General features: G+C 63.1%; 50 protein-coding genes, 1 tRNA gene, 2 rRNA genes and 3 pseudogenes (2 of these 56 running past the window's edge). 33 read left to right on the top strand and 23 right to left on the bottom strand.

The window, feature by feature from the left end:
• The 4 genes from SCLO_RS12740 to SCLO_RS12755 all read left to right on the top strand — a co-directional run.
• A 23S ribosomal RNA gene (locus SCLO_RS12740) occupies positions 1 to 2551 on the top strand; it begins 245 nt to the left of the window's first position.
• A 111-nt stretch (positions 2552 to 2662) separates the two neighbouring features.
• Positions 2663 to 2777: ribosomal RNA gene (gene rrf, locus SCLO_RS12745) — 5S ribosomal RNA — on the top strand.
• 166 nt (positions 2778 to 2943) lie between these two features.
• A tRNA-Met gene (locus tag SCLO_RS12750) sits at positions 2944 to 3020 on the top strand.
• A 188-nt stretch (positions 3021 to 3208) separates the two neighbouring features.
• Entirely contained in the window at positions 3209 to 3700 is a 492-nt protein-coding gene (locus SCLO_RS12755) for a helix-turn-helix domain-containing protein (RefSeq protein ID WP_169925558.1), read from the top strand.
• Here the strand turns inward: SCLO_RS12755 and SCLO_RS12760 are convergent.
• A pseudogene (locus SCLO_RS12760) lies at positions 3654 to 4079 on the bottom strand (IS481 family transposase); the annotation flags it as partial. The gene SCLO_RS12755 and the pseudogene SCLO_RS12760 overlap by 47 nt on opposite strands.
• Before the next feature lie 471 nt (positions 4080 to 4550).
• Between SCLO_RS12760 and SCLO_RS12765 the strand changes: the two are divergent.
• Entirely contained in the window at positions 4551 to 5378 is an 828-nt protein-coding gene (locus tag SCLO_RS12765; RefSeq protein ID WP_157080338.1) for a hypothetical protein, read from the top strand.
• Between the two features lie 4 nt (positions 5379 to 5382).
• Here SCLO_RS12765 and SCLO_RS12770 read toward each other — a convergent pair whose 3' ends face one another.
• Positions 5383 to 6873, bottom strand: a complete 1491-nt coding sequence (locus SCLO_RS12770; RefSeq protein WP_066521531.1) for a lipopolysaccharide biosynthesis protein — start codon at positions 6871 to 6873, stop codon at positions 5383 to 5385.
• Positions 6874 to 7142: 269 nt separating this feature from the next.
• On the opposite strand from SCLO_RS12770, the gene SCLO_RS12775 reads away from it, so the two are divergent.
• A complete protein-coding gene (locus tag SCLO_RS12775) occupies positions 7143 to 8654 on the top strand; it encodes a hypothetical protein (RefSeq protein ID WP_066521529.1) in 1512 nt (503 codons plus the stop codon).
• 22 nt (positions 8655 to 8676) lie between these two features.
• On the opposite strand, the gene SCLO_RS12780 is transcribed toward SCLO_RS12775, so the two are convergent.
• The 3 genes from SCLO_RS12780 to SCLO_RS12790 form a co-directional block, all read right to left on the bottom strand.
• Entirely contained in the window at positions 8677 to 10125 is a 1449-nt protein-coding gene (locus SCLO_RS12780) for a UbiA family prenyltransferase (RefSeq protein WP_066521526.1), read from the bottom strand.
• Positions 10126 to 10208: 83 nt separating this feature from the next.
• Positions 10209 to 10577, bottom strand: a complete 369-nt coding sequence (locus tag SCLO_RS12785) for a DMT family transporter (RefSeq protein WP_066521525.1) — start codon at positions 10575 to 10577, stop codon at positions 10209 to 10211.
• Positions 10578 to 10674: 97 nt separating this feature from the next.
• The gene (locus SCLO_RS12790) at positions 10675 to 12951 is read right to left on the bottom strand and encodes a putative bifunctional diguanylate cyclase/phosphodiesterase (RefSeq protein WP_231923228.1); all 2277 of its coding nucleotides are present in this window, start codon (positions 12949 to 12951) and stop codon (positions 10675 to 10677) included.
• Between the two features lie 273 nt (positions 12952 to 13224).
• Between SCLO_RS12790 and SCLO_RS12795 the strand changes: the two genes are divergently transcribed.
• Together SCLO_RS12795 and SCLO_RS12800 are read left to right on the top strand one after the other, a co-directional pair.
• Positions 13225 to 14622, top strand: a complete 1398-nt coding sequence (locus SCLO_RS12795) for an RNB domain-containing ribonuclease (protein WP_066521523.1) — start codon at positions 13225 to 13227, stop codon at positions 14620 to 14622.
• 199 nt (positions 14623 to 14821) lie between these two features.
• On the top strand, positions 14822 to 15034 hold the full coding sequence (locus tag SCLO_RS12800; RefSeq protein WP_066521520.1) for a hypothetical protein: 213 nt from the start codon (positions 14822 to 14824) through the stop codon (positions 15032 to 15034).
• Here the strand turns inward: SCLO_RS12800 and egtB are convergent.
• The 3 genes from egtB to SCLO_RS12815 are packed head-to-tail and all read right to left on the bottom strand — an operon-like array spanning position 15024 to position 17843.
• Positions 15024 to 16232, bottom strand: coding sequence for an ergothioneine biosynthesis protein EgtB (gene egtB, locus SCLO_RS12805; protein WP_066521518.1), 1209 nt, complete (start codon positions 16230 to 16232; stop codon positions 15024 to 15026). The two genes, SCLO_RS12800 and egtB, sit on opposite strands and share 11 nt — an antisense overlap.
• Positions 16229 to 17182, bottom strand: a complete 954-nt coding sequence (egtD, locus tag SCLO_RS12810) for an L-histidine N(alpha)-methyltransferase (RefSeq protein ID WP_066521516.1) — start codon at positions 17180 to 17182, stop codon at positions 16229 to 16231. The genes egtB and egtD overlap by 4 nt, the downstream gene beginning before the upstream one ends.
• 43 nt (positions 17183 to 17225) lie before the next feature.
• Complete coding sequence (locus SCLO_RS12815; RefSeq protein ID WP_066521514.1) at positions 17226 to 17843, bottom strand: flavodoxin family protein; 618 nt, start codon at positions 17841 to 17843, stop codon at positions 17226 to 17228.
• On the opposite strand from SCLO_RS12815, the gene SCLO_RS12820 reads away from it, so the two are divergent.
• On the top strand, positions 17842 to 19209 hold the full coding sequence (locus SCLO_RS12820) for an MFS transporter (RefSeq protein ID WP_083949211.1): 1368 nt from the start codon (positions 17842 to 17844) through the stop codon (positions 19207 to 19209). The genes SCLO_RS12815 and SCLO_RS12820 overlap by 2 nt on opposite strands.
• A gap of 190 nt (positions 19210 to 19399) precedes the next feature.
• On the opposite strand, the pseudogene SCLO_RS12825 reads toward SCLO_RS12820, so the two are convergent.
• The 5 genes and pseudogenes from SCLO_RS12825 to SCLO_RS24300 form a co-directional block, all read right to left on the bottom strand.
• Positions 19400 to 19660 (bottom strand): annotated as a pseudogene (locus tag SCLO_RS12825) (transposase); the annotation flags it as partial.
• Positions 19638 to 20351 (bottom strand): site-specific integrase, encoded by a 714-nt coding sequence (locus SCLO_RS12830; protein ID WP_179948860.1) that lies wholly within the window; start codon positions 20349 to 20351, stop codon positions 19638 to 19640. The gene SCLO_RS12830 and the pseudogene SCLO_RS12825, both read right to left, overlap by 23 nt.
• Positions 20324 to 21022: a hypothetical protein gene (locus tag SCLO_RS12835; protein WP_123905498.1), complete on the bottom strand. Its 699-nt coding sequence runs from the start codon at positions 21020 to 21022 to the stop codon at positions 20324 to 20326. Before SCLO_RS12835 ends, SCLO_RS12830 begins: the two co-directional genes overlap by 28 nt.
• Before the next feature lie 36 nt (positions 21023 to 21058).
• Positions 21059 to 21580, bottom strand: a complete 522-nt coding sequence (locus SCLO_RS24295) for a tyrosine-type recombinase/integrase (protein ID WP_066521503.1) — start codon at positions 21578 to 21580, stop codon at positions 21059 to 21061.
• A complete protein-coding gene (locus tag SCLO_RS24300; protein WP_066521501.1) occupies positions 21581 to 21922 on the bottom strand; it encodes a tyrosine-type recombinase/integrase in 342 nt (113 codons plus the stop codon).
• A 117-nt stretch (positions 21923 to 22039) separates the two neighbouring features.
• Here SCLO_RS24300 and istA (SCLO_RS12845) point away from each other — a divergent pair, with 117 nt between their 5' ends.
• Together istA (SCLO_RS12845) and istB (SCLO_RS12850) are read left to right on the top strand one after the other, a co-directional pair.
• The gene (gene istA / locus SCLO_RS12845) at positions 22040 to 23554 is read left to right on the top strand and encodes an IS21 family transposase (protein ID WP_096362065.1); all 1515 of its coding nucleotides are present in this window, start codon (positions 22040 to 22042) and stop codon (positions 23552 to 23554) included.
• Positions 23541 to 24269: an IS21-like element helper ATPase IstB gene (gene istB / locus SCLO_RS12850; RefSeq protein WP_096362194.1), complete on the top strand. Its 729-nt coding sequence runs from the start codon at positions 23541 to 23543 to the stop codon at positions 24267 to 24269. The genes istA (SCLO_RS12845) and istB (SCLO_RS12850) overlap by 14 nt, the downstream gene beginning before the upstream one ends.
• Here the strand turns inward: istB (SCLO_RS12850) and SCLO_RS12855 are convergent.
• Positions 24253 to 24963: an Arm DNA-binding domain-containing protein gene (locus SCLO_RS12855; protein WP_096362132.1), complete on the bottom strand. Its 711-nt coding sequence runs from the start codon at positions 24961 to 24963 to the stop codon at positions 24253 to 24255. The genes istB (SCLO_RS12850) and SCLO_RS12855 overlap by 17 nt on opposite strands.
• A gap of 429 nt (positions 24964 to 25392) precedes the next feature.
• On the opposite strand from SCLO_RS12855, the gene SCLO_RS12860 reads away from it, so the two are divergent.
• The 3 genes from SCLO_RS12860 to SCLO_RS12870 all read left to right on the top strand — a co-directional run bounded on the left by SCLO_RS12860 (position 25393) and on the right by SCLO_RS12870 (position 27345).
• Entirely contained in the window at positions 25393 to 25710 is a 318-nt protein-coding gene (locus tag SCLO_RS12860) for a helix-turn-helix domain-containing protein (protein ID WP_083949268.1), read from the top strand.
• Positions 25710 to 26918 (top strand): type II toxin-antitoxin system HipA family toxin, encoded by a 1209-nt coding sequence (locus tag SCLO_RS12865; RefSeq protein WP_231923415.1) that lies wholly within the window; start codon positions 25710 to 25712, stop codon positions 26916 to 26918. The genes SCLO_RS12860 and SCLO_RS12865 overlap by 1 nt, the downstream gene beginning before the upstream one ends.
• Positions 26919 to 27159: 241 nt before the next feature.
• Positions 27160 to 27345, top strand: coding sequence for an Arm DNA-binding domain-containing protein (locus SCLO_RS12870; RefSeq protein ID WP_096362133.1), 186 nt, complete (start codon positions 27160 to 27162; stop codon positions 27343 to 27345).
• 211 nt (positions 27346 to 27556) lie between these two features.
• Here SCLO_RS12870 and SCLO_RS12875 read toward each other — a convergent pair whose 3' ends face one another.
• The 7 genes and pseudogenes from SCLO_RS12875 to SCLO_RS12905 all read right to left on the bottom strand — a co-directional run bounded on the left by SCLO_RS12875 (position 27557) and on the right by SCLO_RS12905 (position 34762).
• Positions 27557 to 28990, bottom strand: a complete 1434-nt coding sequence (locus SCLO_RS12875) for an efflux transporter outer membrane subunit (RefSeq protein WP_066522281.1) — start codon at positions 28988 to 28990, stop codon at positions 27557 to 27559.
• Positions 28987 to 29889: an efflux RND transporter periplasmic adaptor subunit gene (locus tag SCLO_RS12880; RefSeq protein WP_066522293.1), complete on the bottom strand. Its 903-nt coding sequence runs from the start codon at positions 29887 to 29889 to the stop codon at positions 28987 to 28989. Before SCLO_RS12880 ends, SCLO_RS12875 begins: the two co-directional genes overlap by 4 nt.
• 12 nt (positions 29890 to 29901) lie before the next feature.
• Positions 29902 to 30111, bottom strand: a complete 210-nt coding sequence (locus tag SCLO_RS12885; protein ID WP_066522279.1) for a DUF1656 domain-containing protein — start codon at positions 30109 to 30111, stop codon at positions 29902 to 29904.
• Positions 30108 to 32084, bottom strand: a complete 1977-nt coding sequence (locus SCLO_RS12890) for an FUSC family protein (RefSeq protein WP_197705095.1) — start codon at positions 32082 to 32084, stop codon at positions 30108 to 30110. Before SCLO_RS12890 ends, SCLO_RS12885 begins: the two co-directional genes overlap by 4 nt.
• The gene (locus SCLO_RS12895) at positions 32081 to 32536 is read right to left on the bottom strand and encodes a MarR family winged helix-turn-helix transcriptional regulator (protein WP_197705096.1); all 456 of its coding nucleotides are present in this window, start codon (positions 32534 to 32536) and stop codon (positions 32081 to 32083) included. Before SCLO_RS12895 ends, SCLO_RS12890 begins: the two co-directional genes overlap by 4 nt.
• A 619-nt stretch (positions 32537 to 33155) precedes the next feature.
• Positions 33156 to 33915 (bottom strand): annotated as a pseudogene (locus SCLO_RS12900) (IS5 family transposase).
• Between the two features lie 86 nt (positions 33916 to 34001).
• Positions 34002 to 34762, bottom strand: a protein-coding gene (locus SCLO_RS12905) for an IS5 family transposase (protein WP_096362115.1) whose coding sequence is annotated in 2 segments (ribosomal slippage) — positions 34002 to 34429 and positions 34429 to 34762 — 762 coding nt in all. Because the reading frame shifts where the segments join, the coding sequence is not laid out codon by codon here.
• Positions 34763 to 35449: 687 nt separating this feature from the next.
• Between SCLO_RS12905 and SCLO_RS22960 the strand changes: the two genes are divergently transcribed.
• From SCLO_RS22960 to SCLO_RS12950, 9 genes are all read left to right on the top strand, one after another.
• Positions 35450 to 35731 (top strand): hypothetical protein, encoded by a 282-nt coding sequence (locus SCLO_RS22960; protein ID WP_123905500.1) that lies wholly within the window; start codon positions 35450 to 35452, stop codon positions 35729 to 35731.
• A gap of 160 nt (positions 35732 to 35891) precedes the next feature.
• Positions 35892 to 38609 (top strand): magnesium-translocating P-type ATPase, encoded by a 2718-nt coding sequence (mgtA, locus tag SCLO_RS12910; protein ID WP_066522234.1) that lies wholly within the window; start codon positions 35892 to 35894, stop codon positions 38607 to 38609.
• Positions 38610 to 38802: 193 nt separating this feature from the next.
• Positions 38803 to 39576 carry a hypothetical protein gene (locus tag SCLO_RS12915; protein ID WP_197705097.1) on the top strand — a complete coding sequence of 258 codons (774 nt, stop codon included), beginning with the start codon at positions 38803 to 38805 and terminating at the stop codon, positions 39574 to 39576.
• Positions 39577 to 39765: 189 nt separating this feature from the next.
• Positions 39766 to 40461 (top strand): MgtC/SapB family protein, encoded by a 696-nt coding sequence (locus SCLO_RS12925; RefSeq protein ID WP_066522226.1) that lies wholly within the window; start codon positions 39766 to 39768, stop codon positions 40459 to 40461.
• Positions 40462 to 40620: 159 nt separating this feature from the next.
• Entirely contained in the window at positions 40621 to 41031 is a 411-nt protein-coding gene (locus tag SCLO_RS12930; RefSeq protein ID WP_096362134.1) for a hypothetical protein, read from the top strand.
• Between the two features lie 99 nt (positions 41032 to 41130).
• A complete protein-coding gene (gene istA, locus SCLO_RS12935; protein ID WP_096362064.1) occupies positions 41131 to 42393 on the top strand; it encodes an IS21 family transposase in 1263 nt (420 codons plus the stop codon).
• Complete coding sequence (gene istB, locus SCLO_RS12940) at positions 42390 to 43250, top strand: IS21-like element helper ATPase IstB (protein ID WP_066522470.1); 861 nt, start codon at positions 42390 to 42392, stop codon at positions 43248 to 43250. Before istA (SCLO_RS12935) ends, istB (SCLO_RS12940) begins: the two co-directional genes overlap by 4 nt.
• A 40-nt stretch (positions 43251 to 43290) precedes the next feature.
• A complete protein-coding gene (locus tag SCLO_RS12945) occupies positions 43291 to 44064 on the top strand; it encodes a sensor histidine kinase (protein ID WP_096362135.1) in 774 nt (257 codons plus the stop codon).
• The gene (locus SCLO_RS12950; RefSeq protein ID WP_066520902.1) at positions 44061 to 44717 is read left to right on the top strand and encodes a response regulator transcription factor; all 657 of its coding nucleotides are present in this window, start codon (positions 44061 to 44063) and stop codon (positions 44715 to 44717) included. Before SCLO_RS12945 ends, SCLO_RS12950 begins: the two co-directional genes overlap by 4 nt.
• Before the next feature lie 403 nt (positions 44718 to 45120).
• Here the strand turns inward: SCLO_RS12950 and SCLO_RS24210 are convergent, their stop codons facing one another.
• Both SCLO_RS24210 and SCLO_RS23645 read right to left on the bottom strand, forming a co-directional pair.
• Complete coding sequence (locus tag SCLO_RS24210) at positions 45121 to 45252, bottom strand: hypothetical protein (RefSeq protein WP_255210269.1); 132 nt, start codon at positions 45250 to 45252, stop codon at positions 45121 to 45123.
• A gap of 16 nt (positions 45253 to 45268) precedes the next feature.
• Entirely contained in the window at positions 45269 to 45472 is a 204-nt protein-coding gene (locus tag SCLO_RS23645; protein ID WP_197705098.1) for a hypothetical protein, read from the bottom strand.
• A gap of 33 nt (positions 45473 to 45505) precedes the next feature.
• Between SCLO_RS23645 and SCLO_RS12955 the strand changes: the two genes are divergently transcribed.
• From SCLO_RS12955 to SCLO_RS13000, 10 genes are all read left to right on the top strand, one after another.
• Positions 45506 to 46492, top strand: a complete 987-nt coding sequence (locus SCLO_RS12955) for an AAA family ATPase (RefSeq protein WP_197705099.1) — start codon at positions 45506 to 45508, stop codon at positions 46490 to 46492.
• Positions 46485 to 49016 (top strand): S8 family peptidase, encoded by a 2532-nt coding sequence (locus SCLO_RS12960; RefSeq protein WP_066520897.1) that lies wholly within the window; start codon positions 46485 to 46487, stop codon positions 49014 to 49016. Before SCLO_RS12955 ends, SCLO_RS12960 begins: the two co-directional genes overlap by 8 nt.
• Positions 49017 to 49156: 140 nt before the next feature.
• On the top strand, positions 49157 to 49792 hold the full coding sequence (locus SCLO_RS12965) for a hypothetical protein (protein WP_123905501.1): 636 nt from the start codon (positions 49157 to 49159) through the stop codon (positions 49790 to 49792).
• Positions 49789 to 50499, top strand: a complete 711-nt coding sequence (locus tag SCLO_RS12970; RefSeq protein WP_066520890.1) for a PIN domain-containing protein — start codon at positions 49789 to 49791, stop codon at positions 50497 to 50499. The genes SCLO_RS12965 and SCLO_RS12970 overlap by 4 nt, the downstream gene beginning before the upstream one ends.
• Positions 50500 to 50544: 45 nt before the next feature.
• Positions 50545 to 52587 (top strand): SIR2 family protein, encoded by a 2043-nt coding sequence (locus tag SCLO_RS12975; protein WP_066520887.1) that lies wholly within the window; start codon positions 50545 to 50547, stop codon positions 52585 to 52587.
• Positions 52580 to 54367 (top strand): hypothetical protein, encoded by a 1788-nt coding sequence (locus SCLO_RS12980; protein WP_123905502.1) that lies wholly within the window; start codon positions 52580 to 52582, stop codon positions 54365 to 54367. The genes SCLO_RS12975 and SCLO_RS12980 overlap by 8 nt, the downstream gene beginning before the upstream one ends.
• Complete coding sequence (locus SCLO_RS12985; protein WP_066520881.1) at positions 54364 to 55194, top strand: hypothetical protein; 831 nt, start codon at positions 54364 to 54366, stop codon at positions 55192 to 55194. Before SCLO_RS12980 ends, SCLO_RS12985 begins: the two co-directional genes overlap by 4 nt.
• A gap of 572 nt (positions 55195 to 55766) precedes the next feature.
• Entirely contained in the window at positions 55767 to 56138 is a 372-nt protein-coding gene (locus SCLO_RS12990) for a helix-turn-helix domain-containing protein (protein WP_066520876.1), read from the top strand.
• 30 nt (positions 56139 to 56168) lie between these two features.
• On the top strand, positions 56169 to 57587 hold the full coding sequence (locus SCLO_RS12995; RefSeq protein ID WP_066520873.1) for a VIT domain-containing protein: 1419 nt from the start codon (positions 56169 to 56171) through the stop codon (positions 57585 to 57587).
• Positions 57584 to 57671, top strand: partial view of a hypothetical protein gene (locus SCLO_RS13000; RefSeq protein WP_123905503.1) — the 5' end (the start) only. It continues 434 nt past the right edge of the window; only the first 88 of its 522 coding nucleotides appear in the window; the start codon lies at positions 57584 to 57586; the stop codon falls past the right edge of the window. The genes SCLO_RS12995 and SCLO_RS13000 overlap by 4 nt, the downstream gene beginning before the upstream one ends.

The following is a 57671-nucleotide window of genomic DNA, read 5'->3' on the forward strand; positions in this document are numbered from 1 at the left end:
CTCAGTACCCGGAGGAAAAGACATCAACCGAGATTCCGTTAGTAGTGGCGAGCGAACGCGGACCAGGCCAGTGCCGACTTCTTAATTAGCAGAACCTTCTGGAAAGTTGGGCCATAGCGGGTGACAGCCCCGTATGCGAAAATGAAGATGTCGGACTTGAGTAGGGCGGAGCACGTGAAACTCTGTCTGAACATGGGGGGACCACCCTCCAAGCCTAAATACTCGTACATGACCGATAGCGAACCAGTACCGTGAGGGAAAGGTGAAAAGCACCCCGATGAGGGGAGTGAAACAGTACCTGAAACCGGATGCCTACAAGCAGTGGGAGGGTCCTTGAGACCTGACCGCGTACCTCTTGCATAATGGGTCTGTGACTTAGTGTATCGAGCAAGCTTAAGCCGTTAGGTGTAGGCGCAGCGAAAGCGAGTCTGAACAGGGCGACAGAGTTCGATGCATTAGACCCGAAACCCGGCGATCTATGCATGACCAGGTTGAAGGTGCGGTAACACGCACTGGAGGACCGAACCGTTTAATGTTGAAAAATTATCGGATGAGTTGTGCTTAGGGGTGAAAGGCCAATCAAGCCGGGAAATAGCTGGTTCTCCGCGAAATCTATTGAGGTAGAGCGTCGGATGATTGCCGTTGGGGGTAGAGCACTGGATGGATGCGGGGGTCGCGAGATCTACCAATTCTAACCAAACTCCGAATACCAACGAGTCTAGTCCGGCAGACAGACGGCGGGTGCTAAGGTCCGTCGTCAAAAGGGAAACAGCCCTAACCTACAGCTAAGGTCCCCAAGTCACGTCTAAGTGGGAAAGCATGTGGGATTTCCAAAACAACCAGGAGGTTGGCTTAGAAGCAGCCATCCTTTAAAGAAAGCGTAACAGCTCACTGGTCTAAATAAGAGATCCTGCGGCGAAGATGTAACGGGGCTCAAGACGTGCACCGAAGCTTAGGGTTCAGTCTTTGACTGAGCGGTAGCGGAGCGTTCCGTAGGCCGTTGAAGCGGGAGGGTAACCGACCGTGGAGGTATCGGAAGTGCGAATGCAGACATGAGTAGCGATTAACAGTGTGAGATGCACTGTCGCCGAAATTCCAAGGGTTCCTGCTTAAAGCTAATCTGAGCAGGGTAAGCCGGCCCCTAAGACGAGCCCGAAGGGGGTAGTCGATGGGAACCACGTTAATATTCGTGGGCCTGGTGGTGTGTGACGGATGGCGTAACTTGTTCGGCCTTATTGGATTGGTCCGGGCAGGGAAGTTGTCCCAGGAAATAGCCCCACCGTATAGACCGTACCCTAAACCGACACAGGTGGAATGGTAGAGTATACCAAGGCGTTTGAGAGAAGTATCCTGAAGGAACTCGGCAAATTGCCTCCGTACCTTCGGAAGAAGGAGGCCCCATCTTAAGGCAACTTTTGATGGGGGGCACAGGCCAGGGGGTAGCGACTGTTTAGCAAAAACACAGGGCTCTGCTAAGTCGGCTTCAAGACGACGTATAGGGCCTGACGCCTGCCCGGTGCCTGAAGGTTAAGAGGAGGAGTGCAAGCTCTGAATTGAAGCCCAGGTAAACGGCGGCCGTAACTATAACGGTCCTAAGGTAGCGAAATTCCTTGTCGGGTAAGTTCCGACCTGCACGAATGGCGTAACGACTTCCCCACTGTCTCCAGGATATGCTCAGCGAAATTGAATTCTCCGTGAAGATGCGGAGTACCCGCGGTTAGACGGAAAGACCCCGTGCACCTTTACTGCAGCTTCAGAGTGGCATTAGGAAAGAACTGTGTAGCATAGGTGGGAGGCTTTGAAGCGTGGGCGCCAGCCCGCGTGGAGCCATAGGTGAAATACCACCCTGTTGTTTTCTGATGTCTAACCTCGCACCGTTATCCGGTGCAGGGACCCTCTGTGGCGGGTAGTTTGACTGGGGCGGTCGCCTCCTAAAGAGTAACGGAGGCGCGCGATGGTGGGCTCAGGCCGGTTGGAAACCGGCTGTTAGAGTGCAATGGCATAAGCCCGCCTGACTGCGAGACTGACAAGTCGAGCAGAGACGAAAGTCGGTCATAGTGATCCGGTGGTCCCTCGTGGAAGGGCCATCGCTCAACGGATAAAAGGTACGCCGGGGATAACAGGCTGATGATTCCCAAGAGCTCATATCGACGGAATCGTTTGGCACCTCGATGTCGGCTCATCACATCCTGGGGCTGGAGCAGGTCCCAAGGGTTTGGCTGTTCGCCAATTAAAGTGGTACGTGAGCTGGGTTCAGAACGTCGCGAGACAGTTTGGTCCCTATCTGCCGTGGGCGTCGAAATTTGAGAGGAGTTGACCCTAGTACGAGAGGACCGGGTTGAACATGCCTCTGGTGTACCTGTCGTCGTGCCAACGGCGCAGCAGGGTAGCTATGCATGGACGGGATAACCGCTGAAAGCATCTAAGCGGGAAGCCTCCCTCAAGATAAGATTTCTTCGAGCGGTCGTAGACCACGACCTTGATAGGCCGGATGTGGAAGCGTGGTAACATGTGAAGCTAACCGGTCCTAATTGCTCTGATCGCGCCTGAGAGTCCCACCATCAATGACAGCGCTGGAAACCCCAGCCGTCAGCGGTCGGTGACAAGACACAGCCAGAATTTGCACGGATATCGATTATACCCCGAAGCGCCAGCTCCATTGCTTGGTGACCATAGCGTCAGTGACCCACCCGATCCCATCCCGAACTCGGCCGTGAAACCTGACTGCGCCGATGGTACTGTGGCTCAAGCCCCGGAAGAGTAGGGCGTCGCCAGGCATTGCAGCTCGCGCTTCGGAACAAAAAACCCATTCATACCCTCCCGGGCACAGCACCGGCCAAAGGCCGCAAGGCCAAATGGCCGCCCGGACCCGGACACGCCATCCGGGGAGGATCGCCAGGACCGCCCATGCGGCCCCAGGCGCCTGAGGCACAACAAGATCGTCGCGGGATGGAGCAGCCCGGTAGCTCGTCAGGCTCATAACCTGAAGGTCGCAGGTTCAAATCCTGCTCCCGCAACCATTTTTAGCCCTAAAAGCCAAACAAAATCAACGAGTTGATCCGTTGGCGCCGTGCCCGGAAAAAGCTCCCGATCTGGCGCCTCAACAAAATCAATGACTGATACCAAGCTTCCGTGATGCTGACTCACGGAGGGGATTCCCAAAGTGATGAATTTCTGAATCTATGGCTGCTGGTTGGAGGGCATTGCCATGGGTGCAGCGATTGGATTGCGGGACGACTTTGACGCGGCGGGCTTGAGGCGACTGGCGCGGACGACGAAGAGCGCAAATCAGGGGCGCCGGCTCCTGGCTTTGGCGGAAATATATGATGGCAGGAGCCGCAGCGATGCGGCGCGGATCGGCGGAGTGACGCTGCAGATCGTGCGGGACTGGGTCGTGCGGTTCAATGCCCGAGGTCCAGATGGGCTCTTCGACGGCAAGGCGCCGGGTAAACCCTCCTTGTTGAATGAAGCCCAGCGCCAGGCTCTTGCGGAGATTGTTGAGAGCGGCCCGATCCCGGCGATCCATGGGGTTGTGCGCTGGCGGCTGATTGATCTGGCGCGTTGGCTTCATGACGAATTTGGGGTGTCTCTGACGGAAACGACCGTAGGGCGAGAGTTGAAAAAGCTGGGCTATGTCAAATTGACGGCACGCCCACGTCGGCAATATCGATGTGGAAGAAGCCGATCGGATAGCGTTTGAAGCGTTGTCGCTTTGGCTTGTCACCTTCGATGTCGGGCAGGCGAGAGATGCCGTGTCGCTGCAGGCACCGATGCAGCGCCGATCGTGTCAGGTGCGGGATCGATGGTTGCAGGGCATAAAGACAGTCATCGAGCGGCAGCAACGTGTGTCGACGGAACGCCACAACCATTGCCTCCTCGGCCTCGGACAGGGTGGTGGAATGAGGGGCCTTCGGCCCGGTCTTCAAATCCTCGACCGTCGCCCGCTTGCGCCACTTCGCCACCGTCTTCGGGTTGATCCCCAAATCCCGGCTCAGCGTCGCGAGCGAAGCTTGCGATCGCTGTATTGCTGCTCGGACGGCGTGCGTGGTCGTGGCGCTCCCGTGACGTACCTGTCCCATAAGGCTTCCTTCCATTCCAACGAAAGGATCGCACCATCAAACCGTGGGATCAAACAACTAGGGCGCCCTCCCGTAGGGGTCACCAAAATCCTCTCCCGGAGGGTTCCAGCCGTAAGGACATTTCGGCAAAATTTCGCGGCATGGGGCAGTGCAACCGGCGGAAAGCCGCCGATCTGCCGGCGCGGCTTGCCATCGACGCCCATTGCAATCAGCCCGTAAGAAAGAGCGCCGGGCGCGCGCGATAAACCAAAAGATCATAGTTTGGATGTATTTCCATGCGGATAACCGCCTGGGTGGGCTGATTCAATCGCGGCCCCCGGATTGTCGTGTGGGAGATTTGGTGTGTGGCCGGAAGTTCGTTGGCGTATCAAGCGCGGGATATATAATCATCTCTGCGGGGCCATCTTCCAGACGGCGCCTGTCCGCCCGCGCCATGACGGGGTGATCATATTCTCGATGGTGGGCACCTCCGTGATGACCTCCTATCTGATCGCGGCCAAATCGCTGCATCACCATTTGCGGCGCGGGCGCATGGTCGTGATGGACGACGGCACGTTGACCGAACAGGACCGCGCGCTGCTGCGCCACCATCTGGGCGATCCGCAGATCCTCTCGCTGGCGGACGTGGATGTCGGGCCCTGTCCGCGCGGCGGAACCTGGGAACGGCTGCTGACGATATTGGATATCGCGGCGGACGATTATGTGATCCAGCTCGATTCCGATACGGTGACGATCGGCCCGGTGCCCCATATCGAGGAAGCGATCGACGCCAATCGATGCTTTACCCTGCTCGGCGCGGAAACCCCGGCCCGGACGATCATGGACGTCCATGAATTCCAGGCCTGCTCTTTTCCGGACGGCGAACCGACGGCCGAGGATCGCGAAGGGCATATCCAGGGCGCGACGGAGTCCGTCCTGACCCGCCTTGCCATCGAGGGGCTGGACCGGCCGCGCTATGTCCGGGGCTGTTCGGGTTTCGCCGGCTTCGCGCGCGGCAGCAACCGCCGGCTCGCCATGTCCTTTTCGCAGGCGGCGGGCGCCATTCTCGGCGCCGACCGATGGAAGGAATGGGGCACCGAGCAGATCACGTCCAATTTCGTCATAGCGAACAGCGACGATGCCGTGGTCCTGCCCCCTTCATCCTATGAAAATTATTGGGGGACGCCTTCTTCCGACGATGTCCGCTTTCTGCATTTCATCGGCACCTACAGATGGCATGCATGGGAATATCAGCGCCGCTCGCTCGCCGCGATCAAGGCCCTGGACAGGGCCGCCGGCGAGGAGGCCAGGGCGGCATAAGGGGTCAGGTCGCGGACGCGGCCTCGATCGGGCGGCCGCGCACCATGGCCAGCAGTTCCACGAGCAGCGGGCGGTAACCGATGGCAAGGGCCGTCCCATAGGCGGCGATCCCCATCGCGACCAGCACCGCCAGGCGCGCCGCGACAGGCATGGCGGGCAGCGTCAGGCCCAGCGCCAGCACGAGAGCCGCCATCGGGATAGAGGCGCATAGGGATGGCAGGATCGCGTGCAGCAGGTCCGCGATCCGCAATCCCATGGCCCGCCCGGCGATGCGGATCGTCGCCATCGTGAGCAAGGCGATGCCCCCCGCCCAGGCGCAGGCGAGGCCGGTCGTCCCGAACTGCGCGCCGATGAGGAAAGCCGGCGGCATGATCGTCGCCCCCACGGCGGCGATGCGCATCGTCAGGCGCGGCAGTCCGATGGCGTTGAGGGCGGGGCTGAACAGCACCTGCAAGGCGTAGAGCGGCATCGATGCCGCCAGGATCGACACCAGCGGGGCCATTTCCAGCCACTTCCGCCCGAACAGCAACTCGACCAGGGGCGATGCCACCACGGCCATGCCCAGATAAAGCGGGCAGGCGATGAGCAGGATGAGCCTGACGGCCTTGCAGAAGGACCGTGCCAGCAGCGCCTTGTCCGCCTGCATCCGCGCATAGGCGGGAAAGGCCACGTCGTTGAGCGGCGGAATGAAGCGGGCCACGAAAATCTGGGTCAGGAACAGGGCTTCGGCATAGAGGCCCAGGTCGTGCGCCGACAGAAGGCGGCCTCCGATCAATATGTCGGTCTGGCTCTGCACCATGATGAGCAGTTGCGATCCGAGCAGCGAGGCGCCGAACGCGATCATGCTTCCCGTCCCCCGGAAATCGAAGGAAGGGATGACGAAGAAGCGGGTGGCGACCATATTGCCGACGCCCTTCACCCAGAAGCCGACGAGGGGCGCGACGACCAGCGTCCATATCCCCCATCCCGACAGCGCGCCTGCCAGCGCCGTGATCGCGGAGATCATGGCCGTCAGGATATTGACGAAGGCCGACCGCTTGAAATCGAGGCTTCGGCCGATCAGGACTTCGGGCAGCGCGATGAAGGGGGTGGCCAGATAGATGAGCGCCTGCACCCGCAACAGGTTCGCCACCATGGGCTGCCCGTAATAGTCGGCGGCATAGCCCGCCAGCGCGAACTGGGCGACGGCCAGGCCGGCGTTGAGCACCAGCATCAGCCCGAAAGCCTGCCGAAGGCGTTGGTTGTCCAGCGTCGGCGACTGCACCAGCGCGCTGACAAGGCCATAGCCGTTCATGAAACTCATGAAGTTCATGAAAACCGCGGTCATCGCGAACAGCCCGTAATCGGCCGGTTCGAGCAGGCGGATGACGATGAGCGTGCTGGCCCAGGAAACGATCTGGCTGGCGATCTGGCTACCCGATCGCCAGACGATCGCGCGCCTTATCCGGGTTCCGAAATGCTTGTCCTGCGCGTCGGCGTCGCTGAAATGCGGCATCCCCTTATGTCCCTCAGAGCGGCAGGGCGCAGGGTGGCGCGGCGACGGCCAGAGGAATGGACGGAGCCCGATGAAGCGAAGAGCACGGAAACGGCATGCCCCCCTCTAGCCGACAAAAATGAGACATTGGTTAATAGCCGCGCTCGCCCCCGGCGGACCGGCCGGGGCGATCCCCGAGGCAAGGATTGGTAAAGACATTTGCCATAGGAGGAACCGTCATTTGTGGACCGGCCGATGGCGGCGATATTCTGGAAAGCGAACCGGCATCGATGGACCCGACCCCTTCCGATCTGCGAAAAGCACCGCTGTTCGGCCTGTTGATCGCGGCCGCCGCGCTTCCCGTGCTGCTTTCCACGGTGCCGGGGCTGGCCGATCTGCCCAACCATGTCGCGCGGCATCACATCTTCCATCATTTCGGGGAGGGCGGGCCGCTCGACCGTTTCTTCGACGTGCAATGGCGCTGGATCGGCAATCTGGGCGTGGACCTGCCCGTCATGGGATTGATGCGATGGCTGGACGCGGAAACGGCGACCCGGCTGGTGGTCGCCTGCATCGCGCCGCTGACGGTGGCCGCCATGCTGCTGCTGTCGCATGTCGCCCATGGCCGGGTGAGCGCGAGCGCCATGCTGGCCCTGCCGTTCGCCTTTCATCAGGCCTATCTCTATGGTTTCGTGAACTATTGCCTGGGCGTGGCGCTGGCGATGCTGGTGCTGGCGGCCTTTCTCCGCCGTCCGCCGCGCACGGGGATGGCCTGCCTGCTGTTCGCCGCCGCATCCATTCTGGTGTGGACGGCCCATCTGGGCGGATGGTTCATACTGGTCGTCGCCGCGGGGTGCGCGGAACTGACCGCCATCCGTTCCTGGCGCGGCGTCGCCGCGAGCGTCCCCAAACTGCTGCCGCTCGCCGCGCCGGTCATTCCACTGCTCCTGTGGCGCGGCGCGTCTTTCGGGCCGCCATTCGCCTATGTCGAGGACGGCCTGCTGTGGGCGAAGGTCATGAACTTCGTGACGGTCCTCAAGGGATGGTCCCGCTATCCGGACCTGATCATGACCGGATCGATCGGGCTGCTCGCGCTGCTGGCCATCTGCTGGGCTGGCGGACGCCGCTTCGATCCGCGTCTGCTGGCCGCCGGCGTGGCGCTTTGCTTGGGGACCGTCATCATGCCGACCACGGTTCTGGGGAGCTGGGGCGCGGATTTCCGGCTGGCGCCGGTCGCCGGCATGTTCCTGCTCCTGTCCATTGGGCCCGCCGCCGATCCGAAGCGGGAAAGGATGCTGTTCATCGCGGGGGCGCTGATATTCGCGGTCCGCGTCGCCGGCATCGCCCTGAGCTGGAATCGCGCCAGTGCGATTCTGGAGCAGCGCCTGATCTTTTTGGACGACGTGCCGCGCGGGAGCCGCATGGGGTTCCTCGCCGTCCGTTCCGATTGCCGGCATCCCTGGGCGCTCACGCCCGATCACAAGGTTCCCGGCCTTGCTATCGCGCGCAGGGACGCTTTCACCAACACCATGTTCAAGGTGGAAGGGGCCGATCTGATGACCATCCGCGATCCCCGCGATCGCGCGCGGTGGTTCGATCTGTCGGAAAATGTGGAGGCGCTATGCCCTGCCGGAAAGGTCGACCGGACGGCATTGGCCGCGCGGCTCGGGGAAATGGCGCGGGATCGCTTCGACCGCATCTGGCTTTGGGGCGCCTCTCCCCGCGACTTCACGGTGCCCGCCGGTTATGAGATCCGCCGGATCCGGGGCGAGGATGTGCTGCTCGGCCGGACGGGGGTTTAGTCGATGCGCCGCCGGGGCGATGTCAGGGCGCGGACACCGGGCCATGAAGAGCCGCCGCGAAGATGCAGGCCATGGCGGCGCCGACCAGGATGCTGCGCCGGTCCCTGATCGCGAAGGCGACCGGATCGCCCTCGACCTCGCCGCGCCGCGCCATCATCCAGATGCGGTTCATCCAGTAGATGAGCGGCAGGCACAGCAGCCACAGCAGTTCGGGGACGGCGTAATGCGCGGCGGTCGCCGGGTCATGGGCGAAGAGCGCCAGCACCAGCACGGCGACCATGCCCGCTGAAATGCCCGACATCATCACCACATCGAGGTCGCCGCCCACATAGCCGCGCCCACGCAGCAGGCGATGGGGCTCGGTGGCGTCGCGCATCTCGATATAGCGTTTGAGATAGGCGAGGCTCAGGAACAGGAAGACCGAAAACAGGAGCAGCCAGAAGCTCAAGGGCACGCCGATCGCGATGGCGCCGATCCAGATGCGGATCGTGTAGAGCGAGGCGAGGACGATCGCATCGCCGACCATCACCGCCTTCAGCCGGAACGAATAGGCGGTGGTGATCGCCATATAGGCGAGCAGCCAGAAGGCGAGCGAAGGCCCGCCCAGCAGCCAGCCTCCGGCGAGCCCCATGACCGCCAGCGCGAGCGAGGCGGCCAGCGCGGCAGGAATGGAGAGGTCGCCATGGGCGAGGGGCCGTTGCCATTTGGTGCGGTGCGCGCGGTCGGAATCGATATCGAGCAGATCGTTGAGCAGATAGATGGACGAGGCGATCAGCGACATGAGCAGGGCGGCCGCCATGGCGGTCAGCAGCGCGGCCGGCATGGTGAAGCTGCCCGATGTGAAGACGGGAACGAGCACCAGCGCATTCTTGGCCCATTGATGCGGTCGCATCGCCTTGACCAGCGTCCGGATGAGGCCGGGTCGCGGGCCGCCGAGCCGTTCCACGGCCGAGCGCGGGGGGACATGGCCCACCGACCAGCCTTGCCGCGCCTCGCGCCAGAGGCACCGGTCGGCGCGGCTGTCGCCCACATAGTCGAACGGCGCGTCGGGGCCGATGCGCGCGCGGATCGCCGCGAGCTTGGCGCTGCCCTTCAGGTTGACGCGGCCCTGCGTCGCGATGACCGGGCCCGGCAGGTCCAGATGATCGGCGATATGGCGGATATGCCGCCAATGGCTCGCGCTCGCGAGGATGACGGGACGGCCCTGGGCCTTCGCTTCCCCGATCAGGTCCAGCACGTCCTGCCGGTAAGGGAGCCGCGCGGCGTCGATCCGGTCCCGCCGCGCCGCCATCGTCTTGGCGACGGCGCGCCCCGCGATCAGCCATAGCAGGACGGCCATCATCGCGGCGATGCCGGATCGCGCGATCCGCACGAAGCTTTCCAGCGAAATGTCCGCGCGCGTCAGCGTGCCGTCCACGTCCACGAACAGCGGGACCGCTTCGCCGGCGGCGACGGGGCGTTCATGCAGCATGGGGGACGCTCCTTCGCGCCGCGCGTTGCGGGAGCCGGGCGGGGGACTGGTCTTTCATGCGATCCTCTCCTGCGCCAGGCTCGTCAGGCCGATCGGGCGACCAGCACGCAGCCGGCGGCGATGAGCAGCGTGCCGCCGATGCGCGTCGCGCTCAGGCTCTCGCCGAGGCACAGGGCCCCGGCCAGCATCGTCAGGATGAAGCCCATCCCGACGAAGGGATAGGCGAGCGAAAGCGGCGCGCGGCCCAGGACGAACAGCCAGAGCAGCGCGCCCACCCCGTAGAGGCCAAGGCCGACCAGCACCATGGGCGATTGGACAAGGCCGCCCACTTCGCCGCCGACGCCTGCCGTCCGCGCGCTGGCGGCGGCGGTCGTCCCCATCTTGAGCGCCAGCTGCGCCAGCGCCGACAGGCTGACGCTCATGAGGATGAGCAGAAAGAGGCGCAGGGTCACGTGGCAAGCTTCCAGATTATCGGAAGCTTGTCTCTATCCACCGCGCTTCAATATAAGGTTAAGGACGCCGGGCCGGATGCCCGGTTCCTTGTCCCGTTCAGGCCGTGCCCGTCCTGGGCAGCGACGCGCGGCTCGTCGTCAGGAAGGGCGCGACTTCCTCCATCGGCATGGCCCTGGAATAGAGGAAGCCCTGTCCCGTGTCGCAACCCATGGCGACCAGGTGCCTTTCCTGCTCGGCCGTTTCGACGCCTTCGGCGACGACTTCCATGCCCAGGCAATGGCCCAGGTTGATGACCGTCGCGGAAATCGCCTCGGCATCCGGGTCCGATCCGATCCGGGCGACGAAGGAACGGTCGATCTTGAGCAGGTTGACGGGGAACTGGTTCAGGTGGGACAGAGAGGCATAGCCCGTCCCGAAATCGTCGAGCGCGATGCGGATGCCATGGCCGCTCAGCCGTCGCAGCGCGTCCTTCACATCGTCCGCGCTCTGGCTCAGGAAGACGGTTTCCGTCACCTCGATCTGGATGCAGGCGGGCGGAATGGCCCTTGCGTCCAGCCGCCCCGGGATCGTCTCGACGATGCCGCCCCGGCGGAAATCCCCGGCGGTGACGTTGATCGCGACATGGCCGAAGGGGATGTCGGCCCGGACCCAATGCTCCACATCGTCCAGGATCTTCTCCAGCATCCGTTCGCTCAGCGGGGCGCTCAGCACGGGATCGTCGAACGCCGCCATGATGAGGCCGGGCCCTTGCAACGCGCCGTCCCGGTCCCGCCAGCGCAACAGCGCCTCGAATCCCGCCGCCTGCGCCGTGCGGAGCGACATTTTGGGCTGATAATGGGGCATGACGGTTTCGTGCTGAAGGGCATAGCGCGCCGATGCGATCATGGCCTGGTGCCGTTCGACCTCGACCATCATCGCCGCCTCGAAGACGCGGAGCTGCGTCCGGCCCCCGGCCTTCGCGGCATAGAGGGCGATGTCGGCGGCCTTCATGATTTCCGAACGCAGCTTGCCGTCCCGCGGAATGAAGCTCGCGCCGATGCTGGCGCCGCAATCGATCAGGCGGCCGCCATGGGAAAAGGGTTCGCGCAGCCGGTCGAATATCCGCTCCGCCGTGCGCTCGACCTCCGCTTCCGATCCGGTGGCCAGGATCAGCGCGAACTCGTCCCCGCCGGTCCGCGCCACCAGGTCGTCCGCGCCGACCGCCGCGCGCAGGTGATCGGCGAAGGCGCAGAGCAGCGCGTCGCCCGCGTCATGGCCGAACATGTCGTTGATCGACTTGAAATTGTCGACGTCGATGATGAGGAGGGCGCCGGTCATCGCATGGTCCGCGCCGTCGAGCATCGCGTCCAGACGGTCCTGCAACACCGCCCGGTTCGGCAATCCCGTCAGCGCGTCATGCTGCGCCATCCAGATCGCCTGCTCTTCGGATTTCTTCTGGTGGGTGATGTCCCGCGCCACCACGATCAGGCGTCCCGATCCGTCGGAAATCTGCTTGACGATGACGTCGGTCCACCGCTTCTGCCCGCTGGCGTCGAAATGATGGGTCGCCAGATTGGCAGAGCGGCCTGCCTTCGCGTCCTCCAGCGCCTGCCGGCCTATGGTCTGGTCCTCCTCGGGCAGCACGCTCAGCCACGACCGCCCGATCAGCGCGTGCTGATCGGCCTCGACCGTCATGGGCTGGTTGTAGAAGACCACCATATCGGCGGCGTCGAGGATCAGCGTATAGTCCGGGCTGGCCTGGAGGATCGTCCGGTTCAGCGATTCGCTGCGCTCCAGGTCGTTGAGCGCCGTCATCCGCGACACCATCATCCGGTGCAGCGAAAAGGATGCGGAGAAGATCGTCAGGAAGAAGACCGGCAATTGCAGGCTGATGATCGGCATGATCGGCTCGGTGGTCATCAGCCCGGCGGCGGCGCACGGCAGCAGCGCCAGCAAGACCATGATCGCGGCCAGCCGGGGCGTGCCGAAATTGCGCAGGCATATGCCGCACACCATGGCCGCGGCCGACAGGCAGGCGATGGCCGCCAGCACCCAGTCGCTGCTGGTGAGGCAGAGGAAGGCGCCGAAACCCACCGACCCGGCCCATGCGCAGGACAGCAGCGCCGCCAGCAGCCGGGGCGGCGTCCGTCCCGACCGGATCGCCCGCCGTCCATGGACCAGCACGCCCAGCCGAATCGCGCCGAACAGGATCTCGAGCGACAGCCATCCCAGGAACGCGGCCGACGGATGGCGCATCGCCGCGACGGCGGCGACCAGCGTGATGTTCAATATGCCGCCCAGAAAGATCGGAATCGACGCGAACAGGCCGTTCATCAACTGGGACGCGATGGCGTCCGGGACGGCCAGGCGCGACCCCAGAAGCCATATCGTCAATCTGTCGATGGGCGATCGTTGCGAAGGCATTTCAATCCGGTTCATGGCTATTGCTTTGAAAACCCTAGCGGCCATTAGTTAACAATCGCGATAAAAAGTTAACGGCCGTGAAAAAAGCCGGACGCCGATCATGCCCGACCGGCAGGGACGGCGCGCCGCTGGCAGGCGCCTCTACCCGGCTTGTCCCCTTGGCGGAAGGGGGCGTTCTCGTCGGACCGGGGCGAAGCGATGGCGGATGGACAAGAGCGGCGGCGCGGGCTTTAAGGGCAGGCGATGAAGACCATCGTCGACGCCAGCCATGCCCTGGGCGAAGGGCTCGCCGCCATCCGGACCGAATTTCAGGTCGATGCGGCCTTTCCGCCCGAAGTGCTGGCCGCCGCGGAGCAAGCCGCCGCCCGCGCCCCGAACCCCCATGTGGACCGCACCGCCGTGCCCTTCGTCACGCTCGATCCGGCGGCCTCCACCGATCTCGATCAGGCTTTCTGGATCGAACCGGCCGGCCACGACCTGCTGCTCCATTACGCCATCGCCGACGTCGCCTGGTTCGTCGAGGATGGCGGCGCCATCGATGCCGAGGCGTGGCGGCGGGGCGAGACGCTCTATCTGCCCGACGGCAGGGCCGGCCTCTATCCCCCGCTGCTGAGCGAAAAGGCGGCGAGCCTGCTGCCCGACGGCCCCCGTCCCGCCATCATCCTCACCGTCCGCGTCGATCCGGCGGGCGCGGGCCGTCTGGACGGGGCCGAGCGCGCCGTCATCCGCAGCCGCGCCAAGCTCGCCTATGACAGCGTGCGCCCCTCCGACCTGCCGTCCGCCTTCGGGAAACTGGCCCGCCGCGTTCAGGCCGCCGAGGCGCAAAGGGGCGCGGCTCGCGTCGACCCGCCCGAACAGGAAGTCGACGCTCTGCCCGATGGCCGCTTCGCGCTCTCCTTCCGTCCGCGCCTTCGATCCGAAGCCGACAATGCGACCCTGTCGCTCGTCGCGAACCTCGCCGTCGCCGACATGCTTCAGGCGCACGGCACGGGCCTGTTCCGCGTCATGGCGGAGCCGGACGAAAAGGCCGTCCAGCGCCTACGCCTCAGCGCCAAAGCCCTGGGCGTGGCATGGCCCGACGCCCTGCCGCTTCCGGATTTCGAGCGCACCCTGATCCCCGGCGATCCCCGGCAGGCCGCCCTCATGACGGCGATCCGGCGCGCGGGGACCGGCGCATCCTACGCCCCTTGGCGCGCGGGCGAAAAGCCCTGGCATGCCGCGATGGCCGCGACCTACGCCCATGCGACCGCGCCGCTGCGCCGTCTGGCCGACCGCTATGTGCTGCGCGCCGTGCTGGAAATCGCCAGCGGCCGCCCGGTGCCGGATGCCGTCACCCAGGCGTTCGAGGCGCTCCCCGCCGTCATGGACCGCGCCGACGCCCGCGCGGGCCGGATCGAGCGCGCCGTGATCGACCTCGCCGAAACCGTGCTGCTGGGCGGGCGGGAAGGCGATCTGTTCCGCGCCGTCGTCATCGAAGCCGACGAGCGCGGCGCGAAGGTCCAGCTCCGCGACTATCCCGTGATCGCGCGCCTGCCCGGCAACGGCATGACGCCCGGCGTCCTCGTCGACATGCGGCTGGTGGCCGCAGACTCCACCCGCCGCACCCTCACCTTCGAACGCGCCAAGCCGGTGGCGGCATGAGGGGCGCTGTTCCGATGCGATGACCGATTTGTCTGCTGCTTGGTGGTGCACTTCATTCCAGGCACCCATTCCCATTCGCCCTGGGCGCAGTCGAAGGGCCCGCCTGAGCTTGGCGAAGGCTCTGCACCTCACTTCGTCCGGTGGAAGGCTTTGACTTCACTCAATCCGAACGGATGAAGGAACGCCCGCTTCTGGCCAGATGCCGCCCGTCCTCGGCCGCTTCCTGATAACCATAGCCTTCGACCGAGAAGCACCGCCTCCCGTTGCTCATCGGGAAGCTGCGCCAGCACGCGATCCACAAGGCAAGCTCTGTTCGCGCTTCCTGTCCGGCAACGGTGCCGACGTGAAGGCCGGCTTCCTCATCCGCGAAGGTCTGCCGCCGCCGTTTGGCAGCGCGGATTTCAATCCATAATTTGATCGCGCGCGAGCCTGATGCCGCTGAAGGCCCATCTTGCCGCCGGGGGGAAGAAATTGCGGTAAGTCGCGCGGGCATGTCCCGGCGGGGTGGCGAAAGATCCGCCGCGCAGCACCATCTGATTGCTCATGAACTTGCCGTTATACTCGCCGACCGCGCCAACGGGCGGGACGAAGCCTGGATAGGCGACATAGGGCGAGGCCGTCCATTGCCACGCTTCATCATAAAGTTCGCCCAGATCGGCGCGGCAGGCCGCCACCTCCCATTCGGCCTCGGTCGGCAACCGGCATCCCGCCCAGCGCGCATAGGCGTCCGCTTCATAATAGCTGACATGCAGGACCGGTTCGGCGGGATCGATGCCGCGCCGCCCGGCCAGGGAGAAGCGGGTCCATCGGCCCGACGCCTGTTCCCAATAGAGGGGCGCCTGCCAGCCCTGGGTTTCGACGACATTCCACCCGTCCGAAAGCCACAATTCGGGCCGGCGATAGCCGCGGTCCTCGATGAACCGCAGATAGTCACCAGCGGTGACGAGGCCCTCGGCGATGTCGAACGGTTCGAGCCAGACCCGATGGCGCGGCCCCTCATTATCAAAGGCGAAGCCCGCGCCCGCAGTCCCGATCTCATGGAGGCCGCCCGGCATGCGGCGCCATCGGGGCGGAGAGACCGTTCGCGAACGCGGCGGCGCGGACCGATAGGCCGGTTGCAGCGGATTGCAGGAAAGGACATGCTGGATGTCCATCAGGATGAGTTCCTGATGCTGCTGCTCATGCTGGCAGCCCAGTTCGACCAGCGCGGCCCAGCGCGGCTCCGGAAGCTGCTGCATGAGCCGGAGCATCGCGGCGTCGACATGCCGCCGATAGGCATGGACGCGATCGAGCGAAGGCCGGGTGAGGAGGCCCCGCTCCGCGCGCGGATGGCGCGCGCCGATGCCGACATAATAGGAATTGAACAATATGGCGAAGGCGGGATCGAACGGAACATGGTCCGGCAGCAAGGGCTGCAACAGGAATGTCTCGAAGAACCAGCTGCTATGCGCCAGATGCCATTTCGCCGGGCTGACGTCCGGCATGGACTGGACCTGGCAATCCTCGGGGGAAAGCGGGGCGGTCAAGGCTTCGGTCGCGCCGCGGACCGCGCCATAGCGTTCGATCATCCCGGCGGGCGCCGGTCCGCTCCTGGCCGGGGCCGGGTTCATGACCGTTCCCCTTCGCCGGCCGCGGCCCACACATGCAGCCCGAACATGTCGTCGGCATCGCTCCAGAAGGCGATGGGCTCCCAACCCGATGCGCGAGCCAGAAGGCGCGCCTCGGCCAGGCTGTATTTATAGCTGTTCTCGCTATGGATCGTCTCGCCCGGATGCATCGAAAAGCGCCGGCCAGCCGCGCTGAAGCTGACCGCGCGGGTGGCGGCAAGATGCATTTCGACCCGCCCCTGGCCGTCGTTCCAGACGGCGCGATGCTCGAAGGCGTCGACCGGTATCGTCCCGTCCAGTTCCCGGTTGATCCGTTCGAGGAGATTGAGGTTGAACGCCGCCGTCACGCCCGCCGCGTCATCATAGGCCGCTTCGAGCAGGCGCGCGTTCTTCCGGGTGTCGATGCCGATCACCAGCCGCGCCCCTTCGCCCAGCGTCTCCCGGAACGAGCGGAGCAGGTCCACGGCCGCGCGAGGATCGAAATTGCCGATGGTGGAGCCGGGGAAGAAGCCCGTCAGCGGCCGTGGCAGCGCGGGCAGGTCCATCGGCCGGGAGAAGTCGCCCGCCACCGGCACGATGCGAAGCCCCGGATGCGACCGCGCGAGAGCGGCCACCGATTGCGCCAGGAAGTCACCGGAAATGTCCACCGGCACATAAGTGGCGGCCTCCGTCGCCGCGAGCAGCAGCGGCGTCTTGGTCGCGGAGCCCGCGCCGAATTCGATGACCGCGCGTCCCCGCCCCGCCAGCCGCCCGAGATCGCCGGCATGGTGCCGCAGGAGCGCGGTTTCGGTACGCGTGGGATAATATTCGGGGAGCGCGGTAATCTCCTCGAACAGTTCCGAGCCGCGCAGATCGTAGAAATAGCGCGCAGGAATGGACTTGCGCGCCTGGCTCAATCCATCGCGCACGGCGCGGCCAAAATCGCCCAGCGCCTCGGCCGTTGCTTGGGTCATCGCTTTCCTCCCGTCAGCATGGGTCGGTGGAGATGTGCGGCATTCAATGGCCGGTGCCGGGATAGGGCTCGCCTTGCAGCAGGCGGGCCAGATGCGCGGCATTGGACGCCGCCATCGCCGCCGCCTGCGCCACCTTCTCCGGCACCTGCCGCAGGTCCCGGAAGTCGGTCTTGCCCATCGCCTCTCCCACCCAATAGGCGACGGCGCCGGCGGGGATGGTCCAGCCGGTATCGTTCAGGGCCTGGAACGCATCGGCGCTGATGCCGTGCGCGCCGTCTTCATTGCCGACCACCGCCACCAGCGCGACCCTGGAGAAGCTCGGCATGCGGCCCCGGTCGTCGGTTTCCTCCAGGAACGCATCCATGCGTTCCAGCACGCGCTTGGCGATGCTCGACATCTGCCCGAGCCAGACCGGAGTGCCGAAAATCAGCATGTCATGGTCGAGGATGCGGCGGCGGATGCCGGGCCAATCGTCCTCCTCGCCCTCGTAGGACGTGACACCCGGCTTCACGTCCTGATCGGCGATGCGGATGGTTTCGCTGAAGGCGACATGGCGTTTCTCCAGCTCCGAAACGAGCAGCCCGATCATCCTGTCCGTCGAGGACGGTTCCCCGGCGGAAGGCTTCAGGCTGCAATTGAGGGCGATCGCGCGAAGCGGCATGGGGAATCCTCGGGGGCTGGATGCTTCCTCAACATGTGATAACCAGCGATGGTTCCCCGAAAATCAGGAGGCTTCGATCACGGACGGCAGCGAACCCCCGGCCATTTCGCGCACATCGCTGGCGATCGCGGCCTTTTCGACGGTCGTGGAATGGTATGATTTCACCCTGTATCTCTATCTCGTGACCGTCCTGTCGCGGGTGTTCTTCGCGAGCAGCGGCCTTTCGGTCCTGACGACGCTCGCCGGTTTTGCCGTGGCCTATCTCATGCGGCCGATCGGGGCGATCGTGTTCGGGCATATCGGCGACCGCTACGGGCGGCGCAGGACGATGCTGGCGTCGATGTCGATCATGACCGCCGCCATGCTGGCAACCGCCTTCCTGCCGACGGAAGCGCAAGCCGGTTCGCTGGCTGGCGCGGCGCTGCTGCTCATCCGCTGCGTGATGGGATTTTCCGTCGGCGGCGAATATACCGGCGTCGTGGCCTATCTGCTGGAGGGCGCCCGGGAGGATCGTCGCGGCCTCGTCACCTCGCTCGCCGCGGCGGCGAGCGAGGTGGGCGCCTTGCTGGCCGCCGCCGTGTCCGCGCTGGTCGTCAGCCTGTTGAGCGATGCGGACCTGCTGGCCTGGGGATGGCGCATTCCCTTCCTGATCGGCGGGGCGCTGGCGGGCAGCGTGCTGATCGCCCGCGCCCGGATGCAGGAATCGCCCGAGTTCGAGCGGCAGCGGGCGCGCGATTCCGTTCCGGCCCGCCCGCTGCGCCATGCCCTGCGCCATCATCGCATGGGGATCGTGCGCGGCTTCGCGATCTCCGCGCTGGGGTCGATCACCTATTATGTCGGGATCACCTATGTGCCCGTCTACATGACTTCGGCCGGAACGCTGGGCGAGGCGGACGCGCTGTGGCTGGCGACCCTCGCCGCGTTCACGGTGATCGTCGTGACGCCGCTGGCCGGGGCGCTGGCCGACCGCATCGGCCGCAAGCCCGTCCTGCTGGGCCTTGCGATCGCGGGCGCCGTTCTGCCGACAGCCTTGTTCGCGCTGCTCGCGGGCGCATCCTATTTCGGGGCCTTCATCGGCGCCATCATCCTCGCCATGGTGGCTGGAGGCATCAGCGCGGTCGGGGCGGTCGCCACGGCGGAGCAGTTTCCCGGCGAAGGCCGCCTGAGCGGCCTCGCCTTCGGCGCGACGACCGCGACGGTCCTGTTTGGCGGGTTCGCGCCCTATGTGGCGCAATTGCTGTTGCAGCAGACCGGCTGGTCGCCCGTTCCCGGCTTCATGATCGCGATCGTGGCTGCCGGCGTGCTCCCGTTGCTGCTGGGAATGCCCGAAACGCGACCGGCGAGGTCCGCACCGCCGGCGGGCTGAAAGGCGCGCGCCTGTTGGCCGGCCGCGACTCCGCAGACTCGCCGGCCGCAGACAGGAAGAGAGCATGAAAATGCATGATTAGAATGACATGGGAAGCGCATTTCAAATCATGCCCGGCAGTTCAACGCACCCCTTGCAATATAAAAGGCGGTCGATGGAGACGATGCCCCCTAGGGTCAGGACCCCTTGATCACAGCCAGAAGATGACGGTTTCGGCGAGAGCGATGGCGGAGGAGAAGACGGAGGGGCAACGATCGTAGCGCAGTGCGACGCGGCGCCAGTCCTTGAGGCGGCCGAACATGATCTCGATGCGATTGCGACGTTTGTACCGGCGCTTGTCGTATTTGACGGGTTGAAGCCGGGATTTTCGGCCAGGAATGCAGGGCCTGATACCCTTCGCCTGCAAAGCTTCCCTGAACCAGTCAGCGTCATAGCCGCGGTTGCCCAGTATAGGCATCGCGCTTCTTGCCGCGATGATCCTCCTTCAATCCGGCCGCCTCCAGCAGCGCGTTCAGACTCTTGTTTATCGAGGTGAGGCGGCGACCATCCGGCGCGGCGAACACCGGATCAGTGTCAGCGGGCTCCTTGTCATCATGATTGGCCTTCCACATGCGCCAGAGCCGGTCGAACTCCGATAGGCCATATTCCAGAGGAATGAATTCACGGGATTTGCCCTTGCCTCTTGCCCTGATCCGAATGTCCCGGTCGCCAAGGCGTTTGCTCAGTCCTTCGCGATAACCAAGGAGATCGCCCCAGTTGAGGTTCCGCAGTTCGGTCGGGCGCATCCCGGTACAGCAGGCAACGGTGACATAGGCATAGAGGATCGTCCGGTCGCGCCGGACTTCCTCATTAACCTTGCGATCCTCCATCCGCTTTTGGGCCAGCTTGAGAAGCTTGGTCATCTCGCCAGGCGAATAGCTGGGCCGGGGTGATGGCGGAACGCGGGGCGTATCGACGTCCGGTATCTGGCTCTGGTTGATATAGCCCCATTTCGCCGCTTGCCGGAAAAGCTGCCGCAGGACGCTTATGTCCGCCGACGTTCTGGCGGGTGCGAAGGTGAATCTATGGTTGCCAACGGATTTGTCGGACGCAAAGGGGCGGAAACGGTCGGATACTACTCGGCGGTCTGATACTTTAACCAAAGCACGCGAGCACGATCCCGGATCGCTGTCTCGCCTATTTCAAAATTATTGGCGGCAAACCAATCTTTCATAGCCCGCTCTATGTCGGCTTGAGTTTTCGGCTGGAGATTACCCACATATAGCTGCACGGCGATCGCCGCCCACATAGCGTCCCAATGTTTGCCAAGCGGTTTGCCGCCCTTGTTGCTCCTCGCGCTGACCGCTTGGATTACGTCCCCACCCACAGAAAACCGCGTCGGTTCTCCGAACGAAAACCGTTGAATTTCGATCTGGGTTATCAGGTTGGAGCGCACTCGCCCGAATTTCAAGTTCGCTTCCTTCGCAGCAGCGGACATGATGATGCCCTCCTTATGTGCGCCGCTCATCCGCAACACATCGTTCAACTGCAATTCAAGAAATGTAATATGGTTTTCGAGACTGCCTCTAAGCACCGCAAAGGCCTCGGCGTCCTTAGCGACCTTCCCGATCTGATCCATGCCTCGATTGAGCAAAACTTCGCCGGATTCTTCCATTGCGCTTAGTGCGGCCTCTACCGTGGCTCCCGAACGCAAGCGACCATTTGCTGAATGATCAGCGTATATTTGTTGAACCTTCTTCAGAAATTCCGCGCGACATTCGTCCGCCGTAAAATCTAAAATCTGCCGAATCTGTTTGCGTGCATTCGTAACCACCTGCCGATATTCGCAAGGCTATACCAAATAGTCCACCTATGCCGTGGAAACAGCTTCAAATTTCAGCACATTGCCGCCTTCCCGCAACATATCCAAATGATCGCTCCACCATTGCGCCATCTGCACCCGTTCGGGCCAATAGATCGACCGATGATAGGCCGCTCGCACCTGATTAGCTTCGCGGTGCGACAAGGCGCGCTCGATAGCGTCCGGGTTCCACTTGCCGCTTTCATTCAACAATGAGCTGGCTGTCGAGCGAAAGCCGTGGGCGGTCATTTCATCGCCGCTATAGCCAAGCCGCCGCAGCGCCCCATTGATCGTATTCTCCGACATAGGCCGGGAAGCGGACCGGATGGACGGGAAAACATAGGTGCCGCGTCCGGTCAAAGTTTGCATATCGCGCAGGATCGCAATCGCTTGCTCAGACAAAGGAACATGGTGCGGCTCGCGCATTTTCATGCGGCTGGCCGGGATCGTCCAAACCGCCCTGTCGAAGTCGATTTCCGACCATTCCATCCGCCGCACTTCACCCGGCCGCTGAAAGATATGCGGGGTCAATCACAAGGCATAGAGCGTGGCGGGCTGGCCCTGATAGCTATCCATCGCTCGTAACAGTTCCCCTAATGCCTTGGGATCGGTGATGGCGGCGTGATGCTTCACCTTCGGCGGCACCAGCGCACCCAGCAGCATATGAGCCGGGTCATTGCTGGCCCGCGCCGTTGCGACCGCGTAGCGAAAGACGCGGCTTGCGAAAGAGCGCATCCGGCCAGCCGTCTCTCGCTTGCCGGATTGCTCCACCTTCTTCAGCACAGCCAGCAATTCATGCGGAGTCACTTCGGCAACCGGACGCGCGCCGATGGCTGGGATCAACAGTGTCGATAGCCAACGCACCTTGTCCATCGTGAGGATCAGCGTGCAATAGGCACCCCCTTCGTGGGGTGATCGGCGTGCAAAAAGGACCCCTTCATCCCGGGGATTTAGTCGGCCGACTGGTTTTGATCAGTTGGCGAGAACGGGATGTTGATCGTGGAGACAGTGGTTCGGATTCGGCGTGAGCATGCAGGGGGGAAGGCGATCAAGGCGATCGCGCGCGACCTTCGTTTGTCGCGGAAGGTAGTCCGCAAGGCGATCCGGTCGCCGGAGGCGGCGTTCAACTATCAGCGCAAAGTCCAGCCGCTGCCGCGGATCGGTCCTTATCAGGATCGTCTCGATGCGCTGCTTGAGGAGAACGAGGGGCGCGGCCGCCGCGATCGGCTACGGATGACGCGTATCCATGACCTGCTGGTGCGCGAGGGGTTCGATGGATCCTATGATGCGGTGCGCCGCTATGCGGCGCGCTGGCGTGCTGCGCGGCGGAAGGATGCTGGCGAAGGCGCACCGGCGTTCATCCCGATGACCTTCCAGCCGGGTGAGGCCTACCAGTTCGACTGGAGCCACGAGGATGTGGAGATCGCCGGCAAGCCGATGCGGGTGAAGGTGGCGCATATGCGTCTCTGCGACTCGCGCGCACCCTATGTCCGGGCCTATCCGCGCGAGGGCCAGGAGATGCTGTTCGATGCCCATGCCCGGGCGTTCGCGTTCTTCGGCGGTGTGCCGCGACGCGGTATCTACGATAATATGAAGACGGCGGTGACGGCCGTGTTCACCGGCAAGGAGCGTGTGTTCAACCGCCGCTTCCTGATCATGACCGATCATTACATGGTCGAGCCGACCGCCTGCTCGCCGGCGGCGGGATGGGAGAAGGGCCAGGTCGAGCAGCAGGTCCAGACGATCCGAGGCCGCTTCTTCCAGCCGCGACTCCGGTTCGCCAGCCTGGCCGAGCTCAACGGGTGGCTGGAGGCCGAGTGCCGGCGCTGGGCCGAGCATCATGCCCATCCCGAACGCGGGGATATTACCGTCGCCGAGGCGCTGGATATGGAGCGACCGGCCCTGCAGCCGATCCTGGCACCGTTCGACGGCTTCCATGAGAGCGAGCATGCCGTCACCGGCACCTGCCTCATCAGCTTCGATCGCAACCGCTACTCGGTCATGTCGACGGCCGCACGCCGGACCGTTCAGGTGCGCTCCTATGCCGATCGCATCGTCATACGCTGCGGCGATGCGATCGTCGGGGAGCATGAGCGCCACTTCGGTCGGAACCGCACGATATACGATCCCTGGCATTATCTGCCGGTCCTCGCGCACAAGCCCGGCGCGCTGCGTAACGGCGCACCGTTCCAGGACTGGGATCTGCCGCCCGCCCTGCACCGATTACGGCGAAGGCTCGGCACCGGGGACGAGGCCGATCGCAGGTTCGTGCGGGTCCTCTCGGCGGTGCTCACCGATGGCCTGGAGCCGGTAGAGGCTGCCGTGCGCGAAGCGTTGGCGAACGGAACGGCCAGCGACGAGCTGATCCTCAACATCCTCTCCCGGCGCCGCGAGCCGGCGACACCCCACAGCATCGTCACTTCGGAAGACCGGATGCTGCAGCATCCTCCGCTCGCCGACTGTGCCCGCTATGATCTGCTGCGAGGCTATGATGCAGCGGCATGATATGATCGACACGATGCGCGGCCTCGGACTCAAGGGCATGGCGGCGGCGTTCGACGAGGCGGTCACCACCGGCCTCCAGCGCAAGCGCACCACCATGGAGATACTGACCGACCTGCTCCGTGCTGAGGCGACCCACCGGGATGCAGCCTCCATCCGCTATCGGATGACGGCTGCGAGGCTGCCCGTGGTGAAGGACCTGGAGCGGTTCAGCTTCGAGGGCACACCGATCAATGAGGAGATGATCCGCTCCCTTCACGATGGCTCCTTCCTCCCGCCTCGCCGCAATATCGTGCTGGTCGGCGGCACGGGGACAGGCAAGACCCACCTCGCCATCGCGATCACCGCCAATGTCGTGCGAAGGGGCGCTCGCGCCCGCTACTTCAACACCGTCGATCTGGTGACACGCCTCGAAGAGGAGACCCGGATCGGCAAAGGCGGGACCCTGGCGGCGCAGCTGTCGCGGCTCGATCTGATCGTGCTCGACGAGCTTGGATATCTGCCGTTCGCACGCTCGGGAGGGCAGTTGCTGTTCCACCTCATCAGCAAGCTTTATGAGCGCACCAGCGTCATCATCACCACCAACCTTGCCTTCGGCGAGTGGCCTACCGTCTTCGGGGATCCCAAGATGACTACGGCGCTGCTCGACCGCGTCACCCACCACTGCGATATCATCGAGACGGGCAACGACAGCTGGCGCTTCAAAAACCGCAGCTGACCGCTACCTTCGGCGCCTTCAAAAATCTATCTTGCGCTGCGCGCGCCTCCGGTCGGGCTACGCCCGCCCTCCGCCGCACGCAGCGCAAGGCCATCTTCAACAAACCAACATCATATCCGAAAAAGGGGGTCCCTCTTCGACGCCGATCGGGGGTCCCTTTTGAACGCCGTTTGACATCCATCGTCGCTTGCGCCCGGCCTTCCTGCTCCATGCTGGCGATATATTCCTCCGCAACCGCCGCGAAGCTGTTGGCCGCGCCCAGCATGGTCGCAATCTTGGCTTCCTTCTTCGTCTGGCCGGGATCGATGCCTTCGGCCAACTGCTTGCGGGCGTCATCACGTAGCGCCCGCGCGCCCTTCAAACTAATTTCGGGGTAACTGCCGAATGACAGCAGCTTTTCGACTCGCTTGGGCTGGCCGTCGTTGCCCGCGCTGTCCACCCGGTATTTCATACGCCACAGCAGACCACCCGAAGGATGCACCAGCAGATGCAGTCCTTTTTCGTCGGCCAGCTTGTAGGCCTTATCCTTCGGCTTGGCATTTTTGATCGCGGTATCTGTCAGCGCCATTTCGGCCACTCCCAAATCCTCGCCGCAATCTGGGGGTATTTCGATCAGCCCTTTTGCAGACCACCCCCAGCCATACCCCCAACGGAGCGTGATTGCTGGCGAACATAGCCGAACAAGCCCGGCCATTTCGCAAGCCTTTTTAGCAGTTTTCTGGGGTTTTCTCAATCATTCGCGGGACTTGGCGAACATGGAAATGGTGCCCGGGGACGGAGTCGAACCGCCGACACTGCGATTTTCAGCGAGGCCGGGAGTCTTTTCAAGCTGTTGTATTTAGGTGCATTTTCTCCGTCCGGGTTGTGATTTCAGGGATCTTCGGGGAAGCACAATGTTGCAGATCGTTGCAAGATCTTTCACTCAATTCGATGCGTCTGTTTCCCCATTGATGCCCCAATGAGGTAGATGCTCATCTTGGCGTAACAGACTGCCAATGTAGCAGGAAAGTTTGTTGATATGCCATTACACATATATAATGATATGAGATATGCCTTAACATATATTGCAATGGGATTGGCTTATTGATATGTCACTACATATGAAAATGGATAGGCATATGTGATGACAGATACCCATCTTCCAGTTTCCGATATTGCTGCAAGCGTGAAGGCAGCGCGTCAGACAAAGGCGCTGACACAGCGGGAATTGGGGCGACGGGTGGGATTGCCGCAGAGCCATATCTCGAAGATCGAGTCAGGCGGGGTCGATCTTCAGCTTTCCAGCCTGATCCAGATTGCCCGGGCGCTCGATCTCGAAATCAGACTTATTCCTCGCAAAGCCCTGCCTGCCGTGGAAGGGGTGCTTCGTAGTCAGGAGGCAGGGGATGGGAAAGCTGCCGATCAACACCCTGCCTATCGGCTGGAAGAGAATGAAGAATGATGGATGCTCCTGCGCTCGACATTCTCCTCCATGGCCGTCGTATTGGAACGATCGCCCGCCTTGATGGTGACAGGAGCATCTTCACCTTCGATGACGTCTATATCGCGGATGCCGACCGCCCGACGCTCTCACTTGCCTATAAGGACCAACATGGGGCGGTGCTGAACCAACCGCGCGCCTACCAGACGAAGATCGAACCTTTCTTCTCGAATCTCCTGCCCGAAGGAGCATTGCGGGAATATCTGGCGCGCAGGGTCGGAGTGAAGGCGGCGCGCGAATATCCCCTCCTTGCGCAATTGGGTGGTGACTTGCCTGGGGCGGTAACCGCCATGCCCGTCCAAGATGCCTATCAATCCTCTCATGCCTCCGGGCCGGAAGCAGCGGCCGGGAGGGACAGCGCAAGATTGCGTTTCTCGCTGGCGGGCGTCCAACTCAAATTCTCTGCCATCAGGAACGGAGGGAAAGCTGGCGGCTTGACCATCCCTGCAACCGGGGCTGGCGGCGACTGGATCATTAAACTGCCTTCCGCTCAGCATCCCGACCTGCCGGAGAATGAGTATGCGGCGATGCACCTTGCCGAGCAGGTGGGGATCGACATACCGGAAATCGATCTTCTGCCCTTGCAAGCCATTGATGGCCTGCCGGACGGGATCAGCCGTTATGGCGCATCGGCCTATGCGACCCGCCGCTTCGACCGCAGCATGGACGGTCCCATCCATATCGAGGATTTCGCGCAGATTTTCGGGGTCTTTCCCGACGACAAATATAAGGGCAGCTACCGGGAAATCCTGCGGGTTCTCGCGATTGAAACGGATGAACGGAGCATTGTGCAGTTCATCCGCCGCCTGACCTATTCGGTGCTGATCGGCAATGGCGACATGCACCTTAAAAACTGGTCGCTATTCTATCCCGACCAGCGCAGGCCGAGTCTTGCGCCAGCTTATGATCTGCTGTCGACCCTCGCCTATCTTCCCGATGATGACGCCGCGTTGAAATTCCATCAGTCGCGTGCATGGTCCTCCTTCACCTATGATGCGTTGACGATGATGGCGGACAAGGCGCATCTTCCTTCACACCTTGTCACCGCGACAGCCAAAGAGACGGTGGAACGGTTCGATGCGCTATGGGTGCAAGAAAAAACGCATCTTCCTTTCTCGCGGGAAGTGGTCAGGGCCATTGAAGAACATCGCAAGCATTTGTCGATATGATTGCCGATTCCCTTGGTGGTTCATGTAATATCGTGAAAGCCAAAAGACCGAAAACTGGATAACCGGACCTGATGTGACCCTATGAGTGATTCGCCCGTCTAAAAGACCCCCGGGTCGTTATGTTCAGATATGCTAATCGTTTCAGGATGACTTTTTCTTTTGCATTCTGTCCAGATTCAGTGATTTCTTTGAGATTGCGCGATTTCTGTGATTATTGGGATGTCATCGAAAGGATGACATCATGCGTAAGGCACTTTCAGACAAGACTGTTTCGGCGCTGAAGCCCGCGCCGAAACGATATGAAGTTCGCGATCTCCATCTTCCCGGTTTTGGGGTGAGAGTTTCGCCGTCGGGCTATAAATCCTTCTTCGTCACCTATCGTTATGGCACATATCAGCGCCGTATCGATATTGGCCGAGACTGTTGAAAAAGTCGCTTGAGTTGCGGCTGGGGGAGTGATTCCATCGCGAGTGTAGTCGGGAGATGCGGCGATGATGGGTAAGCTGGATGGGCAGGATCGGCTGTTTTACGAGTTTCGGCTGAACGATCATGTGCCAGCGGATCATCTGCTGCGGCGGATTGACTCCGCAGCGTTGGGACGATGCGGCGACTGGGAGTCAGCAACCCTTGGGGGATGATCAGGGGGCATCGGTTTCCCAACCCCCTCCCAGCGCAAGAAATATCCGCACGCGGTCCGCCGCGAGTTTGCTGTTCGACGCAGCGAGCGCCGCTTCCGCGCCGGCCAGCGTGCGCTCGACATCGAGCGCCTCCAGGCTCGACACCGCGCCGCCTCGCGCGAGCCTCGTCTGCATCGCCGCGGCCTCCCGGCTCCGGTCCCGCGCAGTCCGCAGCCGCACATTCTCGTCGAGGTCATGCGAATATTGGGTGAGTGCGCTTTCCGCCTCCTGAAGCGCCCGCAACAGCGTGCCGTCGAACGCGGCGAGCGCCGCCCTGGCGGTCGCGCTCGCCTGGTCGATCCGCGCCCGCGCGATACTGCGGTTGGGAAAGCTCCAGGAAATCAGCGGACCGATACTGAACTGCAGCGCCGAGTCGCTCACCAGGCCTTCGATGGTGCGGGATGTCGTGCCCGCCGACGCGCCGAGGCTGACGGTGGGGTAAAGGGCCGCGGTCTCGACGCCAATGCGGGCGGTCGCGGTCGCGAGCTGCCGCTCGGCCTGCCGGATATCAGGCCGGCGGCGGATCAGCGCGGCACCATCGCCGACCGGGATCGGCTTGTCGAGCGAGGGGATCGACGCACAATCGGTGAGCTTCGCCGGATAGTTCTGCGGTGCCTGCCCCAGCAGCACCGCGAGCCGATAGAGCGCGAGACGCCGCGCGGCGACATAGCCGGGCAACGCGGCTTCAAGCTGGGCGAGAAGCGCGCGCGAACGGGTCGCGTCGATGGGCGGGAACAGGCCGCCTCGCACGCCGCGCTCGGTCAGCTCCAGCGATTGGCGCTGCAACGCCACCGAACGGTCGGCCACAACAAGCGAAGCGCCCGCTGCGCAGGCATCGGTATAAGCGCCGACCACGGCGGCAGCGACGGTCGTGCGGGCAAGGTCGAGCGCGGCCGCCTGCGCCTGCTCGTCGGCGGTGGCGGCCTCGACGGCGCGGCGAATGCGGCCGACGACATCGACTTCGTAGGAAATGCTGCCGCCAAGGCTGAACAGGTCGTGGACGCCGGCCGGATGGCCCATCCCGAGGTTGGAAGCCTCGCCGACGCTCGCCGAGCCGTCGAGCGAGGTCTGGACGCCCGATGCGGCGCGCACTTCGCGCGTCAGCGCCTGGGCGCGTTCGAGATTGGCGGCGGCGGCGCGAAGGTCGGTGTTGGCGGCAAACGCCTGTTCGACCAGATTGTCGAGGTCCGGATCGTCATAGAGCCGCCACCAGCGCGCAGGCAGCGGCGCGCGCGAGATCGCCGGCGAGGCGCTGGCCTCGAAGTCGCCCGTCGATCCTGTGGCGACGCCTGCCGGCAGGCCAGGCGGCGCATAATCGGGACCGACCGTCGTGCAGGCCGATGCAGCGACGAGGAGCGCCGGCGCGAAGCGTTTTGCCCACATCGTCGTGCTCATAGAACATTCTTCGGGTGGAGATGATCGTCAGCGCCGTCGAGCGTGACCGTCGCGGTGCGCCCGGCGACCAGCGTCACGCCCCTGGGCACACGGTCGATGGCGATCCGCACCGGGACGCGCTGGGCGAGGCGCACCCAGCTGAAGGTCGGCTTGACATCAGCGAGCAGCGTTCCGGCGGCAGTGGATCGCTCGCTGTCGCTGATGGCGGCGGACACGCCGACGACATGGCCTTCCAGCACCTGCTCCTCGCCCATCAGCCGGATCGTCGCATGCACGCCGTCATGGATATGGGCGAGCTTGGTTTCCTCGAAATAGCCGGCCACGTAGAAGCTGTCGCTGTCGATCAGCGCCATCACCGGCTGTCCGGCATTGGCATAGATCCCGGGCCGGAGCTGGAAATTGGTGACGATGCCGTTGACCGGCGAACGCACCTCGGCGCGTTCGAGGTTGATCCGGGCAAGACCCCGGTCGGCGATCGCCTGCGACAGCCGGGCGCGCGCCTCTTCCGCCGCGGCCCGGCGGGTGTCGCGATCCTGCGCTGACACGACCCCTTCGAGCGCGGCGTAGCGGTTTGCCTCGCGTTCGGCGGAGCGCAGGGTGGCCTGCGCCGTGGCGATGGCCGCCTCAGCCTGCGCCAGCGCATTGCGCAGCCGCACCTTGTCGATGGTGAAGAGCAGTTGTCCCTTCTTCACGATCTGGCCATCGCGCACGACGACCGAATCCACGCGCCCCGAGACGTCGGCGGCCAGCGGGACGGCATCGGCGCGTAGCTTTCCGTCCCGCGTCTGCGGCGCGTAGGTGTAGTAATTGTAGAGATGCCACAGGATCAGGGCCGCGATGACCGCCAGGGCAAGCGTCAGCACGATCTTGAGGCCGCGAACGAGCGTTTCTCGGGTCATCAGGGTCATAGGTCAGGTCGTCATCATGCGCAGGCCCGCAAAGGCGAGCCAGAGAAGGAGAAAGAACAGCGAGAGATCGAACAGGGGACGCTGCCAGACGATACGGTAGAAACCGGCCGCATCGAGCAGCCGCGAAATGAGCAGCCGAACGAGGAAGGCCACGAGCAGGCACAGGAGCAGCGGCGAGATGAAGACGCCCGCTATGTCGATCTCGCCGATCATCCCGCCGGGCTCCATGGCGGGCTTTGCCGGAACAGGGCCAGACGCAGGCCGATCAGCCCGCGCACCAGCGGATTGTCATCCCCGGCCGCGCTGCGCAGCGCCATTGACAGCGCCCCGTCGATATGGGCCAGCAGGCGCGCGGAAGGCGCGCCACGCCCGATGTCGGCACGTACCGTCTCCAGCAAGTGATCGACCGCCTGTCTCGTCTCTCCGGTGAGGCCGTCGGCGGCATGACGCAGATCCGCGATGTTGGCGCCCGCGCGCAAGCGGCGAAGCAGCCGCACGCTTTCATCGGGTTCGCCGGCGGCCTGCAGCCGCGCCGTCAATGCGCCGATGCGATCGAGCGCGCGGGCGACATAGAGATCCCGATCCCGCGCGGTCGCCTTGCGGGTCAGGGCGCGCACATCCGCGCGCGCCATTTTCGTGAACCGCTCCACCGCATGGCTGGCGCCCATCCGCCGCGCCATGTGCAGCCAGAAGAAGCCGACATAGATGCCGAGCAACGATGCGAAGCTCGCCTCCAGAAACGTGCCGAATTCCAGCGGCTGATATTCGCCCTGGAGATTGATCGTGCTGAGCGCGAAGGCCAGGAGCAGGAGAGCCAGCGGATTGCTGACCGACCAGGCCGCGATCGGCATCATGAACAGCGCCATGACGATCAGGAACGACCCATAGTCGCTCGCCAGCGGCAAGAGGATATAGCACAGCACGGTCGCCGCCCCCGTGGCGATCGCCGCGAAGCGCGCGAACTGCGCGACTGCCGCGCCGGCCTCGTCCGCCCCACCGAAAAAGGCGAGCGCCACCGATCCGATCAGCAATGCGCCGGGCGCCTGCTGCCAGCCGGTCAGATACCAGAGCGCGGCCAGCGACCCATAGGTGAGCAGGATCGCGGCGGAGACGCGCCAGACGATGGGATAGTCCGGCCGCAGGGGAAAGGCCCGCACACGCCGGGCCGACGCCTCGAGCGCGGGGGGCAGGGGTGTGCCGGCGGCGAGCGCTGCATCAAGGTTGCGGATTTCGGCCCATAGGGCAAGCGCATCCGCGATCAGGACAGCCAGATCGCGCTGTACCAGACGCCGCCAGCTTCCGGGCGCCCCGTCGTCGGCGGCGTTCATGCGCGCCGTGAAATCGCCGGGCGGCGCCTCGCCGTCGCGCACCAGCCCGGCAGCTTCTGCGAAGGACTGCGAAAGTGCTTCGCGCTGCGCGGCGTCGCCGCCCGAGATGCGCGCCTCGATCCCGGAGATCAACGGTATCAGCCGCAGCATGCGCTGCTGGATCGCGAAGGCGAGCCGGCGCTCGCGGCGCGGCACCATCGGATCGTAGCGCAGCTGCCCGGCGAGAACAGAGAGGGCGGTGACATCGCCGATCATGCGGAGCCGATCGGCGGTCGCTTCGGGATCGGCTTCGCGGCCTTGCAGCGCTTCCTCGAACCAGCGCTGGACATCGGGTAGCCAGGCATGCAGCCGCTCGCGCATCTGCGGGCCGAGCGAGCGCGGCATGATGAGGCTGTCGATCATCGTGCAGCAGATTATTCCCAGGCCGATTTCCGTGATCCGCGCGACCGCTGTCCCGAACATATTGCCGGGCTTGTCGATCTCGGGCACCGCGACCAGCATCATCGTTACTCCGAACAGCAGGAATCCATAGCTGCGCGGCGTGCGGTCGATTAGGGAAACCGCGAGGGTGGCGGTCGCGGCGAGTCCCATGACGCCGACCAGAAGAAGTGGCGTGTTCACGAAAACCGCCGCCAGGATGAGCGACACCACGCCCGCGCCCAGCGTTCCCATGAAACGATAGATGGCCTTCGAGCGGATCGCGCCGGTGATGGGGTTCATCACCACGCAGCAGGTCACAAGCGCCCAATAGGGCTGGGGAAGGCCGATGTGCACGGCGATGGCAAACGCTATCATCCCGGCCAGAAACAGCTTCACCGCGAACAGCCAGCGGGGAAACGAGAAATAGGGCGGGATCACACCTGCCCCCGTCGCACATAGGCCTGCGCGCGCTCCTCCAGCGCGCGCAAGATGCGTGCCGCGGTCTGGATCTCTTCCACGGGAAGATCGCCGAGCAAGTCCCGGCGCAGCTTCGCCAGCTTTTGTTCCATCGCCTTCGCGAGTTCCGTACCCCTGGGAAACAGGCTCACCACATTGCTGCGCCGGTCCCCGGCGACAACCTTGCGTTCGAGCAGGCCAGCCGCCTCTCCCTGATCGAGCGTGCGGACCAGGGCGGCCGGATTGACGCCCACTTCGAGCGCGAGGTCCTTCTGGTGAACAGCCGGACCGAGCCGCGAGGTCAGGATCACGACCGTTCCCAGCGACGGGGACAGACCGAACTCCGTGATGACGGTGTTCGCGGCCTGTCCCCATACGCGGCGCACCGGTTGCACCGCGTTGGTCAGGTCGAAGAGTGATGAGTCGACTGGCATACGCCCTTCATTGCTAAGGCAATGATTGCGTTGTCAATGATTTCCTGTGTCTTGCGAGTTCTGCCACGCCCAGAACAAGAGATATCGATGACCAGTGAAACCATGAGCGTCATGGACGGCTTTATCGGCGTCCGTGTTGCCTCAAACGCCCATAGAAACCTGTTCCGATCGAGCGCTCCTTCAATCAGCGTCGGACCCAGCAGGGAGGTGGGGGGCTGGGCGGCCACTCGCTATGATCGGCATACAAAGACATCGGCAGGACATTTGATTGAAGCCTCGATCCCGCAATTTCCACGAAACGAGGTTACGCCAGCCGCCTGCGTTCAAACCAGTGTTGCAGGTGATCACCGTCCAAACGACTGAGTCCTCCTACGGAGAGGAGCGAACGAAAAAATTTCGAAAACGCATTCGGTGGTAGACGAAGTCAAAAATGCGAAAAAGCGACTCCCGTCGCTTCCGGTAAGTTGCTAATTTTATTAGGAAATCTGGAGAGGGCGAAGGGATTCGAACCCTCGCCCCAACCTTGGCAAGATTCCGAAAATCCTTTCCTATCCTTGGATATTCTTAGCTTTTCTACGAATTTTCATCATCTTATTGTTAAACCTCCTAGGTTGGGGACTCATTTGCTCCACTCTGCGACGACGGCGACGAGAGCGATAGCGGCGAGATAGTTTTGGGCGTGTCGGTCATATCTGGTGGCGATGCGCCGCCAGTTTTTGAGGCGTCCGAAGAGCCTCTCGATGACGTTTCTCCTTCGATAGATACGCCGGTCGAGGGATATGGTGTTCGGCGCGAAGCAGTTGAAGGGATCACGGCTTTGACGTTTCGGGCGGTCAGCCAGTTGCGCAAGCTGTCGGCGTCATAGGCTTTGTCGGCGAGGAGACGCCTTGGTGGAGCGACCGTACCGAGTAGCGGAATGGCGATGCTGATGTCTGCGATGTTGCCGGGTGTCAGGGTGATGGCGACCGGTCGGCCGCGATCGTCGGCCAGGCAGTGGATCTTGCACGTCCTGCCGCCCCGTGAGCGACCGACCGCTTCTTCATACTCCCCCTTTTTGAGCCTGCCGCCGAACGGTGGGCTTTGACGTGGCTGCTATCTATCGACAGTTCTTTCGGCACAGGCCCCGATGCCGCGACCTTCTCGAAAAGGCGCTGCCAGATGCGCCGCTGAGACCAGCGGTTGTAGCGGTTATAGATCGTTGTGGGCGGCCCATAAGCGGCGGGTACGTCGCGCCAGCGGCAGCCTGTCTTGAGCACGTGCAGGATGCCCGAAATCACCGTTCGATCGTCAACTCTCGGCTTGCCAGCTTTGCCATGCGGCAGATGTGGCTCAATCGCTAACCATGCCTCATCCGACAGCCAAAACAGATGGCGTGACATACTCTCTCCTGCACAAACTCACAGAGACAGGATATTTATCTCATAATATCAAACAGGTGTATAGGTTCTCAACGTAAGATCAGGACTCATTGATTGATCCAGAAGATGACGGTTGCGGCGATGCAGATGGCGGACATGAAGGTGTGGGCGCATCGGTCATAGCGAGTGTGGATGCGCCGCCAGTCCTTGAGCCTGCCGAACATATTTTCGATCTTGTGGCGCTGGCGATATAGCACAGCATCGTGCGGGATCGGGGCCTTCCTATTTCTCTTTGACGGGATGCAGGCCGCGATGTTGCGTTCGGCGAGCGCCTTGCGGAACCAGTCGGCGTCATAGCCTCGATCGCCGAGCAGGGCTTTGGTATGGGGCAAAGCGTCGAGCATCAAGGCTGCTCCTTTGTAGTCGCTCATCTGGCCCTCACTCAGCAGCATGACCAGTGGCCTACCCTGGCCGTCGCACACGGCGTGGAGCTTCGAGTTCAGGCCGCCTCTGGTGCGTCCGATACGTCTGGGAACAGCCCCTTTTTTAACAGACTGGCGGCTGTCCGATGTGCCTTGAGATGGGTCGCATCGATCATCAACTGGTCTGGCTTGCCGCCCTGCGCCGAAAGGGCGGAGAAAATCTTGTTGAACACCCCGAGCCGGCTCCACCGGATGAAACGATTATAGATCGTCTTGGGCGGACCATAGTCGGCGGGCGCATCGCGCCATCGCAAGCCGTTCCTGATGACGAAGATGATGCCGCTGATGATCCGGCGATCATCCACCCGCGGAACACCGTGAGACAGCGGAAAATATGGTTCGATCCGGCGCATCTGCGCCTCCGACAGCCAGATCAAATCACTCATGACGACGCCTCCTCACGCCAACATTGAATCAACCAATCGCCTGCTCGGCAAGAGATTTAATAAGTCCTGACCCTAGAATACGATGCAAACTCCAGCCAGCAGGTCAGCCTCACCAAGAGCCTGCGCATCGATTTTCCCGCCGACAGAATCAGGAAATGCGGCAGATCTGATTTTGATCGGTTAGTCATGAGGCGACATGCTACCATACGCTCGCCCCATCGAGTGGAGCAGGTGTCGGTTACGTCAAACCACGATCCTCAAACCACGATCCGTCGCCACTTTGGCCGTGATACTGCCCCATGCAAGAGCATTGGCACTCATGACCTTTCGCATGTCGACACTGATGAGCGCACATTTCCTGCTCGCGATAGAGCTGTACGACATACAGCCTGCCACATCTCGTTCGGCCGCGTCGTCTTGGGGGCGGGGAAATAATATACCTAAGTATACGCCGTCGGCACCATTGGCATGTCTTGCCGCCCTCTCGCATGCTTGCTCCGGCACGTGCGAAAGCCTAGGTAATCGCCACGCCCGGCGGGGAGCTTTCCGCACACGGGCGGAACTGAAGGACCCTTTTGTGATGCCCAGCGACAGTAGTCGATCAAACGCGCCGCAAGGGACGCCCACTCGGGCCTAGGCTTCCTGGGTCTCACCGGCGCGCCCTTTGTGGCGACTGCGAGGTGAGACATGATGAATATTCTCCACAAGACCGCCCAAGTGGCGGATTTCCGTCCCGGCTTCGTGCCGAAAGTGCAGCTTCGTGCTCCGCGCGTGGCTCGTCCTCGCCTCATCATGGCCTGGTCAGTTGATCTGGCCGGGCGGCTGGCGGCGCGCTGGCACTGCGAGGATGAGCCGGGAGTTGCGGCGAGCGATCCGCTCGGAGCTTTGCCGCGCTGTCGGCGGCCGATAAACCGCACATCCGGGCGGCGTCCCCTCAAAATGGAGGGCCGCCATGGACGATGGGCCTAGGTGCGGCATCGCCCCGGAAATTGGCCGGGGTCGGTGTCGCCGCTCCATCACCTCAATAAAAACCCGCGCTCAGGCGCGTTCAGACTGCCCGGCGCCGATCAAAGCATAGCCGGTGCTTCTGGCGCGCACGATCGCGGAGCGCGCCAGGAAAGCCGAAGTCATGACCTTGAACAGCAACCTGCGGGAACGGACCGCACACACCCATCGTAACGGCGCCGGCATCGAACCGAGCGCACACAGCCTCTCCATGACGGCGGTGCGCGAGGCGCGCAACGATCTCAAGACGACGCTGAGCGTCCTCAAGGCCGACGCCAATGGCCTCACCGAGATCGAGGTGCGGTTTCGGCTCGAAGAGAATGGGCCGAACGAGACCGCGCACGAGCGGGCGCCGCACTGGTCGCGCCAGCTTCTGGGCGCGTTTCGCAATCCCTTCATCATCGTGCTGGCGGTCCTTGCCGCCATCTCGCTGACGCTCGATCCCAGCGATCTCATGGCGCCGATCATCATCGGGACAATGATCACGCTCAGCGTCATCCTGCGCTTCTGGCAGGAATATCGGTCGAGCCGCGCCGCCGAGGCGCTTCAGGCGATGGTGACGACGACGGCGACCGTGCTGCGCCGCGCGCCGAGCGATGGCGAGCCGACGCCGCGCGAGGTGCCGGTGCGCGACTTGGTGGTGGGCGACATCGTGCAGCTTGGCGCGGGCGACATGATCCCGGCCGACGTGCGGCTGCTCGAATCGAAGGACCTGTTCGTCAGCCAAGCGGTGCTGACCGGCGAATCCCTGCCGGTCGAGAAATATGACACGCTGGGCGCCGTGGCCGAGAAGTCGGCGAGCGCCGCGACCGGCCCGGACACCGGACCGCTCGACGTCGCCAACATCTGTTTCATGGGAACGAACGTGGTGAGCGGCCAGGGCCGCGCGGTCGTGGTCGCGACCGGCCGGCACACCTATTTCGGCTCGCTGTCGAAGGCGATCGTCGGCCAGCGCGCGGAGACGTCGTTCGACAAGGGCGTCAAGAGCGTCAGCTTCCTGCTCATCCGTTTCATGCTGGTGATGGTGCCGATCGTGCTCGTCATCAACGGGGTCGTGAAGGGCGACTGGCTCGAAGCGCTGCTGTTCTCACTGTCGGTCGCGGTCGGGCTGACGCCTGAGATGCTGCCGCTGGTCGTGACCGCCAACCTCGCCAAGGGCGCGGTGGCGATGTCGAAGCGCAAGGTCATCGTGAAGCGCCTTAACGCCATCCAGAACTTCGGCGCGATGGATGTGCTCTGCACCGACAAGACAGGCACGCTGACGCAGGACAAGGTGATCCTGGAAAACCATCTCGACATCGAGGGCCAGCGCGACGACCGCGTTCTCCAGCTCGCCTGGCTCAACAGCGCCCACCAGACCGGCGTGCGGAACCTGCTCGACGTGGCGGTGATGGACTATGCCGAGACGCACGAAAAGAGCGCCCGGATCGAGCGGCCGACTCACTATCGCAAGATCGACGAGATGCCGTTCGACTTCGTGCGGCGGCGCCTGTCGGTTGTGGTCGGCGATGGCGATGGCGGCCATCTGCTCTTTTGCAAGGGCGCGGTCGAGGAGATGCTGGCGATCTCGACCCATGTCATGACCGCGAACGGGGTCGTGCCGCTCGACAAGGGGCATCGCGACGATGTCATCGTGCGGGCGAACGGCCTCAATCAGGACGGCTTCCGGGTCGTGCTGGTGGCGACGCGTACCTTCGACGCCGCCGACACCAAGGCCGCCTACAGCGTCGCCGACGAGGCGGGGCTGACCCTGCACGGCTATCTGGCGTTCCTCGATCCGCCCAAGGAAAGCGCCGCCGTCGCCATCGCGGCCCTGCGCCAGCATGGCGTGGCCGTGAAGGTGCTGACCGGCGACAATGCGGTCGTCACCGCCAAAATCTGCCGCGAGGTCGGACTGGAAATCGGCGAACCCCTTCTCGGGCGCGACATCGCGAAGCTGGACGATGAGGCGCTCAAGGCAATCGTCAGCGAGACGGTGGTCTTCGCCAAGATGTCGCCGCTCGACAAGGCGCGGGTCATCCGGGCGCTCAAGGCGCTCGGCCACACAGTCGGATTCCTAGGTGACGGCATCAACGACGCACCCGCCCTGCGCGACGCGGATGTCGGCGTCTCGGTCGACAGCGCGGCGGACATCGCCAAGGAGTCGGCGGACATCATCCTGCTTGAAAAGAGCCTGATGGTGTTGGAGGACGGCGTGCTGCGCGGGCGCGAGACGTTCGGCAACATCATCAAATATATCAAGATGACGGCCAGCTCTAACTTCGGCAACGTGTTCAGCGTGCTCGTCGCCTCGGCCTTCCTGCCGTTCCTGCCGATGCTGCCGATCCATCTGCTGATCCAGAACCTCTGCTACGACATCTCGCAGCTCTCGCTGCCGTGGGACCGGATGGACGAGGAGTATCTGGAGAAGCCCCGCAAATGGTATGCGGGGGACATCGCCCGCTTCATGGTCACGATCGGGCCGATCAGCTCGATCTTCGATATCACGACCTTCGCGCTGATGTGGTTCGTGTTCAGTGCGAACACCGTGGGCGCGCAGTCGCTGTTCCAGTCGGGCTGGTTCATCGAAGGGCTGCTGTCGCAGACGCTCGTCGTGCATATGATCCGCACGCGGAAGATCCCGTTCATCCAGAGCACGGCGGCCCTGCCGGTGATGCTGCTGACCGGCGCGGTGATGGCGTTCGGCATCTATGTGCCATTCTCGCCGCTCGGCGCGGCGGTCGGTCTCCAGCCCCTGCCGTGGGCCTACTTCCCGTGGCTCGTGGGGACGTTGCTCGGCTACTGCGTGCTGACCCAGCTCCTCAAGATGCTCTACATCCGCCGGTTCAAAGCCTGGCTCTGATCATGGCGTTCGTGGACCTTCGGACAGGGCCGTGTCCCCGTTGGCCTGTCCCGGCGCCGGAGCCGGGATGGGCCGTGCGGACAGGCCTCATTCTTCATCTGCGCGAGCACCGCGCCGATCCCTTCGCGTCAGGCTGGGCCTTTCTCCTGACGGTCGCAGGCACGCAACCCGATGCGAGGGAGGCCCGGCATGGATGATCCGTCTAGTCGCCGATCCGGCGCGCAATCCGGGCCAACCAGCTCAACGAACAGCGATCGGCTCGCGAGGAAGGCGGGCGTTCGCGCCTGCTTTCCTGGAGTCGAAAATGCTTCTTCGTCGCCGCCTTGCCCGAACCCTGTTTCTTGCCAGCGGTCTGCTGATCGCCACGCCGGCCTGGGCGGACGGCGGCGCGCATGTCGTGGACAGCGCCAACGTCGAGACCCCTGGCGTCTGCCACATGGAAAGCTGGGTCACGCGCTTCAGTGCCGAGAGGGGTCTGCTGAACCTGACGCCGGCCTGCACGCGCACGGATTTGCCGGAACTGGAGATCGGCGCGTCGTTTCAGCACATTTGGGACCAGCATGATGTCGCGGTCGCGGGCCCGGCGCTCAAACTCAACCTGCGCCCCACCGATAAGGGCTTGGGCGTCGGCGTGATCGCCAACGCCGCCCTCGACCTGCGAACCGGCAATCTCGAGACGGCGGCGCTGATCGTGCCGGTCAGCCTGCCAGTCGCCAAGCGGCTGCTGATCAATGTCAATGCCGGCTGGACATACAGCGCGGCTCCCGCGCAGCAAAGCCAGGGCTTCTATGGCGCTCAGGCGGTGCTCGGCGTTTCACACGATCTGAGCCTGATGGCGGAGGTCTTCAAGCACACGCGCGAGCGAGCCGGCACCCAGGCCGGCGTGCGCTGGAATCCGGGTGGCGGCCGGTGCGTGGATGGCAGCGACGCACGCGCCGTCACGCTCGGCATCACGGTGCGCAGATGAGCGTGCGCGCGATCGTCGCGCTGACAACGGTGCGTGGTGCCGAGCTGTTTGCAAGGCTCGCCGCGCGCCTTTTCTGGCGCGGCCTTCTGGATGCTCGCCAGACGAGAACGGCCTTGCGTCTTGCGAGACAGCTCCGCAAGTGCGGGCTCAGGCTCGCTTTGTCGAAAAGATCCGACGGGACGAACCGCCATGACTTTTGAAGCCCTTCTCCAAACTATCCTCAATCTTGGCGCCGCCTTCCTGTTTGGCGGCGTCATCGGCTTCGAGCGGCAGTGGCGTCAGAGGCTCGCGGGACTGCGGACCAACACGCTTGTCGCGCTCGGTGCCGCGACCTTCGTCCTCTTCGCAGGACTGTTTCCGACCGAAGGCAGTCCTACGCGGGTCGCTGCCCAGGTCGTCTCTGGTATCGGCTTCCTTGGTGCAGGCATTATATTCAAGGAGGGGCTCAACGTCCGGGGCCTGAACACGGCCGCGACGCTCTGGTGCTCGGCGGCGGTCGGCGTGCTGTGCGGCGCAGGCTTCTTCCTTCAGGCGGCCGCCGCGACCGGGTTCGTCATCAGTGTGAACCTTGTATTGCGACCCTTCGTGCAACTGATCGGCAGGCAGCCGGAGGCGAGTGATGAGCCGAGCTATGCGATCTGGATCGTCTGTCATGGCGAGGCAGAAGCTCATGTGCGTGCGCTCCTACTGCGCGACTTGGGTTTGCTGCTGCATGTTCGCGAGCTGGAAAGCAGCAACATCGAAGGCAGCAATCGGGTCGAGGTGACGGCGCTGGTGCGGGCCGAAAGCCGACAGGATCGCATGCTGGAGCAGATCGTTGGCCGGCTCAGCCTAGAACCGATGGTGACGGGCGCGCGCTGGCGTTTGGCCTCCGAGATGGAATAGCCTCGCGGCGACCGGCTGCTAGATGATCAACCCCCAGGCAGCGAAGCGCGACTGCGGCGCCTACAGCGCGACCTGAGTTGCACCCTGCAATGCAGAACAAAATGAGTAATCGGCAGCACCGCATGCTATAGGTTGGATGCGAGAAAGCGAGTGGCAGAGATGGCCGAGGCCGTGTTCATGATGAACCCCCAGCAACCGAAGCGTCGCATGGCGATGGCGGTGCGCTGGACCTTGCTGCTCGTCGCGCTCGCTGTGATCTTCGTGGCGGACACGTTGACCAACTACGAAATCGCGGTCGCGGTCTTCTACGTCGCTGCCGTGCTGATCGCGGCAGGCTTCCTGCCCACCTTTGGCGTCCTGACCGTGTCGTCGGTTTGCATGGTACTGACGCTGGTCAGCGTCGTGTTGACGCAGGCCGGCCATTATCAGGCGGGCGTCGTCAATTGCGTCCTCAGCATCTGCGCGATCGGTGTCACCACCTATCTGGCCCTCCAACGCTCGTCTGCGCTCGTAGCCGAGTGTCATCGGTCGTGCAATTCTCCGCAAAAGTGGGCTTTGAAAATTCCCTAGTTGGTGGCCCCTTCATCTCATTCTGCCGGGGCTAGCCCCGGCAGAATGAGATGAGCCGACATTGTCCTCATCTCCTTTGCAGACGCGGAGACGGGGCCGATGATCCGACTTGGAGAATTGATGATGATCCTCGAACTACATCGGCAGGGCGTATCGATATCCGCCATTGCCCGACGCACTGGTCGCGATCCCAAGACCATCCGAAAATATATCGAACGGGGCATCGAGGCCCCGGTTTACGGCCCTCGCATGCTGGGTCGACCGAACAAACTGGCACCCTATCTGGAATTTTTGCGTGAGCGAGTGACGGCCTTTCCCGATCTGACTGCGGCGCGCCTGACGCGGGAAATCCGTGAGCTGGGATATATGGGCGCCTATACCGCGGTAAAGCGGTTCCTGGCAGCGATCCGGCCGGAAAACGGCCCCAAGCCCTTTGAGGTTCGGTTCGAGACGCCGCCTGGCGTGCAGGCACAGGTCGACTTTGCCCGGTTCGTCGTCGAATTTACCGATGAGCCCGGCGTCAGCCGGATCGTCTGGCTGTTCAGCCTGGTGCTGGGACATTCGCGCTTCCTGTTTGCGCGCTACGTCATGCATCAGGATCTCCAAAGCCTGTTGCGCTGTCATATGCAGGCCTTTGAAGCGCTCGGCGGCGTCCCGATCGAGATCCTCTACGATCGCATGAAAACCGCTGTGACCGGGGAAGATGATCAGGGCCACATCATCTACAATCGATCATTGCTGGCTCTGGCCGGGCATTATCGCTTCGTGCCGCGCGCCTGCCGTCCCTATCGGGCCAAGACCAAGGGAAAGGTCGAGCGGCCATTCAGCTATATCCGCAAGGACTTCTTCCTGGGCCGGAGCTTCCGCAATCTGGACGATCTCAATGTCCAGCTGATCGACTGGCTCGATACCGTCGCCAACGTCCGTGTCCACGGCACGACGCAGCGGATTATTGCTGAAGCCTTCGCCGCCGAGCAGCCTGAGTTGCAGCTGCTCCCGGCGGGCCGCTTTGACGCTGTTCTGAAGCTGGAGCGCCGCGTCAGCCACGATGGGATGGTCTCGGTCGGCGGCAATTACTACAGCGTTCCCGATCGCACCCGGCGCGTCGTCGAAATCCAGCAGTTACCCGACAAGATCCGGATCGTAGACCTGGGCCAGGTCATTGCCGAGCACCCGGTTCTTGAGGGGCGTCGGCAGTACAGGATCGATCCTGCGCATCGGACAGGCAGCAGCGGCGCCAAGCGCCGTATCCATGGCAAAGAGGTAATCGCCATCGGTCGTGTAGGCGAGCATGTCGCCGTGCGCTCCCTGGCCATCTATCAGGCGATCGGCAGCCAACTGGCGCGGGGAGACCGGCCATGAACCATGGGGGTGCCGCATCCCGCGTCGATAATATCCGCCGCAGCCTCGTCCATCTCAAAATGCCACGCGCCCTGGAGATGCTCGACGCCACCCTGCGCGGCATAGAGCAGGGCAAAATCGATGGCATCGAGGCCATCGACATATTGCTGAACGAAGAACTGTCGCTCCGGGAGAACCGCAGGATCAAGGCAGCCCTGCGCATGGCAAGGCTGCCGATCATCAAGACGCTGGACGGATATGACTTCTCCTTCCAGCCATCGCTCGACAGGAACCGCATCCTGGCGCTCGCTGGCCTGGACTTCATCAACCGGGCCGAGGTGGTGCATCTGCTGGGCCCGCCCGGTACCGGGAAAAGCCATATCGCCACGGCCCTTGCCGTCGAGGCCGTGAAGGCGGGCAAGAGCGTCTACTTCATCCCGCTCGCCGATCTGATCGCTTCACTGACCAAGGCTGAACGCGAGGGCACGTTGCGCGAGAAGATCCGCTTCCTATGCCGATCCTCCCTGCTCGTCGTCGACGAGATCGGGTATCTTCCCGTCACGCCCGGCGGCGGCAATCTCTTCTTCCAGCTCGTCAACGCCCGATACGAAAAGGGTGCCATGATCCTGACATCCAACCGCGGCTTCGCCGAATGGGGTGATGTCTTTGGCGATCCGGTGGTGGCCACCGCGCTGCTCGACCGCCTTCTTCACCACGCTGTGGTCATCCAGATCGAGGGCTCCAGCTATCGCATGCGACAGCACGCCGACCTCCTGCCCGAGCATGCGCGCATGGCACCGTCCATCAACCCGCCGCCCTTGCCGAAACGGCGCGGCCGCCCGCCAGCAAAGGAAAAGCCCGATCTCCATCACGGCTGATCACCGACACAAACCCTCCCGCCAAACTAGGGAATTTTAGATGCCCACTTTTGCGGAATCTTCGGTGCCCGTTGACACCGAGCACGAGGCGCGCGCGCAGCTCGCCAGGCTGGCGCGCGTGAACGCGCTGGGCGAGATGGCGGCCTCGATCGCTCATGAAGTCAATCAGCCGCTCACCGGCATTGTCACCAGCGGCGGCGCCTGCCGCAACTGGCTGGCGAGCAAGCCGCCCAATCTCGACAAGGCGCAGCAGGCGGTCGAACGCATGATCGCGGACGCCAATCGTGCGAGCGACATCGTGGCGCGGGTTCGCAACCTCTCGAAGCGCGCCGAGCCCAGCGCCGAGTGGATCGACGCGGAAGTGTTGGTAAGTGAAGTGCTTGCCCTGTGCCGGATGGAGATAGACAAGACGGGCGTTGTCGTAGCCTTTCGCAAACCAGCCGAGGCGCTGCCATTGGTTTTCGCCGACGAGGTGCAGATTCAGCAGGTGCTGATCAATCTGGTCCTGAACGCACTCGAAGCGATGAATGGCTCTCATGCGGGAAAGCGGGAACTGACCATCGAGCTGGCTTACCTGCCAACGAAGATTGTGGAGTTCACCGTCACCGATACGGGACGTGGGTGTGATCCCGAGCGCATCGACCAGATCTTCGACGCCTTCTACAGCACCAAGGCCGACGGCATCGGAATGGGGCTCGCGATCAGCCGCTCGATCGTCGAGGCGCATGGCGGTCGCATCAGCGCACGTCCGAACGCCGCTAGCGGCACGCAATTCTATTTCAGCTTGCCCGGCCGGGCTTTGGGGACCGTATGAGCGTATTCATCGAAACCGAGGAGCAGACGACGCCGATCGTTTATATCGTCGACGACGATCAATCCGTGCGGGACTCGCTGGAGGACCTGCTTTCATCGGTCGGCCTGCGCGCGATCAGCTGCCCTTCCGCGCAACATTTCATGGCGGCGGCGCGGCCGGACGTGACCTCCTGCCTCGTCCTCGACGTGCGGATGCCGGGTCTGAGCGGACTTGATTTTCAAGATAAGCTGGCGAAGTCTGGAATCGAAATCCCCGTCATCTTCATCACCGCGCATGGCGATATACCCATGTCCGTACGCGCGATGAAGGCCGGCGCGGTCGAGTTTCTAGCCAAGCCGTTTCGGGAACAGGATTTGCTTGACGCGATTCAGCAAAGCCTGGCGCGAGATCACGAGCGCCGGCAAGGCGCCGAGGTTCGGACCGAGCTGTGCCGGCGCTACGCGACGCTGAGCGATGGCGAAAAAGAAGTCATGAACCTCGTTGTTATCGGCCTGCTGAACAAGCAGATCGCGGCGCAGCTCGATCTGAGCGAAGTGACGGTTAAGGTGCGGCGTGGTCAGGTGATGCGCAAAATGGGCGCTCAGTCGCTAGCCGATCTCGTCCGCTATGCAGAACGCATTCATGGGACCGAGCAGCAGGTGCTTAATCTTTAGGGCTGGGATACGCTCTGGTTATCCGAGCGTCCACTTTCCGCAACAATCCCACCACTGCGCGTGCACCGGGCGCCCCTGATATCTGCCGTTCCCCACCCTGTGCTGCTTCGTGAACGAACTGCCGGTTTCGACAACGCAATGAGGGCGGATGAACGACGGCTATGTCGGCGGCTGCCGACCAACTCACGCCGCTCCTGGCCGAACGATTGAAAGTCCACTTGTGACGGAAGCGGTCGTTGCAGGCTAACTGCCGCCCGGCGCGTGCCGGTCCGGATCTCGGCTCTGCGCTCCACCACCAGACCGTACGGCGATACGGAACAGCTACTCGTCGACCGGGATCGCCAAGCGCGCCGTCGACAATCCTATAGGCGCGACCGACATTCCGCGAGGCCCATCCCGGCACTCACTGGCCGCATTCCGAAGATTCAAAACGACGTTTACCGATTCGATCCGGCACTCCGCCGATTCGTTCATCCATATCAGCGATTTCGTCAACCGAATATCCTTGCCAAATTGCCATTTTCCAGATATCCATCGAGGATAACGCTTATCTATCGGAAAATCGGCTTATGGAACACTTCGCGGTCATACAGAGCATCGTGCGCGCGGCGCGTAGCGGTGATCGCGAGGGACTTGAGCGTCAGGTTTCGCGGCTGCGGGATCGTCTGGAAAAAGGCGGCGCGCTCAAAGAGGCGGCGGCGCTTCGCCGTCTCGAAGGCGCGGACGCCGAAGCGCAGGATTTGGCGCCAAGCCAAGTCGAGATATCAAGGGCGATGGTGTCAGGCGAGGTGCTGACCCGCGACGTCAATCCGCCTATGGATAGAGAGACTGGCGCGCAGCTCTGCACGATTGATTTTGACAGCGCCGACCTCGCTATCCCGATCTATGGCAAAGCGATTGGCGCAACAGTCGAAGGCCTTCTGCAGGAATGGAGTGATGAGGCCGCGCTTCAGCAAGTGGGCGTGGAGCCAACGCGATCGCTTCTCATTTATGGCCCTCCGGGGTCCGGCAAGACAGTCACAGCCCACTATATCGCTATGCGGTTGCGTCTGCCGTTGGTGACGGCCCGGATCGACGGTCTGATCTCGTCGTTCCTCGGCACAACCGCGCGCAACATCGCTAATCTCTTCGATTTCGCCAATCGCTATGCGTGCATCTTGCTGCTCGACGAGTTCGATGCGCTCGCGAAATTGCGCGATGACGCGCAGGAAATCGGCGAGATCAAGCGCGTAGTGAATTCGCTGCTGCAGAATCTGGACCGTCGCCGCGATCGCGGGATCACGATTGCGATCACCAACCATGATCGGTTGCTGGACCCGGCGGTGTGGAGGCGATTCGAGGCGCAGGTCCATGTCGGCGAACCGGATGCTGTCGCGCGGGAGCAGATGATCGCGCGCTTCCTGCTGCCGATCCAGGCCGAGCCGTCGACGATCCGGATTTTCTCCTATTGCCTCGCGGGCCGGTCAGGTGCGGACATCGAACGGCTGTGCGCGACCGTGAAGCGGCATGTAGCGCTGAACCGTGAAGATCAGGATGGACCCGGCCTTTTCCGCGCGCTTGGCGCGGTGCTGGCCCGCGCGCCCGCGCATGCCGGCCCGTCGGCCCGTATCCTGGCGGCGGACCCTGAAGCCTTTGTCAGCTTGATCGCCAATGACAGTGATCTCGGGCTCAAGCAGACCGAGATCGGCGAAGCGACCGGCTATGGCCAGTCGCGGATCAGCGACCTGAAGCGATCGCGCAAGCATGTTGCCCTGATGGAGCAGCAGCATGGCTAACAACCCAGTCCAGATCATCCTGAACGACCGGGACTTTCATCAGGCCCCGGATCCAGGACAGCCGCCGCGCAACAAAGATTTCTTCGACAAGGCGGATGCGGCCTTTGCTGCCCACAAGGCGGCGTTGCTCGCGTCGATCGATGCGATCATGGCGCATCTCGCCGCGAGCCCCTTCGGACCACTCGCATATCTCAAGATCCAGATGCGCAGCGAGGCGCTGGCCAAATCATATCGGCCGGTCTGGTGGCTGTTCAAGCGCGACCAGTTTCCGTGCGTTGGGGCCGACGCCGTCGGAACGCTCTTTTTCGAGGCGCCGCTGATTTATCTGCCCGGCCTGCGCAGTCGCATCGATGCCGCCGAGCTGACCGTCGAAACCAAATATCGTCAGGCCGACGGCGCGCCCTATCTGGCACCAACGTCCGCGCGCGCTGAAGTCGGCGCAATCGAGACGATCGAGATCGCCCCGCCAGAGCGGAAAAGGAATTTCTCAGTCTCGGCGGCGCTTGCCGCTTTCGAAGACCCCCGCGCCGTCTCGGGCTACCAGATCGAATTGTTTCACGCGCCGACCGATCCGGTGATCGCTGACGATCCGATCGGGCGCGGGGCCTTGCTGCGTAGTTTCGACAAACTGGTGATCGGACTAGGATCGGGTGTGCGCGCTTTCGTCCATCGCTCTATCGGCCGCACGCCCGTCCTCGAGCTGCAGCTGACCCAGGACGCGCAGCCGGCGTTGATCGACAACCGATCTGCGCCGGTCGGCGGCGAGATCGCCGCAGCGCTGCCGGCGACGACCGTGGACAAAAGCCCCGACCGGCACGAGGCGGCGCTGAACGCGCTTCAGGCCCATCCGTTGGTGCGCGCCATTCTGCCGCCGATCTTGCTGCAGATCGAGGATGAACAGACGCCGCCGCCGTTCGGTCTTGGCCTCGATTTGCCGTCGCTGCCGCTCGCCATTCCGGCCCCGGTCGCCGACGCTACCTACCCCATAGTTGGCATCATCGATTCCGGGGTGGCAGCCCCGCTCGACGCTTGGGTGGTGGGGCGTTTCGACTATCTGAGCTCAGGCGAATTCAATGCCGTTCACGGTACGGGGGTAGCCGGTCTGGTGAGCGTGCCGCACCTCACCAATCCTGCTTCGGTGGTGCCGCTGGGTGATGGCTGCCGCATCTATGATGCGCCTTTGTTTCCCTCGAAGCCGTTCTCGACCCATTATCGCGGGTTCATCGACTTTCTGGAGGAAGTCGAGCAAGCGGTTGCCGAGGGTCAGCGCAACCATGGCGTGCGCATCTTCAATCTCTCGATCAACGCAGTTTCCGACGTCGAGCGCTACCGGTACAGTATCTACGCCTCCAGGCTTGACCAGATCGCCGACGCTTATGGCGTGATCTTCGTCAATACGGTCGGCAATCTGCCCCGTGCCCAAGCCCGCGCACCTTGGCCCAAAAAGCCCGGCGAGACTGTCCGTTATTTCGCGTCCCGGACGACATCCGACACGATCTTCAAGCCGTCGGAGAGCGTGCGAGCCATCTCGGTGGGGGCGATCAACCCGCCCCGGACAGAGCATGTCGAAGGGGCACCCACCGTCTATACGACACGCGGACCGGGATTGCAGGTCGGCGTTAAGCCAGATGTCGTCGCTTATGGGGGCGCGGGCGTAACCGCACCAGGTGCCTCGACGGGGCTTTGCTCGATCGATGTCGAAGGGCGACGGCAGGATGTGGTCGGGACGAGTTTTGCCGCGCCGCTAGTGGCCCGCACCCTCGCCGGCCTCGATGCTGCGACCAACGGGGGCCTGCACGTCGAGGCGTTGCGCGCGATGCTGCTGCATCATGCGGTGCTGCCGGAAACCCTAAAGCGACGCAGCTTGAAGGACCTCGCGAGACAATTTGCAGGTTTCGGCCAGCCCGCGCCGGTCGTCGATATGCTCGAAACTGGAAATCATCAGATCACTTTGCTGTTCCAGAGCCGGCTCAGCATCGGCGAGCGTAAGCCGGTTATCCTGCGCTTTCCGTTCGTCTGGCCTGAAAGCCTCGCCGGCAGCGACGGCAAATGCTCCGGCCGGGCGCGCATCACGTTGGTCTACGCGCCCCCTCTCGATCCCGCCTTCGGCGCCGAGTTCGTGAGAGTGAACCTCGAGGCTTCCTTGAAGCAGCTTCAGGCGGTGCCCAACAAGGATGGGAGCCCGCGCTTCCTCAACCAGATCGATCCGCTCTATTATCCCAAATCGGCCCATCTGGCCGTGCCTGAGAAAGCATTGATTGATCACGGGCTCAAATGGTGGCCATCGAAGCAATATTGCTCGACCTTTAACGAGATTGGCGCATCCTCTCAATGGCGTCTCGAGGTCACCAGCCTCGTCCGCGCCGAGACACGCTTCCCGGCCGAGGGCGTGCCGTTCGCCGCCCTGCTGACGATCGAGGATCCCGACGGGAAGGCACCGGTGTTCCGAGAATTGCGCCAGTATCTTCAGACAAGTCAGGCAAATGCCCAGGACGTTCGGACGGCTGTGCGTCTGCGCGCCTGATGTCGGAGATCTCATGCTCATTCCGGCGCGACTGGCTACATGCTCTAGGCTGCCGGTCGGCTAAGATTCCCCCAATCAAGGGTCGACGCAGGCCATCAGGCGGTAAACAGCAAAGGGCACTGAACGTATGAGCGATCCAGATGATTGAGCAATTTCGTGAAGTTAAACTCGACGCAAGGCGCGAAGACTTCCTGGCCTTGCGAGAGGCGATGATCGCCGTCGATACCGCGAGCTGGTCGTATTTGAAGGATCGAGAGCTCGATTTCTCGCCGGGTGGGACATCGGTGCTATTTGCCCATCGCGATGGGGTTCTGCCGAACGCTGACCTCTCAGTGGCCTGGTATGGCGGCCAGGTGACCATCGGGAACATCGTGCCCGAGAATTTCGGGCAGCTTTCGATGGCCGAGTATAATGATCTGCTTGTGGACTTCTATCGGTCTCGCTTGGCGCCGGCGGCCGCCAAGCTCGGATTGCAGCCCGAATTGACAGAGGCTCGTCGCGACCTGAGCGAATGGATCAGCGTCGGCGCGGTTCGTCAACTGGTAGCCTTCTCCAACCTCGCGAACAAAGGGACCGGCGCGTCCCACCCAAACGATCGGCAGCGCTGGCTCGATTTCATCATTCGCGTTCATGACGAGGGCAGGCGCTTGCCGCCAGAGATCCTCGAGAAGTGGTTGATCGACGAACTTCATTGGCCCGAAAGCATTGCCTCCGACCTCTCGACTGAATTCGGCGGCGCCGCGGAGCTTCTGAAGCGCTACGACGAAACCCGATGAGCGCGGTCGCCGACGTCGCGGCTTCCATCGTTGCTGCAGGCGCACCACTCCTTTTCATCGACACATGCTCGCTCCTCGATATTGTCCGGGGGCAGCGGGATGCCTTCACGCGTGATCAGGCAACGGCGGCGGTGGCGATCATCGATCTCATTGAAGCGGGGAAGCTATCGCTCGTGCTTCCCGAGCAGATCACCAACGAGATGGCCGACAATTTCCAGGGCGTGCAAAAGGATGGCACGAAGTCGATCCAGGCGCTCAATGACCGGGTGCGCCAGATGCACGAAATCATGACGGCGTTCGGCGGAACTGGGCCGGCGATCGTCCTCCCGGCGCCCGCTGACTATGAAAATCTCGCCGATGCGATCGTGGCACGATATCTCGCGAAATCGAGCATCGCGGACACAACCAAATCGGCGACGCATAAGGCTGCCCAGCGCGTCATCACGGCGACGGCGCCTGCGGCAAGCGGCAAACAATCGTACAAGGACTGCCTGGTCCTTGAATCGTGCCTCGAAGCCCTTTCCGCAGCGCGGTCTCTCGGATTCCGTGCGGGCGCGTATTTCTTGTCGTCGAACATCGCGGAATATGGAGATGCCGCGAAGAAGACGCTTCATCCGCAATTGGTGACTGATTTTGCGGCACACGGGCTCGATTTCGCCAAGAGCTTCCTAGAGCTTCGTTACACGCCGGCGATAGCGGCTCTATAGGCGCGATCAGACCACAACGCACATGGAGAAGGCGCGGAGACGTCAATGCCGCAATTTGTACGAAACGGGCCTATCATACCGGACAAGCTGGTCCAGGAGCTCGAGGATGATCGTGTCGTCATCTTTTGCGGCGCGGGCGTTTCGATGGGTGCTGGGTTGCCGAGCTATAACGGTCTCGTCGCTCACTGCTACAAAACCCTGACCCATCCGACCCCGACCGACGATAAAGAATGGCTCTGGCCCGATCGCATGCTCGGCGCTTTGGAGAGCCGATATACGCCGGCGAATGTTCGCCAGATTGTCGCCGCGCGCTTAAACCGACGTCCGACAAACCTAGCGCTGCATCGTGCCATTCTTCGCCTCTCGCGGCTGCGGCGCAGCGAGGGCATGCGTCTGGTTACCACGAATTTCGACACCTTCTTCGAGAAGGCACGCCGGGGCTTGGACTTCGGCCGCGACTTCCAGTTCCATGCAGGGCCGATCCTGCCCATCCCGCGCGACGATCGCGCCGCCAGTTGGCGAAGCCTGGTCTATCTCCACGGGCGTCTTGGAGGATCAGATCAACACCTCGTATTGACCAGTTCCGACTTCGGGAGAGCTTATCTAACCGAGGGCTGGGCCGCGCGATTTATCGTCCGGCTCTTTGCGGATTTCACCGTGCTCTTTCTAGGGTACAGCCTGAACGATCCGGTGCTGCGCTACATGACCGATGCGTTCGCTGCGGAAAATATCGAGATGCGATCGGGGCAACCGCGAGGGCCGGCGTACATATTCTCGCCCTATGAGGGTGCTGAGCCGCCGGAAAGCCAGCCGTTCCGCGATCGCAACCTCGAGCCGATTTTCTATTCGGACGCAGCGAATCACGCGGCGCTGCGTGAGACGATTGTCCAATGGGCCGATTGGCGTGACGACTATTTCTCGAGCGTCGGCCGCGTCATCAACGATATCGCGCCCCGCCGCCCAGACGCGATCGACCCGACCGACACCGCGAATCTGATCTGGGCCGTCGCCGGTCGGGCGGACGATCAGGGATACGGAGCACGAACCTTCGCCGCGGTCGAACCATGCCCGCCGATCGAATGGCTGTCGCTCTTCGAAGCGACCGATCTTGCGCGCTCGGAGGCTCATCAGGAAGCGGTGAGGGAAGCCGCAAAGGCCGCACGGATCGCCCCGCCGGCGCCAGAGCTCGATTTCCTCCCGCTTTTTCCGCTACAGTCGGACAGTCGGCACATGGCGCTGACATCGACCGGCTACGCGCTGCTGGCGTGGTTTTGCCGACACCTCGGGACCGAGGGGTTCGTAGATCACGTCATCGAAAAGCTCGGGCAAGGACGGATGCTCCATCCGAGTTTGCGCCAGGCGATCCGGCGACAGCTCCCGCAAGAACTGGGGTTGCGCGAAGGCTTCAAGCGCTTTTGGTGGATCGTCTCGTCCGAAGGAGGCTGGGTCGGCGCGCGCCGGCGAGACGATCCCGGTTCGCTTTGGACTGCGCAGGGTGGCTATACGTCAGGCGCTGATCGTGAGTGGCTACGTCAGGAAGTTCTGGCAGGCCTGCGACCGCTGCTCGATTTCTCTGCGTCCAGCTATCGCAGCTATCGCGACGCGACCCATCCAGAGCAAGCGGCGGATCCCGTCGGCGACCGGATTTCGGAGATTGCCGATGCGGAGGTGGAACTTGCAGATCGCAACCACGTCAGGGGGTTCATCGATACAGTCAACGGTCGCCCGGGTGCCACGGAATTCTGGGCATGGCTGAACGATGATCTGACCGGCCTACTCGCCCAAGCCTTGCACCTGTTCGCGGCGGCAGATGAGGCGAATGCCAATAATGATCCGAGCGCTCTGCAGCGCCCGTCGGTTGAGCCGCACCAGCAGAATTATCAGCACCGCCAATGGACCCTGTTGTTCGATCTGATCTGGATGGGCTGGGAGCATATCGACGGCAATGATGCCACAGCGAGCCGTGCGATCGTGGCACGGTGGCGTACGCTGCCGTTCCTGTCCTTCCGACGGCTCGTAGCCGCCGCTGTAACCCACAGTGGTCATTTCAGCGACACCGAGAAAGCGGAGGTGCTCCTAAATGGCTGAGACTCCGATGATCTGGGCGTCGGGCGCCCGGAAGGAGGCCATGGCCTTGCTCGGCTCGTTGTGGGCAAACGGGTCGACGGCCTCGCGCGAGCGGATTGTCGAAACCCTGCTCGCCGGACCCCCAGAAGATCTTCTCGCGCGCGTCTCCGAAGAAGACCGCGAACGATCGCGCGACCGGCGGATCTTCGACCGTCTGACCGTGGTCGCCCGGGTCGGCGATCCGCCCCTGGATCCGCGTCTTCGATCCGAACTGGATCGCATCGAAGCGGCCTATCCTGAGTGGGCGGCCCCCGAGGGCGAACGCGCGATGTTTTCAACCTGGTCCGAATTCCGACTTGGCCCCGACACAGATTTCGGCGTCGATGATCTGGCGCAGCTCCCCCAGGGCGAGCTGGTCTCGACGCTACAAGGGACGACGGACCTTCGCGAGGGTCTTCTCGACGCTTGGAAACAGTTCGCCGATACGGAGCCCGAGGGCGCGATCGCCGTCCTCGAGCTGATCGCGCACAGCGCGAATCCCGGTCCCGGGGATATTTGGGAATATGGTTTGTGGGGCTTGCGGGAGAGCGCGAAGCGGCCGGAGCGCCGATCACGAATCCTGGCCGCGCTCGAGCTGGTCCCCGACACATTGATCAATGAGCCGGATCTGGCGCGGGCCTGTGCGGATTTTCTGGAGGCAGTCGCGGGAAGTCGCCCGTCGCCGACCGGCGAGGATGCGGTGTGGCGGCTGTTCGATCGCACGCTGGCCGCCGTTGCGGACGATCCCTACAATGTCCAGGCGGCCGACGAGCACGATGCCGTCAGTCATGCAATCAACAACGCTCTGGGACGCCTGTCACAGGCCTTTTTCGCCCTTCTCTTCGGCCGCTCGCTTAAGGTTTCGTCCCGCATTCCCGACGACCTCCGGCAGCGGGCGGATGCTCTCGTGTCACCCGGCGTGCCATCGCATCGGCCGGCGCGCGTCATTGCAGCATCGCGACTGTCCTACCTCTTCGCGGTCGATCCGGACTGGACGCAGGTGTCGCTGATCCCGAGCTTCGATTGGGCCCAAGATGACACCGAGGCGGCTGCCGTCTGGCAGGGCTATGCCTGGCAGCCAAGGGTCGACGAGAAGCTGTGGCCTGACCTGAGGCCCTTCTTCCTCGCTACCTTCGAGCCTGACCACCTCGCCCGGATTGGGGAGATGGCGAAATCGCTGGCGCAGTTGCTGATGCTCGTTGGTATCGACCTCGATCGCGACCAGCTTCCGGCGGTTGCGGTGCGAAACGCCCTTCGGTCCATGACCGATCGCCTGCGGGCATCAGCCCTGTCGTGGATCGAGACCTTCCTTGCGCAGCCCGACGAGCCGGAAGATGAGTTGCCCGGAAAGCCGCCGTCGCGGTCAGCAGATTCGCTCTGGAACGAACGGGTCGCGCCCTGGCTGCAACAGGTTTGGCCAGTCGAAGTGGAGCTCCGTTCAACATCGACGTCTGAGCAGTTTGCGCGGATCGCGATCGCGACGAACGCACGCTTTTCCGACGCGGTCGATCTCCTCACGCCGTTCATGGTCCGCACGAACGCTTTCTATGAACTGCATCTCCTGGCGGGGTCTGCGCACCCGGATTTGCATCCGCGCGCGACGGTACGGCTGATCGATGCCCTCGCCGACCGCCCATCGCTCCAGATGGGCACTGGTGATCTCGGCCCGATCCTGGAGCGCGTTCGCGCCGCCGATGCCAGTATCGTCAACCTCGCGGCCTTCAACGAACTCCGAAACCTGGTGCAGGCAAATCCGCAATGACCAGTAAGATCGAATCTCCCCTGACTTCCGTTGTCGTGCCCGATGAGGGGGGCAAGCCCGCCCTCGAGATCGAGGCGGGGCCGCGCTGGTCGATCTGGATCGATATCGAGGGATTCAGCGTCCTGTGGGGGAAGGGCGGCCTCGCAATCGCCGGCCTTCGCGCATTGATGAGCGGGATCTTCGCGATCGGAACCCGCGCCTATGCCGGCGACGGAGAACGCCTGTTTGCCCACCAGTTCGGAGACGGGTTTGTCATCGTCGGCGACTTCCATGAGGCTGCGCTCGATCGTTGCGCTGCGATCGCCGTCGCGCTGATGCGACATGTCACGACCGCAGGATGTCTGGCGCGCGCAGCGATCGCAGAAGGCGAATTCTCCGACTATTCCGGCTGCTGGCCGAAGGAAATCCGGCAGAAGATCGAGCGGGATCAGTCCGATGACGTCGTCGAACTTGGCAGCGGCCTGATGACACTCTTGCCGGTCATGGGCACAGCGCTGATCAACGCGAACAAGCTCGATAGCGGCAACAAGATCAAGGGTGCCGTGCTAACAATTCGCACCGCCGACGCACTGCGTGTCTCTTCGTCATTCCCACGGCGCGAAGCGCGCGACGCCGCCCATCTGACGATGATCGATTGGGTTCACGCGACCTCTCCCTATATCGACGAGATCATCGAACGCGCCAGGATCGCGACAGTGAGCTCAAACCAGCTGCGGGCCTCAGTTCGCGCCTATATCGCAAATCAGCCCGATCTATCTCCTGCGTGGCTCGCCGGCACGACACAATATGCCAGTCTCACCGAGACAGACGACAAGGTTGGCGCATGATCATAGCGTGGAAGAAGACGTTCTTGATGATCCAGATAGGGCGATCGGCCTTTCGGTCGCGGAGGTAGTCCATACGGCTCGCATTATACGATAGAGCTAGGCAGTACTCGCACGAAGGTCCCGCTCGACCGCTCCCTTCAGCGGCCAACGGCTTCTCTTGGTAGAAGCCGCCATTCCCGGTGGTAAATTTGAACGGCAACTTTGTCCCAGGCGAAGTCACTCAGGCCCACCCATTAATCGATGAACGAACAGCAAGTTTTGATGGCACGATCCGCCCCTCGGAACGACAGCTTTGTCAGCGGCTCTGGGCGAGATGTAGCACGGTGCCTGAACAGGCAGCAGTCGACCACCTCAAGACATTCTACATTAGGCTGCGGTACGTCGGCTCATGCCGAGACCTGTCCTTAGCACGTCTCCAAGCGTCCATACTGAACGCCGGGGGCTCCGACGTTCAGTTCGACAGGCGTCCCGTCGGACGTGGCCATAAGATCATTCGATCATCAAAGAGTGCGGCCCCCCGGCAACGGCCCTTGTCTTCTTGTTTTTGACAATTAATATGTTAAAAGGACTGAATGAAGCTCGAAGAACTCTCGACGATTACCGGAGCGACAATCCGGCAGATCCGTTTCCTGATCTCCGAAGACTTCGTCCCTCCGCCGGAAGGTGGCCGCACCTATGCCCGTTATGGCGACGACCATGTCCGCGCGATCCGCCGCTTTCAGCGCCTCAAGTCTCTGGGCTTTCCCAACGCCGCGATCCGGTTGCTGCTCGACGCGCGCGAGGGCGTGCCGGTGCCCGTGACGGATGGCCTGACGCTGGTGATCGCACCTGAACTGATCGGCAGGGATGCCGACCTGGACGAGATTATCACGCAGACAGAAGCGAGACTGCGGCAGGCATTTTCAGGCGATGTGCCCAAGGCGCGCAAGCGGGCGGGTGGCTGATCGTCCGCAGGGTCAAGGGGAAGCACGACGATGGATAAGCTGATCGATCCGCTGATGCCCTTGTTCCGGCCCTCGGCCGCCCCAAGACCACCTTTGCTGCTCGACAGAACCGACATACGGCTGCGTCTGGTTCCACCGATTGCCCGTCTGATCGTCACGCGCACGTCCACCAATCGCGAAACGGTGCCGATCGAGGCCGTGCTGACCATGCCGCCCGCGCTGAGCGACGAAGTGGTCCACGGCGTGGAAGTTCGGATCGGCGAGCAAAGATGGACCGCGCAGGCACGGCCGAGGCGTCGAGCCGAAACCGACTATGATGGCGCGGCGGTCGACGGCAACCGCGCCATCCTGCTAGAAGATCTCAAGCGCGGCTGGCGCACCTTGTCGGTGGCGGGCGTGCAGCCAGGCGAGGAGGTCTCCTTGGTATGCGAAAGCGTGATCGCGCTTGGCCTAACCGGAGCGACAGTACGCCTCTGTCCGGGCGTCGATCCCGATCTGACCGCTCCTGCCGTGCCCGATCATTTATCTCCGCGCCAGACCAGCGAGCCGCATCCGATCACGCTGGCAATTGAGGGCGCAGACGAAATCATCGTGCGGTCTGGCGGGACTGATCTGCCGCCCAGGCAGCAGATCGGCAATGCGCCAATGATGCTGGATATCGTCGTCCCGTCAGGCTTTGAGGGCCGAGTGACCGACTGGTCCGCCGACGATGTGCGTGCGGAAATGGGCCTGCGCATGGCAGAACAGATCGCGATGCTGCTGGGCGGTGATGGACCGGTAGATCGCCAGCGCGTTCGCGATCTTGCGCTCAAGGGCAATTTGCTGACCAGCGAAACGAGCCTTGTGTTCGTAGGCGCTGAAGGAGACGCCACCGGGGTGCTGCCGGCCATGCGCAAGCTGGCGCTGGTCGATGCGCTCTCCTCCGATGTTCAGGCGATTCCGCCCGACGCCCCGGCAATCGAACCAGCCGCGTCTCCGGCCGCGCTGGATGGCGACTTTCCCGTCCCCGGCCGCGCGCGTGGGTTTGCCGTGCAGTGGCCGACCGTTGGCGCGCGTCCGCCATGGCACGTTCGGCTTGGCAACTGGTGGCGCAACAGGATACCGAGCCGGGAGGTATCTTCCGATAGGCCGCGCCTCGGCGCGCAACTTCGCTCTGCAGCTACGCAGGTGCTGTGGACTCAGGACGGGGTGCTGGCCTTGCGGTCGGGCGATGCGGGCCATCTGCCCAGCGAGGTCGCAGTAATTGTCCGGGACATCGCCGCGGTTGAGATCGTGCGTCAGACCGCGTCGGTCATGAACCTCACGGCCGAGCATCTTGCCATAGCACTGCTCGCACGAGCCGCTGTTTCCCGTGGGGCGGCTTCGCCGGATCTGCTCGATCAGTTGTTCCCGGATCGGCTGCCGCTCCCCTTTGAGCGGCTGGCCCGGCAACTGGGATTGAGCGCATGAGATCTACGGTGTTAGCCGGAGCGCTGTTGCTCGCTGCGCCGACCGCCAATGCGGAGCCTTCGCTCGCGCCATGGGGCGCACGAA

This window comes from Sphingobium cloacae (genome assembly GCF_002355855.1).
Lineage (GTDB): Bacteria > Pseudomonadota > Alphaproteobacteria > Sphingomonadales > Sphingomonadaceae > Sphingobium > Sphingobium cloacae.

Bases quoted from the DNA above. Each gene is read 5' to 3' on its own strand.
- SCLO_RS12755 (WP_169925558.1), top strand. From the start codon at position 3,209: ATGGGTGCAGCGATTGGATTGCGGGACGACTTTGACGCGGCGGGCTTG.
- SCLO_RS12770 (WP_066521531.1), bottom strand. From the start codon at position 6,873: ATGCCGCATTTCAGCGACGCCGACGCGCAGGACAAGCATTTCGGAACC.
- SCLO_RS12775 (WP_066521529.1), top strand. From the start codon at position 7,143: ATGGACCCGACCCCTTCCGATCTGCGAAAAGCACCGCTGTTCGGCCTG.
- SCLO_RS12780 (WP_066521526.1), bottom strand. From the start codon at position 10,125: ATGCTGCATGAACGCCCCGTCGCCGCCGGCGAAGCGGTCCCGCTGTTC.
- SCLO_RS12795 (WP_066521523.1), top strand. From the start codon at position 13,225: ATGAAGACCATCGTCGACGCCAGCCATGCCCTGGGCGAAGGGCTCGCC.
- SCLO_RS12800 (WP_066521520.1), top strand. From the start codon at position 14,822: ATGCCGCCCGTCCTCGGCCGCTTCCTGATAACCATAGCCTTCGACCGA.
- egtB (WP_066521518.1), bottom strand. From the start codon at position 16,232: ATGAACCCGGCCCCGGCCAGGAGCGGACCGGCGCCCGCCGGGATGATC.
- egtD (WP_066521516.1), bottom strand. From the start codon at position 17,182: ATGACCCAAGCAACGGCCGAGGCGCTGGGCGATTTTGGCCGCGCCGTG.
- SCLO_RS12820 (WP_083949211.1), top strand. From the start codon at position 17,842: ATGGGGAATCCTCGGGGGCTGGATGCTTCCTCAACATGTGATAACCAG.
- SCLO_RS12815 (WP_066521514.1), bottom strand. From the start codon at position 17,843: ATGCCGCTTCGCGCGATCGCCCTCAATTGCAGCCTGAAGCCTTCCGCC.
- SCLO_RS24300 (WP_066521501.1), bottom strand. From the start codon at position 21,922: ATGGACAAGGTGCGTTGGCTATCGACACTGTTGATCCCAGCCATCGGC.
- istA (WP_096362065.1), top strand. From the start codon at position 22,040: ATGTTGATCGTGGAGACAGTGGTTCGGATTCGGCGTGAGCATGCAGGG.
- istB (WP_096362194.1), top strand. From the start codon at position 23,541: ATGCAGCGGCATGATATGATCGACACGATGCGCGGCCTCGGACTCAAG.
- SCLO_RS12855 (WP_096362132.1), bottom strand. From the start codon at position 24,963: ATGGCCGGGCTTGTTCGGCTATGTTCGCCAGCAATCACGCTCCGTTGG.
- SCLO_RS12860 (WP_083949268.1), top strand. From the start codon at position 25,393: ATGACAGATACCCATCTTCCAGTTTCCGATATTGCTGCAAGCGTGAAG.
- SCLO_RS12865 (WP_231923415.1), top strand. From the start codon at position 25,710: ATGGATGCTCCTGCGCTCGACATTCTCCTCCATGGCCGTCGTATTGGA.
- SCLO_RS12870 (WP_096362133.1), top strand. From the start codon at position 27,160: ATGCGTAAGGCACTTTCAGACAAGACTGTTTCGGCGCTGAAGCCCGCG.
- SCLO_RS12875 (WP_066522281.1), bottom strand. From the start codon at position 28,990: ATGAGCACGACGATGTGGGCAAAACGCTTCGCGCCGGCGCTCCTCGTC.
- SCLO_RS12880 (WP_066522293.1), bottom strand. From the start codon at position 29,889: ATGACCCGAGAAACGCTCGTTCGCGGCCTCAAGATCGTGCTGACGCTT.
- SCLO_RS12885 (WP_066522279.1), bottom strand. From the start codon at position 30,111: ATGATCGGCGAGATCGACATAGCGGGCGTCTTCATCTCGCCGCTGCTC.
- SCLO_RS12895 (WP_197705096.1), bottom strand. From the start codon at position 32,536: ATGCCAGTCGACTCATCACTCTTCGACCTGACCAACGCGGTGCAACCG.
- SCLO_RS22960 (WP_123905500.1), top strand. From the start codon at position 35,450: ATGATGAATATTCTCCACAAGACCGCCCAAGTGGCGGATTTCCGTCCC.
- mgtA (WP_066522234.1), top strand. From the start codon at position 35,892: ATGACCTTGAACAGCAACCTGCGGGAACGGACCGCACACACCCATCGT.
- SCLO_RS12915 (WP_197705097.1), top strand. From the start codon at position 38,803: ATGATCCGTCTAGTCGCCGATCCGGCGCGCAATCCGGGCCAACCAGCT.
- SCLO_RS12925 (WP_066522226.1), top strand. From the start codon at position 39,766: ATGACTTTTGAAGCCCTTCTCCAAACTATCCTCAATCTTGGCGCCGCC.
- SCLO_RS12930 (WP_096362134.1), top strand. From the start codon at position 40,621: ATGGCCGAGGCCGTGTTCATGATGAACCCCCAGCAACCGAAGCGTCGC.
- istA (WP_096362064.1), top strand. From the start codon at position 41,131: ATGATCCGACTTGGAGAATTGATGATGATCCTCGAACTACATCGGCAG.
- istB (WP_066522470.1), top strand. From the start codon at position 42,390: ATGAACCATGGGGGTGCCGCATCCCGCGTCGATAATATCCGCCGCAGC.
- SCLO_RS12945 (WP_096362135.1), top strand. From the start codon at position 43,291: ATGCCCACTTTTGCGGAATCTTCGGTGCCCGTTGACACCGAGCACGAG.
- SCLO_RS12950 (WP_066520902.1), top strand. From the start codon at position 44,061: ATGAGCGTATTCATCGAAACCGAGGAGCAGACGACGCCGATCGTTTAT.
- SCLO_RS24210 (WP_255210269.1), bottom strand. From the start codon at position 45,252: ATGGATATCTGGAAAATGGCAATTTGGCAAGGATATTCGGTTGACGAA.
- SCLO_RS12960 (WP_066520897.1), top strand. From the start codon at position 46,485: ATGGCTAACAACCCAGTCCAGATCATCCTGAACGACCGGGACTTTCAT.
- SCLO_RS12965 (WP_123905501.1), top strand. From the start codon at position 49,157: ATGATTGAGCAATTTCGTGAAGTTAAACTCGACGCAAGGCGCGAAGAC.
- SCLO_RS12970 (WP_066520890.1), top strand. From the start codon at position 49,789: ATGAGCGCGGTCGCCGACGTCGCGGCTTCCATCGTTGCTGCAGGCGCA.
- SCLO_RS12975 (WP_066520887.1), top strand. From the start codon at position 50,545: ATGCCGCAATTTGTACGAAACGGGCCTATCATACCGGACAAGCTGGTC.
- SCLO_RS12980 (WP_123905502.1), top strand. From the start codon at position 52,580: ATGGCTGAGACTCCGATGATCTGGGCGTCGGGCGCCCGGAAGGAGGCC.
- SCLO_RS12985 (WP_066520881.1), top strand. From the start codon at position 54,364: ATGACCAGTAAGATCGAATCTCCCCTGACTTCCGTTGTCGTGCCCGAT.
- SCLO_RS12990 (WP_066520876.1), top strand. From the start codon at position 55,767: ATGAAGCTCGAAGAACTCTCGACGATTACCGGAGCGACAATCCGGCAG.
- SCLO_RS12995 (WP_066520873.1), top strand. From the start codon at position 56,169: ATGGATAAGCTGATCGATCCGCTGATGCCCTTGTTCCGGCCCTCGGCC.